Below are 57671 nucleotides of genomic sequence, written 5' to 3' on the forward strand. Positions count from 1 at the left end.
CTGTATTTCGTTCGGCGGGTTTGCTTCACTACTTCTCCTGGTCGAAAGTGGTGATGCATTCACCGCCTGAACCTACCAGGCAATTTTTTGGACAAAAGTGTCATAAAGGTAGTCAGTAACTCATGGGGTGAGGCACTGCGGTGCCGAGTGTCGGGGCGAGCCAAACAGGGGACTGAGTATGGGCGAAGGGTACCGTAAAGCGCCGAAAAGCACTGGATACTGTCAAGACCGTTAAGGAAGTCAGGGCATAGAAAAAGCCCCTCGCGCCATGTGCATCAAATGCAACATGAGCGAGGGGCTATCGCCCGAAACCGGCGGTCAGCCTAGGTCGGCCTAGGCCAGCCTGGGCCAACCAGGCCAACCAGGCCAGCCAGGAGCAAGCAGCTAGTCCTACTTCTTCAGACCGTCGATGATCTCGTTGAACTCAGCGGACGGACGCATAACTGCGGAGGTCTTCTCATCGTCCGGCAGGAAGTAGCCACCCAGATCAGCTGGGGAACCCTGAGCATCAATCAGGGTCTTGGCGATGGACTCTTCCTTCTCCGTGAGAGCCTTAGCGACCGGTGCGAAAACTTCCTTCAGCTCGGAGTTCTCGTCCTGCTTGGCCAGCTCCTGTGCCCAGTAGAGAGCCAGGTAGAAGTGGGAGCCGCGGTTGTCGATTTCGCCAGCCTTGCGGGACGGCGACTTGCCCTCGTCGAGCAGGGTAGCGGTTGCCTTATCCAGGGCCTCAGCCAGGACGCGTGGACGTGGGTCGTCGTCATGCTCAGCGGCGTAGCGCAGGGACTCGGCCAGTGCAAGGAACTCACCCAGGGAGTCCCAGCGCAGGTGGTTTTCTTCCTGAACCTGCTGGACGTGCTTCGGTGCGGAACCGCCTGCGCCGGTCTCGAACAGGCCGCCCCCGGCCATCAGCGGCACGACCGACAGCATCTTGGCGGAGGTGCCCAGCTCCATGATCGGGAACAGGTCGGTGAGGTAGTCACGCAGAACGTTACCGGTTACGGAAATGGTGTTCTCGCCGCGGCGGATGCGCTCGAGGGAGAACTTGGTAGCGGACACCGGATCCATGATGCGGATATCCAGACCCTCGGTGTCGTGGTCTGCCAGGTACTCGTTGACCTTGCTGATCAGGTTGTTGTCGTGCGCACGCTGCGGGTCCAGCCAGAACACTGCAGGGTCGCCAGTGATACGAGCGCGGTTGACGGCCAGCTTCACCCAGTCGCGGATTGGGGCGTCCTTGGTCTGGCAGGAGCGCCAGATGTCACCCTCGGCGACGTGGTGCTCAATCAGAACCTCGCCAGCGGAGTTGATGACCTGCAGGACACCGTCAACCGGAATCTGGAAAGTCTTGTCGTGGGAGCCGTACTCCTCAGCCTTCTGAGCCATCAGGCCGACGTTCGGGACAGAGCCCATGGTGGCCGGGTCGAAAGCGCCATTGGCGCGGCAGTCCTCGATAACAGCCTGGTAGACGCCTGCGTAGGAAGAGTCCGGGATGACTGCGAGGGTGTCGCGCTCCTCACCGTCCGGGCCCCAGCCCTTGCCGCCGTTGCGGATCAGGGCCGGCATGGAAGCGTCAACGATGACGTCAGACGGAACGTGGAGGTTGGTGATGCCCTTATCGGAGTTGACCATGTAAAGGGCCGGACCTTCCTTCAGGTCCTTCTCGATAGCGGACTTGACGGCCGCCGCAGTAGCGTCGTCAAGCTTGTGTAGACCATCGAGCATGGCGCCCAGGCCGTTGTCCGGAGTCAGGTTGGCGGCAGCCAGCTTGGACTCGAACTTCGGGAAAACAGATGGCAGGAAGGCCTTGACAACCTCGCCGAAGATCAGCGGGTCGGAGACCTTCATCATGGTGGCCTTCAGGTGCACGGAGAACAGGATGTTCTCGCGCTGTGCGCGGCGAATCTGAGCGCGCAGGAAGTTGTCCAGGATGTGGACGTTCATGCCCGTGCCGTCAATAATCTCGCCCTTGAGGACCGGCATGTCCTTCTTCAGGGTGATGATCTGGCCGTCGTTAGCCTCGAGCTGGTAAGTCAGCTTGTCGTCGGCCGGCATGACAACGGACTTCTCGTTGTGGCGGAAGTCGTTGGAGGCCATGGTGGCGACGTTGGTCTTGGAATCCGCGGACCAAGCGCCCATGCGGTGCGGGTGCTTGCGGGCGTAGTTCTTCACCGGCTCCGGAGCGCGGCGGTCGGAGTTGCCCTCACGCAGTACCGGGTTAACGGCAGAGCCCTTGACCTTGTCGAACTTGGCGCGGTCGGCGGTCTCTTCCTCGCCTTCCGGCTGCGACTTGTACTTCGGAATGTCATAGCCCTTTTCCTGCAGCTCTGCGACAGCGCGCTTAATCTGCGGGACGGATGCAGAGATATTCGGCAGCTTGATGATGTTGGCGTCCGGCTCCTTGACCAGCTTGCCCAGGGCTGCCAGCGCATCCTCTACCTTCTGCTCGTCCGAAAGACGCTCCGGGAACTGAGCCAGAATGCGGCCTGCGAGGGAGATGTCGCGGGTTTCAACATTGACACCAGCCTGGCTTGCAAATGCCTCCACGATTGGCTTCAGCGAGTAGCTCGCCAGCAGAGGGGCTTCGTCAGTACGGGTCCAAATAATTGTCGCCATAATTCATGTCTCCTATCTGTTTTGTTCCACGATAACCCAGTTTTGAATCTTGGGTTGTGTCGGGGCATAGCGCAAAAACAGTGATAGTGATATGAATAACGCAATTATGTGAGGTAAGTCACGAAATGCGCAATTATTTGTCGCTTATTCGCCGCTTTTCATTCCATTTTTCGCTTTACGACGGCCCCCGCGCTCAAACCCTTCAAATACGAAAAACCGCGCTGGGGTGTCGTGCACGCCGGCGCGGTTGTTCAGGGCAGCCTATTTAGTTCTGTGTATTGTTCGGAGGATTGTTCTGGCCGAACTGGTAGCCCTGAGTGTTCTGAGACTGTGGGTACTGCGGAGCATAGCCCTGCCCCGGGGCCGACTGGGTAGTCCTGACCAGTTTCTGGCCGCGGAACCATGCGCGCATGTCCTTGAGGAACATAAGAACGCAAGCCGCGATCAGCATGGCACCTGCGAGGAAGAGGACTACATCCACCCAGGAGCTCAAGAACAGGAGGGGGATGATGGTCATAGCCAACGCCAGTGGTGCCACGGTGACGCAGAAAAAGATTGGTGCCGTCGAGTCTTCACCGCGGAGGATGGAGTGAATCCAGTATGCGGTCAAGGTGACAAGCATCATTCCCATCAGTAAGAGGACTGGAACAAGAACGAGGGCGGCTGCAGCGCCCATAATGTAGCCGATGTCATCCCAAGAATCACCCAACGATGACTCTAGGCTGCCGAGATCGTTGGCGCCCTGGATGCCGAGCGTGATTGCGTACAGAACTGCGATGATGCCAATCAGAGTTGAAAAACCGACCAAGCCGGTAGTGATTCGGGGGATGAGTGGCATGCGCTGCCACATGTTCTGCAGTGTGGCGTTTGCAGGCAGCGGTGGTACATCCGTGGTCACCGTGGTGGTTACTGTCGCAGGACTGGTTTGAGTTGGGGCGGACCACTGTGCTTGTTGGGTTTGCGTCTGGAACGAGGATTCCTGCGCAGTGGGTGCCGGGCGATTTGCCAGCCCGCGCAGCGTCGCAATGGTGATGGTGGCGTTCTCATCGGCCAGCAAAGCGTCGTATTCGCGACGACGTCCCTCATCGCCAAGCACTTGCAGCGCAGTGAGCTTCTCCTGGAACTCGCCGGAGTACTCCGAGACGCCAGCATCTCGCAGTTCGGAGAGTTGATTAGAAAGATTTGCATGGAGCTCTTCGGTGCTGGCTTCGCTATCCAGCGTCAGAGACTCGTAGAGGTTATAGCGGTCGCCCATAGTGAATCAAGATCCTATCGGTATTGCAGTTCGAAATATCTTTTAAAACAATTTACCCGGTAGCTAGTACGGCAGCATCGAAGACCCGGAGCGCTCGATGGTAGGAAGTCCGTGGCGCTCGGAGGGAATGGTAGTCCTCGGCAAACAATGCCGATTGCAAAATGGTTTAGAAGAACTTGAGTGAGCGACTTCCACTAATGGCCGTAGATGTTATTCCGCGCACAAATACCCGGGGAACAGGCGGATTAAATAGCGAAATTTTTGTGTTGCGGAGTAGAGTCTCATTTTTCCCTTGCGGCTCCCCTCACGGTTTTGCGAACCCGTCTTGGGTCGAAAGTCGAGGGGAACTGAGAGTCCACCAACTGGCGTAAGAAGAGAAAAGGAGACGGTCGCAATGACGTCGTCAAGCGAAGTAACAACCCACAACGACGACCACAAACCGCGTGCGCGTCGTGCGGGAGCGTTTAGCTCGCATCGCCGTCCTGTTCCGGTGCAGGACGACATCTCTGATTTACGCCGAATCTTGGTGATTGTGGCTCTGTCGGTCGGTGCATTCGGCATCGGCGTTACCGAGTTTGTGGCCATGGGCCTGCTGCCTTACATCGCTGATGCCTTCGGACGTGATGAGGATGCCGCAGGGCGCATGATTTCGATGTACGCACTCGGTGTTGTCGTGGGCGCACCGCTAATTACCGTGCTGACCGGCTCGATTCCGCGCAGGCGCATGCTCCTGCTGCTGATGGCGGCATTTACCATCGGCAATGGTGCCACGGTTTGGGCAGGCACACTGGGCTCTTTCGAAGCGGTCATGGTCTCGCGCTTCATTGCCGGTCTGCCGCACGGTGCGTACTTCTCGGTGGCGGCTCTGGTGGCGGCCTCCCTGGCTAAGCCGGGGCAGCGCGGCAAAATGGTGGCCCTGTCAGGAGTGGGGCTGTCGGTGGCGACTGTGATTGGTGTGCCGGCCGCGCAGGTGCTGGGACAGATTTACGGTTGGCGCAGCGCCTTCGCGTTTGTCGCGGTCATCGGGCTGATTGCATTTGTTTCGTTGTGGTTCGCCGTGCCGCATATGAACCGCATGCCGAAGACACGTCCGATGGATGAGCTCTCGGCTCTGGTGACACCGCAGGTGCTGCTGACCGTCGCAATCGGCACCGTTGGTTTCGGCGGCATGTTCGCGGTTTACACCTACATCACCTGGACTATGACTCGCGAAGCGGGCATGAGCGAAAACCACATCTGGATTGTGCTGATGGCCTACGGCATCGGCATGGTTGTCGGTACTTACATCGGTGGCTGGCTCTCCGACCGCATCGGGGAGTGGGGCATCATGGTTGCGCTGGTGCTGATGGTAATAATGCTCAGCGTCTTCTACTTCACCTCACAGAATGCTGTGCTGGGCACGATCAACTTCCTCCTTATCGGCCTGCTGGGATCGGTATTGGTGCCTAATCTGCAGACTCGTCTGATGGATGTCGCCGGTCGTGCACAGACGCTGGCGGCAGCACTCAATCAGGCCGCATTGAACATGGCCAACGCATTCGGAGCGGCGCTCGGCGGTTGGGTCATTGCGTCCGGTTATGGCTACCGCGCACCGGCTTTGGGCGGCGCGACGTTGGCGATGTTGGCTATCTTCATCGCTCTGCCGACCATTGTTCTTTACCGCCGCTCACAGGCGAAGAAGGCCGAGCGCATCGAACTGCGCTAGGGATCTACAAGGCGTAATGCACGCATAGGTAACGTATGAGGGCATGAGCCTTACAATCGCGACAATCAATGTCAACGGCATCCGCGCCGCCGTCAAGGAGCGCAGCGAAACCAACCTGGGATTGCTGGAGTGGTTGAAGCACACCAGTTCCGATGTCGTTTTGCTGCAGGAAGTCCGCGCCACCGACGACCAGGCACGCAAGGCCCTCGCGCCCGCTTTTGATGCCGGATGGCATTGGGTCGGCGCTGAAAACCTGGGTGCAAAGGGGCGCGCCGGCGTGGGCATTCTCTCGCGCTTTCCGCTTAACGACGTCCAGGTGGGCATCGGCTCCGAGGAGTTCGAAGAATCCGGTCGGTTTATCAGTGGTATTGCCCCGGCAGCGGACACCGGCCTGGATGTGGATGTCCAGATTGCCAGCCTCTACCTGCCCTCTGGTGCTGCCCTGAGCGAGAAGCAGGATGAGAAGTACCGCTTCCTCGATGCCTTCTCCGACTACCTGGCGGAACTGGGTGCCAAGGGGCGCGACGGTCACCACGCAGTCATCGGCGGCGACTGGAACATCTGCCACCGCGAACAGGATTTGAAGAACTGGAAGACCAACCGCCGCAAGAGCGGTTTCCTACCGCAGGAGCGTGCCTGGATGGACTCGGTCTTCGGCTGCTGGCCCGATGAGGTTCCCCAGGATTCGCAGGTTCAGGCCAGCGAAAAGGAGCTGGAATCCGGTGCCTTCTCCGATGGTTCTGTGTGGGAGGCCCCGAAGCTCAATGCAGATCCGGTGTGGTTTGATGTCACTCGCCGTCTGCACCCAGAGGCCGACGGCCCCTGGTCCTGGTGGACCTACCGCGGTAAGGCGTTCGATACCGATGCCGGCTGGCGCATCGACTACCAGGCGGTAACCGAACCAATGCTCAAGCGTGCCGTCAGCTCGGTAGTGGATAAGCCTGCCGCCTACGACCTTCGCTGGACGGACCACGCGCCGGTGATCGTGGAGTACGCCTAAACCCGGCATACGCCTAAACCCGAGCGGACTAGTGTGCTCCGAGGTCAGCGAACTCTGGGATCAACTCCGGCTCGGGAGCGGTTACGAGATGCCGGTTCTGCCGCAACATGGAGGCGATGCCGTCAACGATGGCGTCGGCCCATTTGTCCTGCATAGCGGGGTCGGCCAAATCGCGGGTGAGTTTTTCAGCGCCCACCGCTCCCAGCGATAGCGCAATTGTCGGCGCATGCGGCCGCGAACTCTGGTGCACCGCCACTGCCGGCGCCAGGCCGGTGCGAAACTCGGTTGGCACCCCGTTTGTGCTGTAACTGCTGTGCGGATTGAAACCTCGGTACACCATTCCGTCGCGCACACCCGCCGCCAACTGCCAATCGGCAGGAGCATCGTCCTCAGGTTCGAGAGACTTCACCACAGCGGATACCGAAAAGCCACGATCGCCGATGTTATCCCCAGAAAGAGTCTGGCCCTCTGATGAGCGACCGACGATTACGGTGGCTGCGCTCGCCGTGTCGTCGGCAAGCGAATGTGCGCCAACGATTGCGCCGCGCTGACGGAGCTTGTCGCTGGCGCGTTGCACGATGCTGTCGATGTGAGCGGAGGCGTCCTCACTCAAACGCAGTGCGCGAGGCAGGTCAGCGTTGATAGCGCCGATGGCCGCGCGACTGGAATCGACAGTGATGTGCGCGCCGGCGAGCGGATCGGCAGCCTCGTCGGGGGAGGGGATGATCGGCTGGCGCGGAGGCATCCACAGCGGATTGGGGCGCGCCGGGCGGTGTGGGGAACTGTTGACAACAGCGTGCAACTCTTCAGGTGAAAACATCTTGTTGACCGCGAAAATCATCACCGAACTGTCGTGATACACAGGCGTGAGCCCCGGCGCGTGCCATGCCCACGAACGCATCGACAGCGCCTCCGTGCCATCCGTGTTCACACCCGGCGGGGAACTAATGATGTAATGCACGCCCAGTTTTTTCGCCATGGCATCGAATTCCGGATGTGAGCCCAGCAAGTCAACGTTTGTCGGCAGCTTCTTGCTTGCCTCGGCAGTTTTGTCGGAGAAGGAGAAATGGCGGAACAGCGTCGGCAGCCCAGCGATGGCGTACATCCACGCAGAACCGTCACGACGGTCATTGAGGATATGCCCCTCAAACGCATGCGGCTGCTCGGACAGCCAATCAATAGCTTCCATGTCCGCAGCGGTCACAAACGTGCTTCCGAAACTTGCACGAATTGCATCGCGCTGAGCAGGCCCACTCACCCAGGTCGCAGGAACAATCGCCAGTGCCGCCACGAGCCCCATCGCCAGCGCAGGATTCCACGACTTGGCCGGCTGATTTCGCTTTGCGACGATCCACTGCGCCGCAGCCGCAATCGCGACAACGACAGCCGCGACTGCGTAGCCGACCAGCACTGCGCGCAGAATTCCCATAACCGCCTGCATGCGGTACGGCATGTCGTAGAAGAAAGTGCCAATAAACTTCAGATAGGTGCCGAACGGCTCTGACCAACGGGACTGCGCACTATCGGACACCACAAAGAGCAGCCCGAAAACCAGTGCCGGCCACGGAGCCCATGGGCTGTCTGGCAGGCGAGAGACAAGCGCCACCACCAGGCCGATGAGCACAAGAACCAGAACAGTCCGGGAAAAGATGGGCTCGTCAGCATAGCGGGAAAACCCAATCAGAGTTCGCCACAGTGATTCGGAGCGGGAAATCTCAATTTGGCCGGTAAAGCCCGCAACGGATTCGCCTTGCCCCCTCGCGGACAAAGCTGCCGGGAGAGTCATCACCAGGGCGAGCGCGCCGATAATTAGCGTGCGAACTAGGCCACTGACGCTCGGTTGGGTAATCAACCACAAGCCAACAAAGAGCACGGCAGCAATTGCGCCGGCCGGGTGGGTGATAAACGTGCCGACCAGGGCAAGCGCAGCGGGGACAATATAGCCCCGCATGGTCAAAGCCGCAGCAATCGGCAAAGCGGCCACCGCGAGCAGATACGGCATGGAGGAGGTGCGCCAAAGGGCCACCCAAATCTCCGGAAGCATCAGCGTCGCGACGGCAGCTGCGGGACCGGCATAGGCCGCCCACTTAGGACCAACTGCGGTGCGGGCTAGCACCGCAGTTGCTGCGGGAAGAAGCAGCGCCGGGGCCAAGAACGCAAACACGTTGGAATCGAGGAAGACCGAGCCGGGCAGCAGCCCCGCCATGGCATGCCAGCCGGTGGGGTAGAACATTTCGGCCCCGGTCTCCTGATTCATCAGGTCACCGGCCGCGGTGGGCGAGGCTATTGCATGTTCGTCAATGAACCGGAGGAAGTTGGTATGCCAGAGCATGTCCCAGGCTTCGCGGATAGCGCCGGGGCCGCCAGGGACGTCGTTAAGCACGAGCATGGCGCGCATCGAGCCGACTACCGTAACTCCGACGACAATCATCGCGGTGACAACGCCGGAATCGAAGCCGTCTTCGGGCGTTGCTCGGGGGACGAATCTGCGCACCAGATAGCCAATAGCACAGAACCATGCCCACATGCCGGCCACGAAGAGCCAGGTGTAATCCAGCCCGAGCGCGTGAGACAACCATGCGGAAAAACCGGTCACACCCAGCATTAATGGGCCGGCAGATGCCAACGCGAGCGTGGGACGTAGCCCACTGGCCCAACCGAGAACTGCGCCTGGGACCAGCAGGATGAAGACGGCAACCGCAATGGCAGCGAGCATGGGACTCCTGACGGATAAGAGAATTGAATTAGTCCAATAATACCTGTGGGTTAGTTCGGCACTTGGGACGCGAGCGCCTAAGATTTGAAGAAGGACTGATGGGACTTCAGCCGCTGTAAAACCCAAGCGCGAATCTGCGCGGGACTTGAAGCGAGCTCGGTGCGGACCAGGAAAGGAGAGGACATCCCCAGTGAAAAACGGCGAGAGCGATAACAAGCGGCACCAGATGGCCGATTTGGAAGCCATCGCACGGAGTCTGCAGAACGACCCTGGCACTGCTGTCAATGTCCCAGTGGTCGTGACTTCCGGTGTCATTGTTGCGTTTATCGTGCTGTCTTTTGCCTACGCGTGGCCACTGTGGATTTCCCTAGGACTCATTGTTCTGCTGGGAGCCGTGATGGTCGTGTCCTACACCCGCAGGCCACCCGTAGCCCCGCTCGAGTTGACCCAGGGGGAGCGTGAGCGTGTTCGCCGTGTTCTCTCTGAGCACGGCATTCGCCCAGCGATCACGTTGGTGCGCGCACTGTACCCCGAGGAATCGCCAGCCGCTGCGGCGCGCACCGTCAAATTGCTATCCGATCGAATGCTTGTGGAGCAGGGGGACGAGGGGCGTCGGGGCTAGCTTTTGGCAGTCGGTTTCCTGCAAAGCCCGTGGTGTTGTCGAAACGGGTACGTCGTCGACTCTCAACTGCGGGCCTCGCGCTAGACTTATTGGCTATGAGTGAAAGCAAGGGTCCTGAGGCAACTAATCCTGCACCGAGTGCTCGTAAGCAGCGCGTTCTGTCCGGCATTCAGCCGACCGCAGATTCCTACCACCTGGGCAACTACCTGGGTGCATTGAAGAACTGGATTAATCTGCAGGATGACTTCGACGCTTACTACTTCATTCCAGACCTGCACGCCATCACTGTCGAGCAGAATCCGAAGGAGCTGCGTCAGCGCACTATCGCAGGTGCCGCACAGCTGATTGCACTCGGTATTGATCCGGAGAAGTCGGTGCTCTTCGTGCAGTCGCATGTGCCCGAGCACGCGGAGCTCGGATGGGTGTTGACCTGCTTGACTGGCTTTGGTGAAGCCAGCCGTATGACGCAGTTCAAGGACAAGTCCTCTCGTCAGGGCGCGGAACATACCTCCGCTGGTTTGTTCGCGTACCCCATGCTGATGGCTGCCGACATCTTGCTCTACCGCCCGCAGCTGGTGCCGGTGGGGGAGGATCAGCGCCAGCACCTCGAACTGACGCGTAACCTGGCGCAGCGTTTCAACTCCCGCTACAAGAAGACCTTCGTGGTGCCGGATCCACACATCATGGAAGGCTCCGCGAAAATTTACGACTTGCAGGATCCGACCTCGAAGATGAGCAAGTCGGGTGCAAATCCGAAGGGCATTATTAACCTCTTGGACGACCCGAAGGTCTCCGCCAAGCGCATTCGCTCGGCCGTTACTGACAATGACGGAGAGATCCGCTTCGACCGTGAGAACAAGCCGGGCGTTTCCAACCTGCTGGTCATTCAGTCGGCGTTGACCGACAAGCCTGTCGACGAGCTCGTTGCCGGCTACGAAGGCGCTGGCTACGGCCAGCTGAAGGCTGATACCGCAGATGCGCTGGAGGCATTCACCACGCCACTGCGTGCACGCTATGAGGAGCTCATGGCCGATCGTGGTGAGTTGGAACGGATCCTGGCCGAAGGCGCTGACCGTGCCCGTGAAGTTGCCGCCAAGACACTTGCAGATGTGTACGAGCGAGTCGGGTTCCTGAAGGCCGCCAACCGTTAATTCAGCTGTAGACTCTGCGCTTCAGTCTCCGTACCGAAAGCTGGCACGTTAAGGTAGGGGACATGGCAACCTCTACTCAAAAAGATCCGAAGAGAACGGACCGCTATGGCATCGAGCGTGTACACGCCGATGAACCGAGCGCAATCGACCGCCTCCGCGAAAAGTGGGCGTGGTTCGATCACGTTATGCGGATGCAGGAGCGCTACTCCGAGCAGGGCGGTAACTTTTTTGCCGCCGCTGTCACGTACTTCTCCGTGCTGTCGATTTTCCCCCTAATCATGACGGCATTTGCCATCCTCGCGCTTGTGTTGCGTGGCAATGAGCAGCTGCTTGAGCAAATCCAGTCCGCTATCACCGACTCCATCGATGGGTCGATGGGCGACACCATCAACGCAATTATCGAAGGCGCGATCGATCAGGCAGGTGGCGTCTTCACCGTCGGTTTCATTGCCACCCTGTGGTCGGGGCTTGGTTGGATGGGCAACCTCTCCAACGCAGTGACACAGCTGTGGAAGCGCCCGCTAGGCGCTAGCAACTTCGTGATCGGAAAGGTTCGCGACCTGCTGCGTCTGCTGGGCATGCTGGTTATGATCCTGCTGACCTTCGCTGTCACTGCAGCCGGCTCTTCCGGACTGACCCAGTCCCTGCTGGACAAGATTGGTCTGGCTCATGTCCCGGGAATCACAATTATTGCGGGATTGATTGCCATCGCCATTGGTCTCGTCGCCAACTGGCTGCTGTTCTTCTGGATGCTCGCTTTCCTGCCGCGCGGGGGCGCCCCGTTCCGCTCTGCGGCAAAGGGTGCGATTATCGGTGCGATTGGCCTTGAGGTTGTCAAGCAGCTCGGTAGCGTTTTCTTCTCCAACGCCCTGTCGAACCCGGCCGGTGCAGTTTTCGGTCCGGTCATCGGTTTGATGGTCGTTTTCTACCTCATCTGGCGCATAACTATGTATGCCACTGCCTGGACCGCGACGACCGAAGAAGCGCTTGCCGACGAGGAGCTGGATGCACCTGCTCCTGCTGTCATTAACGTCCGTGCGGAAGCGGCCAACCCGTCCGGATTGAACCGCCTGCTCGGTTCGAAATAATTAGCCTCGATCGCGTCTGCCGAAGCGGTAGGTGACCATCGCAATCAATGCGATGACACCTACGATGGCAGCGCTGACAGTAATTTTTAGCCCGGTTCCTGTTGACTCGTTGTCCAGGATATCGGGCAATTTTTCTACCAACTTATCCTCAGTCGCTTCCGCTTCGAGGACACCGACAGAGCTGTCCTGCGGTGCCGCGAAGCCGGCGTCGAGAAGCGATGCCGCCTGCTCCCAGGGGCGCGGTGAATCCTCCACAGTGACGTCGAGAACGATGACGCCGAGACGACGGCCATCGCGCTCAGCCACCCCAGCGAAGGTATGACGGGCATCGTCGGTAAAACCGGTCTTGCCTCCAAGGGCGCCGGGGTAGTCCTGGGCAATCAGCTGATTGTCGTTGGCGATTTCGAAGTCATCGACCTCGAGAGCCTTGTCTCCGGGGATGGTGGCCAGGCGGGTGGCCGAGAGCTTGCGATAAATCTCATTGTTGAATGCGTGCTGGAAGAACAGTGACATGTCGTATGCCGACGTCATCTGTCCCGGAGCATCGAGACCAGTCGGGTTGACCACTCGCGTATCCGTCGCCCCCAACTTCTTTGCCAGGGCATTGACCTTCTCTGTGGTCTTATCCATGCCACCAAGTTCGCGGGCCAAGGCGTGGCCGGTGTCGTTGCCGGAGTTAAGCAGCAGACCAGTCAGGAGCGTTTCTACCGAGTAGTTCACGTCCTCGACGATGCCGACACGAGAGCCCTCCATGTTCGCGTCCTCGAAGGTCGCCTTGACTGGGGTGTCGAGCTTCAAATTCTCGATTGCCTCCATCGCCAGCAGCACCTTAATAATCGATGCCGGACGGTAGCGGCCGTGCGGGTCCTTCGCCGCAAGGACATCGCCGGATTTCAAATCGAACACCGTCCATGCAGAGGCGGAGAGGTCCTTCGGAACGTCAAACCCCTCACCGCTGACAATGCCGCAGGCGGACATCTTGCTACCTCCAGCCAGCTTTTGAGGAACCGGAAGTGGAGCGGGAGATGTTTCGCCGGGAGCCGGAACCTCAGAGGAATCCACTGGTGCTGGTGGAAGGGTCTTGTAGGGGCAGCCCTCCGTGTCACGGATATCAGGTGCGGGACCGACAATCGGGGCGTCGTCGGTAAGCGAGGTGCTCTGCGCCATGGCTGCGGGGGCGGTGCTCGGCAGAAGCAGAGCGCTGGTAGCTAGCAGCGTAACGGCAGATGAGAAGCGGCGAGAGGGAAACATGATGAAATAAGGGTAGTAAAACGTCACCCGAAATGACGTATTCGTCGTGTGTGGATGGGGGAAAACGGGGGAGCGGAAGCCTTTGTACAAAGCAGAATTACGATTCACCGGCAGTGAAGTAGAAGCGGAGGGCACAGTACCGATAGTCTGGCCATTATGACTAATTCTTTGCACAGTGATGCTCAGTCTCTGGACACACAGTCTTCGGCATCGAATCTCGATGAGATGCGCAAGGTTGTCGCCAGCCTGCCCAAGGTACTGCTTCACGATCACCTCGACGGCGGCCTGCGCCCGCAGACCGTTATCGACCTGGCCGCGGACTGCGGTTACACCGATCAGTTGCCCACCACCGACGTGGATGAACTGGAGAAGTGGTTCATTGACACCGGCAACTCTGGCTCGTTGCCGAGCTACCTAACCGCCTTCGCGCACACCTGCGCCGTCATGCAGACCGCTGAGTCGCTGACGCGCGTGGCGCGTGAGGCCGTCGAGGATCTGGCCGCCGACAACGTCGTCTACGCTGAGCTGCGCCTGGCTCCGGAAAACCATTTGGAAAAGGGCCTGGATATGCAGGCTGTCATCGACGCACTGGTCGAAGGCCTGGCGCAGGGTGAAGCCCATGCCGCCGCTGAGGGAAAGCACATCACCGCACGTCTGCTGGTCTGTGCGATGCGCCAGAATGACAATTCCAAGGAAGTCGCACAGCTGGTGATCGACAACTACGGGAAGAACTCCGACGGGTACGTTGTCGGTTTTGACATCGCTGGACCGGAAAACGGCTTCCCACCGGCTAACCATGCCGAAGCATTCACCATGCTGCGGGAAAACCTCATTCCGGTCACCATTCACGCAGGTGAAGACGCCGGTGTGGATTCGTTGCAGGACGCTGTCGTGCAAGGTGCTCGCCGCCTGGGTCACGGCGTGCGCATCTACGAGGACTTCGGTGCTTCCCTCGAGGGCATCGAATGCCAGGAGGTTGCCTCCGCTATTCGTGACCGCCAGATTCCGCTGGAAATCTGCCCGACCTCCAACGTTCAGACTGGTGTCTGTGACAGCGTTGCGGATCACCCGTTCTCGCTTCTCGACGATATGAGTTTCGCCTGCACGGTCAACACGGATAACCGTCTGATTGGTGCGACTTCCATGACCCGGGAGTGCATGGAGTTGGTGGAGAACTTCGGTTACGGCTACAGCGAGCTGTTCGAACTGACCTCGAATGCGCTAAACAATGCATTCGTGGATCTGCCGACCCGCGAGCACATCATGGACACCATTATTTACCCCGCTTACCTGCAGCTTATCGACAACAGCGACGAGGACATCGAAACTGATGTCAACGGTGCGGGTTTCGGTGCCGAAGATGAGCTGAACCTGACGCTGGACTAGCCAGCGCCGGCCAGCTTTGCTGGGAGGAGCTAGATCTTGGTCGTGAACCGAGCGGCCAAGTCCTTCTCCAGCTGCCTCCAGCCCTCGGCCTCATCGTCGTAAGGCGGAACTGGCTCGGACATTTCTCCGGTGTCCAGCAGGAAGTTCAGCAGCCACTGCAGCTGCTGGTTGCCCGCCAGTACCTCGTTCACGGCATCATCTCCAGCCCAGTCAGCGGCGTCTGCGAGTAGCTCGTACGCGCGGGCGAGCTGGGCGGTGTCCACGGCGTTCGGGCCCTTTTCAATGTCCTCGGCCAGACCGGTAAACGAGTACTCATTGTCCTCGTGCACTACGGCCTCCAGTTCACCTGCGTTGGCCGCGGTGATGATTTCATCCCACGTCGTCAGCGCCGACATGTCGTGATGCTTGTGCTCCAGCAGCCAACGCACCATCGTGCGGGGCTGTGAGAACGTGTGAATCTCACCGGCGCTGCCCAGGAATAGCGGGCGACGCCCCATGTAACAACGCAAGGTGTAGAGCGTGCGGCCAGCGATGGAGATCTTGATCGGGTCGATGCCAGCGTTGGCCCACACCGTCTGGTCGTACGGATCGCCGGCGGTCTCCTCTGCGGACTTCTTTTCCTCTTCGCGCTTCTTCTCCGCTGCTTCACGACGCTCACGCTCCGCGGCCTCCGCTTCCTTTAATGCGGCTGCAGCAGCGGTTTCAGACTCTTCATCGATGCTCGGAGTATTTGCGCCGATGGCGTCGATAGCGTCAATGCAATTGTCCCAGTTGGTCAAGATGACATTGCCGATAGCCGACCACTGAGCGGCGCCACTGCCCTGGAAGTGATCAGCACCATTTTGTGTGGCAGCCAGGACAGAGTGAGAGGCGAACATCTGGTTGATCGGAGTGAGATCCGCGATTGCACCAATCGCGCGAGTGATGGCAAGAATGCGATCTGCGCGCGAAACATGGTCGTAGTCGGCCCGGCCGGCCAGAATCTCTGGCAGCCCAATCAGGTCATAGCGGTGGCGTGGCGCCGCGATGGCAGCTCCCGGTAGCTGCTGGTTGAAGTTGCGCCAGCTGGGGTGCTGCGTGAAGTCGTGAGGAGCATCCGACTGTAGGAAAGCCAGGAGCTTTGCCGCCGATGAGAACAAATAGATGTCATCACCGCGGCCGAGCAGAGCCTGCCACTCGGAGCCACCCTCACGCCAGCTTGGAGCCCACAACGTGTAAAAGGTGCCCGAGGTCAGCTCGAGTTCGATAGGAACGATGCCTTTCCTGGCCATAGTTTTCGTCGCAGCCCTTCTGCTTGTCGGTGATTATTAAAACTCAAAAATTGTCATACCTGCAGCGCCCCCACGGGTGGCAAGTTTGCGTATTCCTATCTTAGAAGTTTTACGACGCAGATACCCACCGCACTATCCGGTCGGACGGTAGAACCCCTTAAACGGCATGCCGATGTTGGTCGTACGCACGGGGTTTACCTGCACCGGATCGCCCGCTTCGACCATCTTTCCGTCACCGATGACCATGGCGACATGGCCGTCCCACACTGCAAGATCGCCAGGTAGCAGTTCATCCTGGCTCACCTGTCTGCCGACGGCCTGTGCTTCTGCCGTGCGGGGAATATCAACACCAGCTTGCCCGTAGGCCCAGTGCGTTAAGCCTGAACAATCGAGCGCCTGCCCCGGAGTATTTCCGCCCCAACCATAGGGCGTTCCGACGGCACTCAGTGCAGCCTTCACCGCAGCTTGGGCCTCTGGTGTGGGCGCGCCAGCTCCAGCATCCGCAGGTACCGGCGCGCTGCCCGAATCGGACGACGCCTCCGAACCATCTGCAGCGTCGGTAGCGCTAGCCGATCCTGGGGTGTTCGTAGACGTAGAAGCGAGGGCGGCTTGAGTGGTACCTGGGGCCTCCAACTGTGCCGAGTGAGGTGGGGTAGGGGTGTCCACCGCGGTACTCGCTTGCTGTATCAGCGACTGCACCAGAGGTCGCAGTTCTTGCTCTAGTTTCATGAGCCGCGCAATGGCCTGGGAGATCGCGGAACTGGCCGCTGAGGCTAGGCTGGCGCCGGTCGCGGCGAGACCAGCGGGCCCCGCAGCCGTCGCAGTCAACGAGCCCATGGCGGAAGTGACAAAATCCATGGCGATCCGGGCCAAATCAGTGGCCGCTGACATTACTGAGGCCAGCCCCTTGGCAATGTCACTGTCAATGGTTCCGGCGCGAGTTTCCAAGTCGGCTGCCGCATTTGCAGCCCGTTTGAGACTTGTTCCCGCGGCCCCTGCTCCGGAACCAGCACCATCGCCCCAGTTGCGGTCAACGGAATCTGCCACTGAGCGCCAGGCGGTACTCGCGGCGGGTATTGCGGCCCCGGCAAGTCCTGCCAGTGCGGGTGCGATGGCAGGACTTAGCTGTTGTGCAATCGCGGTGGGGACCTCCGTAAGTAGATTGGTGGGAAGCATCACGCACCGCCCATTCCGCGAGTTGCAACGGCTCCCATTTTCGGTGAGATGGACTGCAGCGCATATGCGCCGGCATCTTCAGCAGTGGACACCGCAGAGACAAGAGCGTTCAGTGCACGAGCAGCGCTGGTGCCGTACTCATTCAGCTCAGCTACATGCTCATGCTGGCGCTGTAGAGCAGTGGCTGCAGCGTGACAGAAGGGCCCAGCAAACGGGACGTCGCCAAGCGAGAGCAGTGCGCTGATGCCCAAGTCAGCGCCGCTGACCTGCTGCGACAACGCGTCAAGGCGCGTGGCATCGGCAGAAATAAGCTCTGGCGCCAGCGTAAAGACTGAGTCATTCCCGCTAGTGGTCGGAGAGAGAAACGATTGGCTGTGGGAACTGTGTGGTGATGGACGGGACAATGTTGACGGCCTCTCTAGGAAATTCGCGTGTGGTTCAACACTCAGTGCTGTGGCTGAACGGCTAGCGGGGTTCGGACGGCGGCTGAGCGGCAAGTGGTTTGGTAGTAAGCGGGCTTACGCAAATGGGGCGCAGTAAAAAGCCCTCGTATTGTTAGGCGCGAAAAAGGCCGATTCGGTTCCATCTTTTTTGGGAACGCGTTTTCAGAAACTTGCGATGCCGGCACCAGAGCGGCAAAAGCAAAGCAATGTATTTTGGAAGGCATGGAGATTACCGTTGTCAACCATCCCTTGGCACAGTCACGTTTGACCATTCTGCGCGACGCGCGCACTGATAACGCGGGCTTCCGTGCGGCACTCGCCGATCTGGGCGCAATGCTGATTTACGAGGCAAGCCGGGAGCTGCCCGTCGATAACTTCGATGTTCAGACCCCAATCACTACCGCGCCGGGTTACCGTCTGCAGGATCCGCCGATTATTGTTCCCGTCATTCGTGCGGGGCTTGGCATGATCGATCCGTCGCTGTCGATGATTCCGGATGCGCAGGTGGGCTTTATTGGCTTGGCTCGTAATGAGGAAACTCATGAGCCGGTGCCGTACCTCGAGGCGCTGCCGGAGGATCTGTCCGGGCGCACTGTCTTCCTGGTCGACCCGATGCTGGCAACCGGCGGTTCACTGCTGCATGCCCTGAAGCTGTTGGCGGATCGCGGAGCGGACAACATCACGGCCGTGTGCATCATTTCTGCACAGCAGGGTGTCGACGCCTTGAAGGAATCCGGTTTCCCGGTGCGTCTTGTCACCACTGTGGTGGACCCGGATCTTAACGAGGATGCCTACATTGTGCCGGGGTTGGGAGATGCGGGCGACCGTCTCTACGGTCCCCGCAACATTGATCTTTAAATTAATCTCTTAGGCAGTTCCCCAGGCTTCTGCCGCGTACTTCTTGACGACCTCGTTGTCCTTGGTCACAAGAACTCCGTCGGGGGACATCTGGTACTTGTACGAGCCGTTTTGTGCAACAACGCGGTCGCCCTCATCGACGATGATGTCCATCGATCCGGAACCCTGTGGTGTATCCGAGCGGTAGTACTTCTCGCCGGAGCGCGTCTCACAAGCAGCAGCCTTAATTCCCTGTTCAGCGGCGATAACAGCAAAGGCGCGGTCACCGTTGTCGCAGCGTGCGGAGCTGCCCACGAAGCCCAGGCCGTCCAAGTCGGAGCGGCCAGTGCCGAAGTCCTGTCCCTCCGGAGCTGTTGTCGGCTCAGAGCTCGTCGTCGTGGATGGCGAAGACGTGGTGCTCGGCGTGCTTGACGACGAGGACGATGTCGAAGTGCTCGGCGTGCTTGACGACGTCTCGGAGGACTTCGACGTAGTTGTCGTCGTGGTGGTCGTCTTGCTCGTAGAAGTCGAACTCGTCGAGGACGGCGGTGTCGAACTGGGCGACGTCGGCTGCGAGGAGGAGGGGACCTCCGGACGCTGGGGCTCATCACTATTGTTCAGCGACAGGCCGATGGCGATGCCGATGACGACCACGAGTGCGGTGGCCACGATGATGATGGGGATGCTGAGAGACTTAGGTGTGCCATTGCCGGACATGCCTAATATCATCGCAGACTTCCTCAAAATGTGAAACATCTGATAATTGAAGGGGTCAAAGTGAAAGAAGTGGCCCCTGGTCATGTGTACGTCTGGCGCTGATATTCAAACGCTTGCCGGCCACTGCTGTCGCTGGCGCAGTCGTCGGTAGGCCTCTTGTTACGGCCTGTCGGTGGAGCGCTTACACTGGAGAATTGTGATTGAGGAGTTTATTAAGCACTGGTGGGCCGAGCACGCGAACGAGATTCTCGAGTGGCGGCGGCATCTTCATGCGCACCCAGAGCTATCTCACATGGAGCACGCCACCACGGCTTTTGTGGAGGAGAAGCTGCGTGCTGCAGGGCTGAAACCAGTGCTGTTTCCCAACACCGGCTTGATGGTCGACATTGGTGAAGATGAACTCGCCGGTAGCGAAGCCGGAGGTGAATTGCCGGGGCGTCTCGCTTTCCGCGGCGATATAGACGCGCTTCCAATTACAGAGACCACGGGGCTGGAGTTTGCCAGCACCAACGATGGCGTCATGCACGCCTGCGGGCATGATTTTCACACCACGATTACGCTCGCGACGGCTCTGGCTATGGCTGAGTACCACGAGAAGCACACGTTGCCGACGCCGCTGCGTTTCATTTTCCAACCCGCCGAGGAGGTCATGGTTGGCGGTGCACCCGAGGTTATCGCTGCCGGTGCGCTCAATGGCGTTGAGCGTATTTTTGCCGTCCACTGTGAGCCGAAGCTGCGCGTCGGTCACGTCGGCGTTCGAACAGGTGCCATCACCTCTGCGGCCGACACGTTGGAGATTCAGGTGCATGGCCCGGGCGGGCATACTTCCCGTCCGCAGATGACGGCCGATGTTGTCTATGCGCTGGGTAAATTGATTGTAGATTTGCCGGGCTTGCTGTCACGACGCGTCGACCCACGCACTGGCACCGTGCTCACGTTCGGCTCCGTTCACTCCGGGTATGCACACAACGCGATTCCGTCGGAAGGCAGCGTCAGCGGCACCCTGCGCACCGCGGACATCAAGACCTGGCGCGACATCGATCCACTGGTGCGTGAACTGATTGAACAGGTCCTCGCCCCGACCGGCGCTGATTGCACCATCAACTACGAGCGTGGCGTGCCGCCTGTGCTTAACGACGAATACTGCACCGCCCTGATTGCGGAAGCGGTGCGACGAGTGGACGAGAATGCTGTCATTCAGGCCCCACAGTCGTCCGGTGGCGAGGACTTCGGTTGGTATCTCGAGCATGTCCCGGGCGCGATGGCTCGTCTGGGCTGCTGGTCCGGTCGTGGAGACAAGCACGATTTGCACCGAGATGACCTAATCGTGGACGAGCGTTGCCTGGGCGTTGGTGTGAAACTCTTCGCTGGCATTGTTGCTCGCTATGAGGACGGCGCGCAGTCAACCATGACTGTCCGTTAGACTATGGGGGCAAAGCGGGGAAAATGCCTCCCGCGGTAGTTACATTGTGATATCCACGGCAACTTTGGAGGATTTGTGGCACAGAGGATCGTAATCATTGGCGGCGGCCCAGCCGGCTACGAAGCAGCGCTGGTTGGCGCCAAGTACGGTGCTGAAGTCACTGTGGTTGAGGATGCCGGGATGGGCGGTTCTTCCGTCCTGTGGGATTGCGTTCCCTCTAAGGCCTTCATCGCGGCGACGGGCGTTCGTACCGATATGCGTCGTGCGGACGAGATGGGTCTGCGTCCGGACTTTTCCCAGCGCAAAATCGACTTCACTGCGGTCAACGAGCGCGTTAAGCGCCTGGCTCAGCAGCAGTCCGACGATGTTCGCGCGCAGATGGAGCGTGAGGGCATCAAGATGCTGCAGGGCCGCGGTCGCCTCGATGACCACGACCCGGGCCGTGTAACTCACTACGTCACCGTCGACTTGCTCGAGGGCGGCGAGGTCACTCTTGAAGCCGACCTGGTGCTGGTCAGCACCGGTGCGTCCCCACGTATTCTGCCGGGTGCGATTCCTGATGGTGACCGTATTTTGACCTGGCGTCAGGTTTACGAACTGGAGGAGCTGCCAGAGCACCTCATTGTGGTCGGTTCTGGTGTTACCGGTGCTGAGTTCGTATCCTCGTTCACCGAGTTGGGCGTCAAGGTCACCATGGTCGCTTCGCGTGACCGCATCCTGCCGCACGAGGATGCTGACGCTGCAGATGCCCTGGAGGAGGTCCTGCTGGAGCGCGGTGTGGACGTTGTGAAGAACGCCCGCTGTGATCTTGTCGAACGCACTGAGGACGGCGGCGTTCGCGTCGTCACTTCCGACGGCCGTGAGGTCTTCGGCTCCCACGCGTTGATGACCGTCGGATCGATTCCGAACACTGCGGATATGGGTCTGGACGCAAGTGGTGTGAAAATGACCCCGTCTGGCCACATTCACGTTGACCGTGTTTCCCGCACCAACGTGCCGGGTATCTACGCTGCCGGTGACTGCACCGACTTGTTCCCGCTGGCTTCCGTTGCAGCTATGCAGGGTCGTATTGCGATGTACCACGCCCTCGGTGAAGGTGTTTCGCCAATTCGCCTGCGCACCGTTTCCTCGGCAGTGTTCACCCGCCCGGAGATTGCGACTGTTGGTGTCTCCCAGGCTCAGATTGAGTCCGGTGAGGTCTCCGCTCGTGTTGAGGTTTTCCCGCTGGCAGGTAACCCGCGTGCGAAGATGCGCTCGCTGCGCCACGGCTTCGTCAAGCTGTTCTGCCGTAAGAATTCCGGCATGATTATCGGTGGTGTGGTGGTCGCTCCGACCGCCTCGGAGCTGATTCTGCCAATTGCTGTGTGTGTCTCCAACCAGCTCACCGTCGATGACCTGGCAAGCTCCTTCTCTGTCTACCCGTCGCTGTCTGGCTCGATTACTGAGGCTGCTCGTCAGCTGATGGCACACGACGATCTGGACTAATGCTGGTATCGCGACTGGCAGCATGACCGGCCGCACTCGTAAATAAAACAAGCCGAGCCCCGAAAGTGGGGCTCGGCTTTTTGGCTGTGCAATAAGAACGTACCGATGCGCTTATGCTGCGCTTACTTGCTGGAGAGTTCAGCGTACTTAGCGGTGACTTCCTCCACAGACGGATTCGTGGCGTGCTCGCCATCGGAGTACAGCACAGTCGGCACAACGCGGTTGCCGTCATTGACGGACTCAACCCACTTCGAAAGGTCGTCGTGCTTTTCGACGTCCCAAGCCTCAAACGGAGTGCCGTTTTCCTTCAGGCCAGCAATGAGGTTCTGGCAGAAAGGGCACCAGGCCGCAGCGTAAATGGTCACGTGTTCGGTGGTCTGTGGAGTCTTCACATCAGTCATACTTAGTCCAACGCGCGGACCAAGGCCGATATTCCATTGCGCAATACGTCCGCCGGGCAGTAGCCCCACCTCAGAGCCTTGCTCGGAACCCTTCCCAGATGCTCTTCGGAGGCTTTCCTTCCGAGGCTTTTAAAGGAAGCTAATCCTCTAGACGCCGCCACGTGCAGAAGCGGTAGCGTAGGCCGGTCGTTGACGTCTGCCACGGGCCATCCTCGACACGAACCCAGTCGTAGAGGTCGGGAGCCATGACCGGTACCGGGACATTGACATCAGTATCAATGTCGGTGACCACGCATTCGTCGGCAAGCGAAAGTGCATCGCGATAGACACGTCCGCCCCCGAGAATCCATGCTGCGGGCTCGTCGGCGACGGCTGCGAGTGCCGCTTCGAGGCTGGCTGCGGATTCAGCGCCGGGGAAATCGGACACGGAGCGCGAAAGGACGATGTTTCGACGACCCGGGAGTGGACGGAACTTGGGATTCAGCGAGTCCCACGTGCGACGCCCCATGATGACCGGTGCGCCCATCGTCGTTGTTTTGAAATGCTGAAGATCTTCAGGCAGATGCCAGGGCATAGTCGCGCCGTCGCCGATAATGCCGGCCCGAGACTGCGCCCAAATCATCCCTACAAACGGGGGCCTTGCGCTGGTGGAAGCGGTGGACTCGTTCATGTTTACACTCACCTTTCGCTGACTTAGACAGCCACCTGACCGCGAATCAGAGGATGCGGGTCGTAGCCGATGACCTCGATGTCCTCGTAAGCGTAGTCGAAAATGCTGTCGGCCTTCCGAAGCTTCAGCGTGGGGTAGGGGCGTGGCTCACGGGAGACCTGCAGTTCGCACTGTTCAATGTGGTTGTCGTAGATGTGGCAATCACCACCGGTCCAGATGAACTCACCAACGTCCAAGCCCGCCTGCTGCGCCATCATGTGCGTCAACAGTGCATAGGAAGCGATGTTAAATGGTACGCCCAGGAACATGTCCGCGCTGCGCTGGTAGAGCTGGCAGCTGAGCTTGCCATCTGCGACGTAGAACTGGAACAGCAGATGGCATGGTGGCAGCGCCATATTGGAAATCTCGGAGACATTCCAGGCGCTGACGATGTTGCGGCGGCTATCCGGGTTGGACTTCAAAGTCTCCAGCGCCTGTGCAATCTGGTCGATGTGGTGCCCATCCGGAGTGGGCCAGGAGCGCCATTGCACGCCATAGACCGGGCCGAGGTCGCCGTTGTCGTCTGCCCACTCGTCCCAAATAGTCACTCCGCGGTCCTGGAGCCACTGGACGTTTGAATCGCCGCGGAGGAACCACAGCAGCTCGTACACGATGGACTTCAGGTGCACCTTCTTAGTGGTGATCAGTGGGAAGCCCTCGCTCAGATCAAAGCGCAGCTGGCGGCCGAACACTGAGCGAGTGCCCGTGCCTGTGCGGTCTGATTTAGCTGCTCCGTCAGCGAGAATTTCGCGCAGCAAATCCTCGTACGGAGTCTGAATGCCCTGATGAGCCTGTGTCGTGATGTCAGTGGAGTCGGTCATAGCCGCCCTAGCTTACCTACTTCTGCTCTTGATTCTTGAATTCCTTCACCGCTGCCAGAATCTCCTCCGACAGGTCCGGTCGGCAGAACAGCATATCCGGCAGGAAAGTATCGACATTATTGTAGGTCGGCGCGGAGCCGTCTAGGCGGCTGACGAAAAGTCCTGCGGACTTAGCGACGCCAACCGGCGCTGCCGAGTCCCACTCGTACTGACCACCGTCGTGGATGTAGGCGTCGTAGTCACCGAGCAGTACGTGCATTGCCTTCGCACCAGCGGAGCCCATCTCTACCAGCTCCATGCCCAGCTTGTCAGCGACGTACTTCGCCACAGCCGGTGGGCGAGTACGCGATACGACAATCTTGCCCGCACACGGCCCCTGGACAGCCTTGGCCTCACCCGTGTGGAAAACCTGGCCGTGATCCGGCAGACCAACAGCAGCGTGGGTCGGCTGACCGTCCTCTACCAGAGCGACATGAACTGCCCAGTCCTGGCGGCCCGAAGCGAACTCACGCGTGCCATCGAGTGGGTCAATAATCCACACCCGCTTTGAGTCCAGGCGCTCACGGTTATCCGCGGCTTCCTCCGACAGCAGTCCGTCGTCCGGACGGTGCTGCTCCAGTACGCGGGCAATCCACTCCTGTGCCAGTGCGTCGCCGGCATCTCCCAGAATGCGGCCACGCAGCAGGCCTACGTTGCGGACACCCTTGAGAATTTCACTGGCGCCCACGGCAAGTCGATAGGCAAGAACATCATCTTCAATGTAGGCAGACATGACTTAGATACTATTCACTTTTTCCCAACCCCGCTTTGCGACGGGATGCCGCGCCCCATCCTCACCGCAACCGAGTGGCCCTATGGGCTTAATGCCTCACTTTGCGCAGGCGTTAGGTGAGCTGCGCTAACTCCAGGTGCCCACTACGCATCCTGACTACACTTAAGTGGCATGAAGACCTTGCTGAATATCATTTGGCTGTTGTTCGGTGGCCTGTGGCTTGCTTTGGGCTACATTTTCTTCGGCGTTCTTGCCTGTATTTTGATTGTCACAATTCCCGCTGGCGTGGCCTCGTTCCGCATGGCTTCTTATGCACTGTGGCCGTTCGGACGCTCCGTGGTGGAGCGTTCCGGACGGGGCGCGGTCGGTGCCGTTAGCGCCGGTGTGATGAATGTAATCTGGTTCCTCATCGCCGGTCTGTGGCTGGCCATCGGTCACATCATGACTGCGGCGGCGCAGGCTGTCACCATCGTTGGAATTCCACTGGCGGTGGCCAACGTCAAGATGATTCCGGTGACCTGCTTCCCATTCGGCAAGGACATTGTGAAGGGCTACCGTGTGGACGGCTATGCGGTGAAGATTTAGAGGGATACAAATAACAACAGCCCGCCCGCAGCGAGAAGCCGAGGGCGGGCTGTTAGCTAGTTAGCCAGCTATCTCAGGGCCGTTAGCGCTTGTCGCGGTACCACGTCAGCAGCGCATCGGTGGAAGCATCGCCAGAATCCGGTGCTACTTCACCAGTGACCGCAGGCAGCAGGTCGCCGGCCTGCTGCTTGCCCAACTCGACACCCCACTGGTCGAAGGAGTTCAAGCCCCAAACAATGCCCTCGACGAAGGTGATGTGCTCGTAGAGTGCAATCAGTGCACCCACAGCGTCCGGGGTCAGTTCCTCGGCCATGATGGTCGTGGTCGGACGGTTACCAGGCATGACCTTGTGCTCTACGAGTTCCTCGTCAACGCCCTCTGCGCGAATTTCTTCTGCGGTCTTACCGAAGGCCAGCACCTTGGTCTGTGCGAAGAAGTTACTCATCAGCAGGTCGTGCATAGAACCTTCGCCGGATGCCGTCGGCAGATCCTGGCGTGGACGGGCAAAGCCGATGAAATCAGCCGGAACCAGGCGAGTTCCCTGGTGAAGGAGCTGGAAGAAAGCGTGCTGGCCGTTCGTTCCCGGCTCACCCCAGAAGATTTCTCCGGTGTTGTAGTCCACCCTCTTGCCGTCGGTACGCACGGATTTACCGTTCGATTCCATGGTGAGCTGTTGAAGGTACGCCGGGAACCGGGAGAGGTCTTCAGAGTAGGGTAGCACGGCATGCGACTGAGCGTCGAGGAAGTTTGAGTACCAGACGTTCAGCATGCCCATCAGCACTGGCACGTTCTGCTCCAGCGGAGCGTTGAGGAAGTGCTCATCCATTGCGCGGAAGCCCTGCAGGAAGCGCATGAAGTCCATCGGACCAACGACGGCCATGATGGACAGGCCGATGGCGGAGTCGACGGAGTAGCGGCCGCCGACCCAGTCCCAGAAGCCAAACATGTTCTCAGTGTCGATGCCGAATTCGGCGACCTTTTCGGCATTCGTGGAAACGGCAACGAAGTGCTTGGCGACGGCTTCTTCGCTACCCAGCTGCTGGATAAGCCAGCGGCGAGCTGCGTGAGCGTTGGAGAGCGTCTCCTGAGTGGTGAAGGTCTTGGAAGCGACGATAAACAGCGTGGACTCCGGATCGACCTCATCCAGAACTGCCTGCAGATCAGACGGGTCAACGTTGGAGACGAAGCGGGCATCAATGCCGGCAGTGGCGTAGGTGCGCAGCGCCTTGGTCACCATTGCCGGGCCCAAGTCGGAGCCACCGATGCCGATGTTGACCACAGTCTTAATGGTGTGACCCGTGTATCCCAGCCAGTCTCCACTGCGGAGGCTGCGAGCAAAGTCGCGCATGCGGCCGAGCACCTCATGCACGTCGGCAGCGACATCCTGGTCGCCGACGGTCAAATTTTCCTCTGCTGGCAGGCGCAGCGCTGTGTGCAGCACGGAGCGGTTTTCAGTGGTGTTGATCTTGTCACCGCGGAACATCTTTTCGCGTGCTTCCTCGATACCAGCGGCGCGAGCAAGTTCAACCAGCTCGGCAAAACCGTCGAGGCACATCAAGTTCTTGGAGAGGTCAACGTGGAGAGTGCCAGCATCGAAAGTCAGCTTCTCAGCGCGGCCTTCTTCATTTGTGAAGAGCTCACGCAGCGAGGTGGCGCGAACATTGTCCACGCGCTTAGCCAGCTGAGCCCACTGCTCGGTTCCAGTGATATCTACAGTCATTCCTGCTCCCAGGTGATTTTTGACGAAATGCACTTTATACATCCCCAGACTAGTTACGTTTTGGCGCTCTCGCCGGGCGGCAGGATGCGACCAGGCGTGACCGCAATCTGCCAGCAACTAGATTCCGCGGTGCCTATGCTTCGCCTATGCACCGACCATCCATCGGCTATCCGCCATCTACGAGCCCCTAGCCCGCTTCAGCAAAGGCACCTACCCTGGAAAATATGACTGATTTCACCCCTGATTACGACAACATCCTCAAAGACGTCCCCACAGGCCTTCTCCTCGGCGGCGAGTTCCGTCCCGCGTCGAATGGCGAGACCTTCGATGTCGTTAACCCCGCGACAGATAAGCCGCTGGTCCAGGTCGCTTCCGCCACAGAGGAGGACGCCAGGCAGGCGCTTGACGACGCCGTCGCAGCTCAGAAGGAGTGGAAGGCGACCCCGCCCCGCAAGCGCAGCGAGATTCTTTACCGCGCTTTTGAACTCATCCGTCGGGATGCAGACAAGTTGGCCCAGCTGCAGTCCCTGGAAATGGGCCGTGCGTTGCCGGATTCCAAGGCTGAGGTCGGCTACGGTGGCGAGTTTTTTCGTTGGTTCGCTGAGGAGGCCGTGCGTATCTCCGGCGATTACCGAATTTCTCCGAGCGGGACCTCGCGCGTCGCGGTGATTAAGCAGCCGGTCGGCCCGGCTTTGGCTATTACGCCGTGGAATTTCCCGCTGGCTATGGGGACTCGCAAGATTGCCCCGGCACTGGCCGCCGGTTGCCCGGTCATTATTAAGCCCGCGTCCAAGACTCCGCTGACCATGCTCTACCTGGGCAAACTTCTTGTCGAGGCCGGTGTTCCCGCAGGTGTCGTTTCCGTGTTGCCGACGGGGCACTCATCCAATGTCTCAGCCCTGCTTTCCGATGACCGCCTGCGCAAGTTCACCTTCACCGGTTCCACCGAAGTTGGCCAGATGCTCGCTGCGAAGGCCGCGGAAACTTCGATGAAAGTCTCCCTTGAACTCGGCGGAAATGCTCCGTTTGTCATTCTCTCTGATGGTGATGTCGATAAGGCTGTGCAGGCAGTCAGTGACGCCAAGCTCCGCAATGGCGGCCAGGTGTGTATCGCCCCGAATCGCTTTATTGTTCATGAATCCAAGAAGGATGCGTTCGTCGAAGGCGTCGTCAAGCGTTTTGCGGAGCTGAAGTTGGGCGAGGGTACCGATCCGGCGACGGACCTTGGGCCACTCGCGCTGCGTGATCAACAGGAAAAGGTTCGTGATCTGGTTGACGATGCGGTCAAGCGCGGTGCGAAGGTAGAGTGCGGCGGCAAGATCCCAGATCTCGGCGGCGCGCTTTCCGACGGCTACTTCTTCGAGCCCACAGTTCTGACTGATGTGCCCGAGGATGCGGATATTGTCCGAGAAGAGATTTTCGGTCCGGTGGTTGCGGTGACGACCTTCACGGACGATGGCCGTGCGATTGAGCAGGCAAATGACACCATCTTTGGTCTGGCGGCGTATGTGTTCAGTGAGAACCTGACCAAGGCACTTGGTGCGGCAGAGACGTTGGAGTCGGGCATGGTTGCGGTCAATAAGGGCTCGCTGTCGGACCCGTCGGCGCCGTTCGGTGGTGTCAAGCAGTCCGGCCTTGGACGTGAGGGTGGTTTCACCGGTATCGATGAGTTCCTAGAGGAAAAGCTGATTTCCCTGGAAGGCTAGCCGGACAGGTAGCTGGCGAGGGTTAGCCCAGGCGACCGCGTCCCATGCGCAGCAGAGCCGACGCGATTGCCGGGCCCTCTGGGCCAAGTGCGTCGCGGAACTCGTTGATGATCTGCACCTCTCGGCCGTGCACGAGACGCGTGCCGCCAGATCCCAGGCGGGTTTTGCCGACGGCCTTACTGATTGCGGTGCGGCGTTGAATGGCATCGATAATAAGCCCGTCAAGGCGGTTGATTTCCTTGCGGTACTGTTCGATCTCCGCGGAGCTCAACGGGTCATCGGTACCGGTGGGGGTGCGGACTTCAAAAGGGGATACTGCCGCCGCCTGCTGGCTGTGCTCGGCGCCGTCGGTGTTGTCGGTGTGTGCGGCGGGAGTGTCCGCAGGGTTTTCGCTCATAGTTCTTATTGTGCCAAAGGATTCGAACAGTCCAATCCGGGGGCTCGGCTACTGTAGTAGCCATCATGGGAAATGAAACTGGAATGCTGTTCGGGTCCTTCAATGCTGACGATGGACGTAGTGGCGATAGCCATGCTGGTTCGAACCACGGTGAGGCGGGCGGTGCTACGCCTGGCCGTGGTGGGTTCGGCCGTTTCGCCGGCGCTGGTAGCAATAGCGCGCCGAGTGGCGCTGCCAGCTTTGGCGGCGGTTTTGGCGGTGGCTTCGAGCCCAGTTTTGATTCAGAGTCGCTGCTAGAGGGGCTTAATCCGCAGCAGCGCCAAGCAGTGGAGCACATTGGTTCACCACTGTTGATTGTGGCTGGAGCGGGTTCAGGAAAGACGTCTGTGCTGACGCGCAGGATTGCATACCTGATCGGTGCGCGTGGGGTTCTGCCAAGCCAAATTTTGGCTATTACCTTTACCAATAAGGCCGCAGCCGAGATGCGTGAGCGTGTGGCGGGACTGGTCGGTGACCAGGCGCGGCGTATGTGGGTGTCCACGTTCCACTCCATGTGTGTGCGTATCTTGCGCATGCAGCATGCGCTAGTGCCGGGGCTTAATTCCAATTTCTCTATTTATGATTCGGACGACTCCCGGCGTTTGCTGTCCATTATCGCTAAGGACATGGATCTGGATGCCAAGAAGTTCACCGGCCGCGTGCTCTCGTCGCGTATCTCCAATCTCAAGAATGAGTTGATTGACCCGGAGAAGGCCCTCGCGGACGCGTCGACGACGCGCAATCCTTTTGATGATGTCGTTGCACGGGTTTACCTGGAGTACCAGACCAGGCTGCGGGCGGCTAATGCCGTGGACTTTGACGATCTAATCGGTGAGGTCGTTCGGATTTTCACCAATCACCCGCAGGTTGCAGAGTATTACCGTCGCCGTTTCCGGCATGTGTTGGTGGACGAATACCAGGACACCAACCATGCGCAGTATGTTTTGGTCTCGACGCTCGTCGGCAAGCCCGGTGGAGATGTGCCTCCGAGTGAGCTGTGTGTGGTGGGCGATTCGGACCAGTCCATTTATGCCTTCCGTGGTGCGACTATTCGCAATATTGAGGAGTTTGAGAAGGACTATCCGGAGGCCACGTCGATTCTGCTGGAGCAAAACTATCGCTCGACGCAGACGATTCTGTCGGCGGCCAATGCGTTGATTGCGCGCAATGAGAACCGCCGGGAGAAGAAGCTGTGGACCGATCTCGGTGAGGGCGGCAAGATCAAGGGCTACGTGGCGGACAATGAGCACGATGAGGCTCGGTTTATCGCTAACGAGATTGAGCAATTGGTCGACTACGGGCCGTACTCGTATTCAGATGTGGCGATTTTCTACCGCACCAATAATTCCTCCCGTGCGCTAGAGGATGTCTTCATTCGTATGGGCGTTCCGTACACGGTGGTTGGTGGCACCAGGTTCTATGAGCGTAAGGAAGTACGCGATATTGTCGCCTACCTGCGCGTTATTGAGAACTTCGACGATGATGTTTCGCTGCGTCGCATTATCAATACGCCGCGCCGCGGAATCGGTGACCGTGCGGTGGCTCATGTGTCGCTCTATGCCGAGGACGAGAGGTGCTCGTTCGGCACGGCGCTACGTGCCGTAGCGGAGGGTAAGGTTCCGGCGGTGGCGGCGCGGAGTCGAAACGCGATGGCGGCGTTCGTCGAGATGATTGATGGCTTGGCGGCGGATATGGCATCCGGTGAACTGGCCGATATCGGTGATTTGGTCAACGCGATTATTGATCGCAGTGGGTACAAGTCGGAGCTCGAGCGCTCCAATGATCCGCAAGATGCCACGCGCCTGGACAACCTCAATGAGCTCGTCAGCGTTGCGCGGGAGTTCTCTGCAGAGGCGCGGATGATGTCGTCGGTGGATATTAGCGCTGATGTAAATGAAGGCTCTGGCGCTGCAGCTGATGCTGAAAGCGGTGCTGATACTAGTGGCGAGTCCGAGGTGGAATCTGGAATCGCGAATGACCTCGCGCGTGATTTCGCGGCCGACTTCGACAACGATGGGGAAGCGGAACCGGGAAGTCTGCAGGCATTCCTCGAGCGAGTTTCTCTGGTGGCCGATGCGGATCAGATTCCGGATGATGACACCGGTGTAGTGACGTTGATGACGCTACATACGGCTAAGGGCCTGGAGTTTCCGGTGGTATTTCTCATTGGCTGGGAAGACGGACTGTTCCCGCACCTGCGCGCCCTGGGCGATCCGAAGGAGCTGGCTGAAGAGCGACGTCTGGCCTATGTGGGTATTACCCGAGCTCGCAAGCAGCTGTATCTCACGCGCGCTGTGACTCGGTCCTCGTGGGGTTCGCCGCAGAATAATCCGCCTTCACGTTTCCTGGGGGAAGTCCCAAGCGACCTGATCGATTGGCTGCGCGAGGCTCCGTCTCGCAGCTGGGGCGCCGGTTCTGGTGGTTTTGGTTCTGGTGGCTACGGCGCGGGCAGCGCGTTTGGTCGTGGCCATGGTGCCTCGTCGGGCTTCGGTTCCAGCTCGGGCTTCGGCTCTGGTGGATCCTCTAACTCTGGTGCGTCATCCCGAAAGAAGAATCAGGTCTTGCACCTAGAGCCCGGTGACAAGGTTGTTCACGACAAGTACGGCTTAGGCACTGTGCTTGAGGTCCAAGGGGCCGCGCCCCGGGCAACTGCGATGATTGACTTTGGATCCGCAGGTAAGGTCCGCATGATGCTTATCGGCGGCGTGCCCATGGAGAAGTTGTAAAAGAACAACCACCGCCCGACTGGCCGTCCCTACCCGCGGCCGTGCACGTGCCACTATCGCGTGGAGGCTACTTAGGCTTCTTCGCTGTCACCCAGCAGTTGATGGTGGCATCTTGTACTTCGGTGCCGTTGGCATCGGTCAGCACGATGTGGACGGGAAAATCTACCCCACCAGTCTCCGGTGTGATGGTGGAGAAGTCCGGCAACTCAGCCTTGGCCACAGCCGTCAGGCCACCAACGGAGATGCGCTTGTAGTTCGTCGTCATGCCCTTTGGAACCCAGCGATGCGTTGTCGGTACGCTGGCCTCACAGAGCATGCCCATCGCGAATTCAGCGAGGTTACACGCAGCAATCGCATGCACGGACTTAATGTGATTACGCACGCCCCACCAAGCGGGCATGCGCGCTACCGCCAGTCCAGGCTGCATCGTCTCTAGCTTGGGACAGATTGTGCGGAAATATGGCGCCGTCAATGCGGCGGTTAAGGAAAATAGACGCTTGCCGACGACTGGAGTCGCAGCCAACTTCTTCCACATGCGGAATGTTTGAGTCTCTGCCATGTGTCAAGAGTAAAGCCCCAGTACCGGCGGCGATGCCGGTTTCTGAAAAATTTAATCAGGGGAGGCTTGCAGCCGCGGTCAAACAGGGGCCGGTGCACAGGTAGGGCCTTCGCAGAGCGGCCAGGCTTGCTCGTACCTGTGCCGATACCTGATTAGTTCAGGTTCAGACCACGCTGGATGAACCAGGTCACCGGGTCGACCGGAGTGGTGCCATCCGGGTGGATCTCGAAGTGGAGGTGCGTACCGGTGGAGAAGCCGCGGTTGCCCATACCGGCGATGACCTGACCAGCTCGGACAGCTTCTCCGACAGCAACGTAGATGGACTCGATGTGGCCGTAGACGGAAACAGAGCCGTCGTCATGGCGAACGCGAATCCACTGGCCGTAGCCCTGAGCCGGGCCTGCATCGATAACAGTGCCGTCCATGACGGACATGATTGGGGTGTTGGTGACGTTAGCCAGGTCGACACCGTAGTGGAAGGTTCCCCAGCGTGAGCCGAACGGTGAGGTCAGCAGCCCCACGGTCGGGATGGAGAGTTTCGGAGCGCGGGCAGCCTGGTCGCGAGCAACGCGCTCCTGGTTGTACTGCAACGCCGTAGCGAGGTGGTCGCTGAGGTTAGTGCTCGGATTGAAGGAGCTGGAGGCCAGCACCATCGGAGCGTTGTTCTTCGGCTGAGCAGCGCGGGTCTGAGTCGAAGCTGAGTTCTCCGGAGCCTTATTCTCGGTCTCAGCTGCGTGGGCGACCGCGTTGGAGGAAGCGATCGTCGATGCGGACAGTGCGACCAGTGCTGCGCGAGAAGTTGCGGAAACCTCTACCTTGCGGTGCTTTCCGCCTCCGCGACGAGCATTGAAAAACGTCACTTCAATCTCCCTGCCAACGAAACTCTTTGTAACCCAACTGTTATCTAACTTCTGCGATAATAACGGTTCGATATAGGGCAAGCAACTTGTTTTTAGAGAACTTGTTCGCTGATTCGTCAGTTTCAGTTCAATAGGGCCGTGCTGTGGCCGTGGGGCTGTTGTCTTGTATCACGGATCCGGTGAAGCGCAACCGGTGTGTTGCCAGGGGATTTATGGCGGATGCCCCTTAATCGAGGGGCTGGGTAGGGGGATCGGCAAGTAGTTTCCGGGTGAACTAAGGGTGTGGTCGCGGGGGTGGCAAAAAGTAACCCATCGGCGTTGACAAATGGAAACCAAAGGTGAAGCCACTTTGGGGGGGGAGGGGGCAAAAGGAGATCGGACTCAACGGATACCGTCCGTCCTGGGATCCGTACCTTCAAATTAGACTCTGCAATGCCTAAACAAAGAGGCGTTGTATGTATGGCACTATATGGCCATGGCTGTGACGCACCCTTGCGTGGCACCCTATCTATATAGGTGGGCAATCAGCTGTCAATGATTAGACGCGGGAAGGACGATGTCACTGTGAAAGGCGCGGATTCGCGGAGAGGTTCCTCCGGTAGCGATCGAAATCGGCGAAGCCGCACCGGTGCCGGTGGCAGCGGCGGGGGTTCCCGTAGCGTCCGCAGCGAGCGCACTGCCCGCGCATGGCAGAATACGCAGGCCGGTCAGACTGGCGGTGCGCGCAGCGTCGGTGCCGACAGCAATCGAGCCGCCACGACGAAGATGAAAGCGGGGGGCTCCGGAACGTCGTCACGCAAGGGGCGTCCCTCGGGGTTCCGTCGTTTCATTAACTCGCCTCGTACACGCCGGTTTGGGCTGTCTGTTGCCGGTTCTTACGGCGTCGTATTGCTGTTCATCATCTCGGTAGCTCTGATTGGCGTCATCGTCAGTGGCGCTGGAATGTCTCCGCTTCCAGCGAGTATCGCGTCGATGTGGATGATCTTTAACCTCGCGCCGTTCCGTTTTAACGGCACGACGCTGGGGCTCACACCAGCACTGCCCGCGGTGCTGATGGTGTTGTTCATCGCCTGGCGTGTACGCCGCGAAGTCGCTGACCGCATCAGCATCAAGGATGTCCGCGCGTTGGTCGGCGCGTATCTGGGCACGCCCATTGTTCTCACCATCATCGCGTGGCTCATGCTTTACGACGCGTCGAAGGTGTTTCCCCGCGTTCAGACCCCTAGTTTCGGCCTTGCGATTGCAGCCGCGCTGCTTGTAAATCTCGTGGCCTTGGTGCTGGGAATGGGGCAGCGGTTGCTGCGTGCACTACTGCTGCGCCGGAAGCTGCCGGAGTGGTTGCTCGGGTCGGCCCGTCTGGCGGGCAGCTACGTGGCATGGCTGTGGCTGGCCGGTGTTGTGGTGACACTCGTTTCGCTGATTTGGCATCGAGAGTTGCTGGCAGAGACATTTGCAATCACGGATACCGTCGGTGAAAGTGTTGCGGTCAGCGGCCTCTCGCTGCTGTACCTGCCAAATGTGGCCTTCGGTGCTGTCGGTGTGCTGGTGGGCGGAAAATCGACGTTTGGGCCAGCGGAGGCTGGGCTGTTCGCAGTGCACCCGGCTCAGCTGCCACCGCTGCCGATTTTGGCTGCCATGCCTCAGTCGCTGGTGCACTGGGCTTTCGGAGTGCTGATTGTGCTACCGCCAGCCGTTGCGGCTTGGCGCGTCGTGGCATTCCTGAAGAAATCTGCACCGAAGCAGCCCTACCTGGTCGTCGTTCTCGCTGCCGTGTGGTCGATCATCTTCCTCATGGGGCTGGCTTGGCTGCTCGGCGGTGAGGTTGGCATCTTTGGGTGGGCCGGTGCCTCCTGGTGGCTGACTGGACTGCTCGGCTCGATGTGGCTGGTTGTTCCGGGGGCCATCGTGGTTGTTGCGATGACCGGTGTGCCGTCACTTGGTAGGGACAAGGGAGTCTCGGAAGTGGCCGCCGAGAAGTTCCCGCCGAAGCCTGCGGGAGATGGAAACGGTCATGCTGAGGCTGAGGATGCCGGCGACGCCGATAAGTCCGACAATGACGGGAGCGGTTCGGAGGAGTCGGAGGAGATTGTCGACGGGGAAGTCGTAGCGACCTCCGAAGATGAAGCGACCTCCGAAGACGAAGCCGAGTCCGACACAGAGGAGGAATCAGAGTCCGGTGCTGAGTCTGAAGACACTTCAGAAGACGCTGAGGAATCGGACGACTCTGAAGAGGATTCAGAAAGCGCCGCAGGCGGAGAAGCATCGGGCGAAGTAGATGCGACCGACGAGGACGAATCCGATGAGGACACCGAAGACTCGGAGGAAGGCGGCGACGGGGAACCGTCGTCAAGCCAAAAGAGCTAAGCCAACTTAGGGGGAGCGGAATTTGGGGTCTCTGCCGGGCTGGGTAAGCTAAACGCCGTGACTGAAGCACAGCCCGTCGCAGAAATTTCGCACAATAATTCCTCCAGCAAGCAGCTCCGCATCGTAGTCCTGGCCTCTGGCCTGGGCTCCCTTTTGCAGTCGATGCTGGAACTGCTGGACGCTGAAAAGGTTCAGATTGTCGCGGTTGGTTCGGACAAGGATTGTCCGGCGCTGGAGAGGGCTCAAAACCTCAATATCCCAACTTTTCGGGTGCCTTTCGATGCTGAGGCAAAGAAGGACCGAGAAGGTTGGGATATTCGTGTTTTAGAGGCCGTGAACAGTTTTTCGCCGGATATCGTTGTCTCGGCGGGTTTCATGCGCATTCTGGGGCCATCATTTGTGGAGGCCTACAGCAATCGCATCATTAATACGCACCCAGCGCTGCTGCCGTCCTTCCCAGGGGCGCGTGCGGTACCGGATGCACTTGACTACGGGGTGAAGGTCACCGGCACGACCGTGCATATCGTTGATAATGGAGTGGACACCGGGCCGATTCTGGCGCAACAGCCAGTGGCCGTCGAGGACGACGACACGGTGGAGACCCTGCACGAACGAATCAAGGTTGTCGAACGCCGACTCCTGGTTGATGTATTGCACTCGATTGCCGATCACGGAATTGAGCGTGACGGACGAAAGGCTTATCTGAAATGACCAACGACAACACGCAGCGTAAACCGATCAAGCGCGCTCTGATTAGCGTCTACGACAAGACTGGGCTCGAGGAGCTGGCTCGCGACCTGCACGAGGCTGGCGTGGAAATCGTTTCCACCGGTTCCACGGCTGGCAAGATTGCTGCAGCTGGCGTGCCTGTGACCCCGGTTGAGGATCTCACTGGTTTCCCGGAGTGCCTCGAGGGCCGCGTGAAGACGCTGCACCCGCGTGTTCACGCCGGCATTCTGGCTGATACCCGCAAGGAAGACCACCTGGCTCAGCTGAAGGAGCTCGGTGTGGAGGCTTTCCAGCTCGTTGTCGTTAACCTGTACCCGTTCCGGGAGACCGTTGCCTCGGGCGCTTCCTACGACGAATGCGTGGAGCAGATCGACATTGGAGGCCCGTCGATGGTTCGCGCTGCGGCGAAGAACCACCCGTCGGTTGCCATCGTCGTCGACCCGGCTCGTTACGGCGATGTCGCTACCGCCGTGAAGGAAGGCGGCTTCACCCTCGAGCAGCGCCGTGAGTTCGCTCGCGACGCATTCCTGCACACCGCTGATTACGACGCAGCTGTGTCCAACTGGTTTGTTGAGCAGCTCGGTGGCGCTGAGGGATCCACTCCGACTCCGCTGCGCTACGGCGAGAACTCTCACCAGTCGGCAACTCTGACCCGCATTGGTACCAAGGGGCTGGCAAACGCCAAGCAGCTGAACGGCAAGGAGATGTCGTACAACAACTACCAGGATGCCGACGCCGCATGGCGTGCCGCCTGGGATCATGAGCGTCCGTGTGTGGCAATCATCAAGCACGCTAACCCGTGCGGCATCGCAGTCTCGGATGAGTCCATCGCCGCAGCTCACCGCGCAGCTCACGCATGTGACCCGATGTCCGCATTCGGCGGTGTCATTGCCGTCAACCGCGAGGTCTCCGTTGAGATGGCCGAACAGGTCAAGGACATCTTCACCGAGGTCATCGTCGCTCCGTCCTACGAAGACGGTGCCGTTGAGGTGCTGAAGGCCAAGAAGAATCTGCGTATTCTCGTCGCCGAGTACGAAGCACCGACCACGGAGAACAAGTTCATCTCGGGTGGTCTGCTCACCCAGGATCCGGATACTTACCAGGCAGAGGGTGATAAGCCGGAGAACTGGGAGCTGGCCACCGGCGAGGCATTGAATGCTGAAGAGCTGGCTGAGCTCGAGTTTGCATGGCGCTCCGTCCGCGCTGTGAAGTCCAACGCCATTTTGCTGTCCAAGAACAACGCCACCGTCGGCGTCGGCATGGGCCAGGTCAACCGCGTGGACTCCGCAAAGCTCGCCGTTGAGCGCGCAAATACGCTTGCCGACGGAGAAAACCGTACTCAGGGGGCCTACGCTGCGTCCGATGCCTTCTTCCCGTTCGCTGACGGTCTGCAGGTCCTGATTGATGCCGGTGTGAAGGCAGTTGTCCAGCCAGGTGGTTCCATCCGTGACGAAGAGGTCATCGCTGCTGCCAAGGAAGCTGGCGTCACCATGTACATGACAGGTACTCGCCACTTCTTCCACTAATTCCTTACTGGATTAGGGGCTAACCGCCGCGGTGCTAACTGTCACTTCGGCGGTTTTTCTCTACCCGGACGTGTGGGGACCTGTGGGCGAGGATGTGTGTCTGTTGTCGAGCCGTGGTCTATGTGAACACACGCTGAGGGCGGGCGCTGGTGGTAATTATGCAGACGAAATGGCTCCAATGCGTTTAACATAAGGGCTTATGTCACGTAGAACCGAAGCGCGACGGCGTCGAGAAGCAGAGATTCTCTCCGCTGCTGCTGCGATCCTGGCCGACCGAGGGTTTCATCAGACTCGGTTGGAGGATGTTGGCTCCGCTGTCGGCATTTCTGGCCCAGCTCTTTACCGCTACTTCAGCGGCAAGGAAGAGCTGTTGGCGCAGATCCTCATCGATATTTCTATCCGACTTGTCGATGGTGCGCGAGCGGTTCTCGATCGAGCAAAGAGCAATGATTGGGGTCCAGAGGAGACTCTTCGGGGCCTCCTTGCGCATCACGTGCATTTTGCAGTCACGGAGCCCGATCGCATTCGTGTCCAGGAACGTGAAGGCGGAAATCTGGCGCCAGAGCAGAGCGCAAAAGTGCGTTCCTTGCAGCGTCTTTACATGGTTTTATGGGTGGACGCTCTGCGTGAACTACAGCCCGAACTCACCTCCGACGAGGCGCAGCTTAAAGTCCAGCTCACCGCTGGGTTGATTAACTCTTCCAGGCATGTGCTCAAATGGGCGGGCCCCGAGGCGACAAGGGAAAATGCCTTTGAGATGGCCCTCGCTGCGCTGGGCATTAACAACCAATAATCCGTATTCATTCTTCTGCCGTCTGGCCTCACCGTGCTCAGCAGTGTGAGGTCAGGCGGCTTTGTTGTGCGGTGCAGGGCGCTCACATTCAGTTGAATTCACCCCCGAAACAGATTTCTAGGGGAAGCTTACATCTCTGTCGGAAACATGCTGCGACCTCGGTGATGGGGGTGTACTTCATGGTGCGCGGGAAGTCCGCGGGGGTGAAAGTGTGGTCTATAAAACAAAATTTGTTGTGAGGTGACTCGGGTCACATTAACCTTTCCGTCAAGAAAGTTAATAGTCATTAACGGAAAGTATTTCGCCCATGACTCACGCTCCAGCATTGACCAACCGACAGCGCCACGAAGAGCTCGTCGCAGAGCTCAAAGAGTTGCTCAGCACAACAGCACACGGTGGTTCCGAACGTGCCCGTGCTCGCCATATTTCCCGCGGTAAGCTGCTGCCACGTCAGCGCATCAACCAACTGCTTGACCCCGGCAGCCCTTTCCTTGAGGTCGCACCGCTAGCGGCCCACGAAATGTATGGCGGCAAGGTTCCGGCTGCTGGCGTCATCGCCGGCATTGGCATCATCGAAGGTCGTCGCTGCCTGGTTGTAGCCAATGACGCAACCGTTTCCGGCGGAACGTACTACCCGTTGACTGTCAAGAAGCACCTGCGCGCACAGGAGATTGCCAGCCTTAACCACTTGCCGTGCATTTACCTGGTCGACTCCGGCGGGGCCATGCTTCTCAACCAGGATGAAGTTTTCCCTGATCGCGATCATTTCGGTCGCATTTTCTACAACCAGGCCAACCTCTCCGCTCGCGGGATTCCGCAGATTGCCGCCGTGATGGGATCCTGTACCGCCGGTGGCGCCTATGTGCCGGCGATGAGCGATGAAGCGGTCATTGTGAAAAACCAGGGCACCATCTTCCTGGCAGGCCCGCCACTGGTTAAGGCTGCAACTGGTGAAGATGTCACACCAGAGGAACTCGGTGGCGGCGAACTGCACTCCAAGACCTCCGGCGTTACTGATCACCTCGCGGTTAACGATGCCGACGCACTGCGTCGTGTCCGCGATATCGTCGCAACGCTCCCCAAGGACCCGGAAGTTCCGTGGGACACAGAATCCACCGTCTCGCCGACTCGCAACCAGACCGATCTTTACGATGTCGTCCCCGTCGATGCCAAAGTGCCTTACGACGTTCACGAGGTTATTGAAATTATTGTGGATGGAGGTCAATACCAGGAGTTTAAGGCCGAATTTGGTACGACCCTGGTCACTGCTTTCGCCCGCATCCACGGCCACCGCGTCGGCATTATCGCCAACAACGGCATTCTCTTCGCGGAATCTGCGCAGAAGGGCGCGCACTTCATCGAGCTGTGTGATCAGCGCGGCATCCCACTGGTATTCCTGCAGAACACCACGGGCTTCATGGTTGGTCGCGAATACGAGGCCGGCGGTATCGCAAAGCACGGCGCCAAGATGGTCAACGCCGTGGCTACCACCCGCGTGCCCAAGTTCACCGTAGTCATCGGTGGTGCCTTCGGCGCCGGCAACTACTCCATGTGCGGTCGCGCATATTCGCCGCGCTTCCTCTGGATGTGGCCGAATGCTCGCATTTCCGTCATGGGCGGTCCACAGGCGGCGATGACGCTGTCGACGGTTCGTCGCAACCAGATTGAACGCTCAGGTGAGAGCTGGTCGCAGGAAGAGCAGGAGGAGTTTGAAGCTCCGATCCGCGAGCAGTTTGAGCGCCAGTCGCACTGCTATTACTCATCGGCTCGCCTGTGGGATGACGGTGTCATCGATCCCGCAGATACCCGCCGAATTCTTGGCATGGCCCTCGATGTGGCAAGTGGCGCGCCCCTGGATGCACAGGGCTTCGGCGTCTTCCGCATGTAGTAACCAGCTAAAAACTCTCGACACCGCATTTTCTGGAAAGGAAACACAGGGCACATGACAGCGCACAACACGCAGCCCCACGCAGCTGGCGGCAGCCTGAGTACCGTATTGGTCGCAAACCGCGGGGAGATTGCCTGCCGCATTATTCGAACCCTTCGTGACAACGGAATTCGCTCCGTCGCGGTCTACTCGGATGCCGATGCCGACGCCCCTCACGTCCGCATGGCGGATATGGCCATCCACATTGGCCCATCTCCGGCACGTGAGTCCTACCTGGTTATCGACAAGATTATCGATGCCGCTCGCCGCTGCGACGCAGACGGAATCCACCCCGGTTACGGCTTTCTGTCTGAAAACGCAGACTTCGCGACCGCCTGTGAGGAAGCAGGTATTGAATTCATTGGCCCACCGGCCAGTGCCATCAACACCATGGGTGACAAAATCTCCGCCCGCGCTGCCGTCGAAGCCCGCGATGTTCCCACCGTGCCGGGTCTGTCTCGCCCCGGGCTTAGCGACGAGGACCTCATTGAGGCAGCCCCATCGATTGGCTTTCCGGTACTGATTAAGCCGTCGGCAGGCGGTGGCGGCAAGGGGATGCACCGCGTGGAAAATGCTGCTGACCTGCCGGCAGCACTCGCAACAGCTCGTCGTGAAGCGGCGGGTGCCTTCGGCGATGACTCCCTGTTCATCGAGCACTTCGTCGACACCCCGCGGCATATCGAGGTGCAGATTCTCGCAGATAAACACGGCAATGTAATCCACTTGGGCGAGCGTGAGTGCTCGCTGCAGCGTCGCCATCAGAAGGTCATCGAGGAAGCGCCGAGCCCTCTGCTGGATGAGGAAACGCGGAGCGCAATTGGTGAAGCGGCCTGTGACGCGGCACGCTCGGTTGGCTACGTCGGCGCGGGCACGGTGGAGTTCATTGTGCCGGCAAAGGACCCGTCGTCGTTCTTCTTCATGGAGATGAACACGCGCTTGCAGGTCGAGCACCCCGTGACTGAGCAGGTCACTGGCCTGGATCTGGTGGCGCTGCAGGTTGACATTGCCTCGGGACGCCCACTGCCGGTTGCTCAGGAAGATGTAACTCTCACCGGTCACTCGATTGAAGCTCGCGTGTATGCCGAAGACCCGGCGGCGGGATTCCTGCCCACCGGTGGCACGGTCACACGTGTCGTCGAGCCGAGCGGGGCGGGAATCCGGGTGGATTCCGGCATTGTCGACGGTTCCGAGGTCTCATCTCTCTATGACCCGATGTTGATGAAGATCATCTCCCATGGGGAAAACCGTGAGCAGGCGCTCGAGCGGTTGGACCGAGCGCTCGGAGACACCGTTGTCGCAGGTGTCGGAGTCAATATCGACTTTTGTCGCTACCTGCTGAACGTCCCCGAGGTTCGCGCCGGCGATCTTGATACCGGTCTGCTCGACCGCGTGGCGGAAGGCTTCGCCACCTCCGAAACACCGGACGATGTCTACCTCGCCGCTGCGATGGACTGGCTGACTTCCCGCTTTGAACAAGCCACCGACTCACCGTGGCTGACCCCGGATGGCTGGCGTGCCAGTGCGCCTGCCGCGCAGCGCATTCGCTTTGGGGCAGGGGAGGACTCGCGTCTGATCTCGATTGTGGGCACGCCGTCGAGCGCCGACGTCATCGTTGGTGATGTGGTCGCGGGCCTGTCCGCCGAGGCGGAGAACGAAGAGATCGACGTTCCAGAACCGCGAAACTACAAGGTTTCGGTCTACCGCGACGGGGAACACCTGCGCATCGTCCGCGACGGTGTCGCACAGCACTTCCTGGTCGAGACCATCGACAATGCGGGGGCTGCGAACCATGAAGAATACGTCGTCGCCGGCGCTCACGGCACGTGGGTGCTGCCTCGCACCGAGGTAGTCACCACCGGAGCCGAAGCCGATGCCGGAGGCTCGGGAGTCATCCAAGCTCCGATGCCCGGCGCGATTATCGCGTTGGCGGTGGAGGAGGGAACCCGCGTCGAAGTTGGTGATGCTCTGTTGGCCATGGAGGCCATGAAGATGGAGCACACTCTCACTGCCGAAATTGCGGGTGAGGTCAGCTTCACCGTCGCGCCGGGCGATCAGGTCACCGGTGACCAGCAGCTGGCGGTCATCACTGTGGCCGAAGCCGAGGAATAAAAACCCACACGAAACGCACCAACCAGGTCTAACGCCAATCAAGTCCCACACCTACAAAATCTTTTAAGGAGCACTCATCATGTCCGAAAGCACCAAGATTGCAACCGCCATCCTCGACGACGAATACGTGGAACTGCAGAAAGTAGTTCGCGAATTTGCCAACGAAGTTGTCGACCCGGTTTCCGCCGAGCACGACCGCAACCACACTTTCCCGTACGAGATTGTCTCGCAGATGGGCGAAATGGGCCTGTTCGGTCTGCCATTCCCCGAGGAAGTCGGTGGCATGGGCGGTGACTACCTGTCCTTCGGTATCGCCCTGGAGGAGCTGGCTAAAGTCGATCAGTCGGTCGCTATCACCCTGGAAGCCGGCGTTGGTTTGGGCGCCATGCCAATCTTCCACTTCGGCAATGACAAGCAGAAGGAGACCTACCTGCCCGAGCTGACTGCTGGTAAGAAGCTCGCTGGCTTTGGTCTCACCGAGCCGGATGCAGGTTCCGACGCCGGCGCCACCCGCACCACAGCCCGTGAAGACGGCGATGATTTCGTCATCAACGGCGCCAAGCAGTTCATCACCAACTCCGGCACGGATATTACTTCGCTGGTTACTGTCACCGCAGTCACCGGCCAGAAGGAAGATGGCAAGAAGGAGATTTCTACCATCATCGTGCCGAGTGGCACGGAGGGCTTTGTCGCGGAACCGGCTTACGACAAGGTCGGTTGGAATGCCTCCGACACCCACCCACTGACCTTCACCGATGTTCGCGTCCCGCAGGAGAACCTGCTGGGCACCCGTGGTCGCGGCTTCGCTAACTTCCTGTCCATCTTGGCCGAGGGGCGTGTCGCAATCGCAGCGCTTGCCACCGGTGCTGCGCAGGGTTGTGTTGATGAGTCGGTTCGCCACGCCAAGGAACGTCACTCCATGGGCCGTGCAATCGGCGAGTACCAGGCTGTTTCCTTCAAGATTGCCCGTATGGAAGCGCGTGCGCATGCCGCACGGATGGCGTGGTACGACGCAGCCGCAAAGATGGCCGCGGGCGCAGAGTTCCGTCGTGAAGCGTACATCGCCAAGATGATTGCCTCGGAGGCTGCGATGGACAACGCGCGCGACGCGACGCAGATTTTCGGCGGCTACGGGTTCATGAACGAGTACCGCGTGGCACGCCACTACCGCGACTCCAAGATCCTGGAGATCGGCGAGGGCACCACCGAAGTGCAGCTCATGCTGATCGCGCGCGGATTGGGGCTGTAAAAATGGCTGACAACAACGCAACCGACGTCACCCGCGACGTCGTGCAGCGCGGACTGTGGTTCGAAGAGTACGAGGTTGGCGCGCGTTACCTGCACCGTCCGGGGCGAACCGTCACTGAAACCGATGACGTCCTCTTCACGACGCTGACCATGAACACCCAGCCACTGCATCTGGATGCGCACTGGTCGAGCCAGCAGCCGGGATTCGGAGGCGAGCGCCTGGTCAATTCGATGTGGACGCTGTCGACGGTTGTCGGGCTGTCTGTCGGGCAGCTGACGCTCGGCACCATCGTCGCCAACCTCGGCTTCACCGAAGTGGCGTTTCCCGCACCGATGTTCCACAGCGACACCCTGTACGCAGAGACCGTCTGCCGTAACAAGCGCCTGTCCAAGTCCCGCCCCAACCAGGGCATTGTCGAGCTCGAGCACATTGGACGCAACCAGGACGGCACCGTCGTCTGCCGCGCAGTCCGTTCCACGCTCGTCCAATGCGCACCGACTTCGCTTGACGACGGCTCCGAGAACGCAGCTTCAGCGGGGAAGTGAGTGGCTCATGTCTACGCATAACTCCTGGCAGCCGCTGGGCCCTGCAATTCTGTTTGCGCCGGCCGATCGGCCAGAGCGATTCGGCAAAGCTGCTGACCGCGCCGACATGGTGATTCTGGATCTGGAGGATGGCTGTCGCGCAGAAAACCGTGAGGCTGCCCGCGAGGCTATCGTCTCCTGTGACCTCGATCCGGCCCGCACCATTGTGCGTGTCAATCCACCGGAGGTTGAGGACTACGCAGCGGATATTGACATGCTGCGTGGCACCGCTTTCCGCCAGGTGATGCTGCCCAAGGCTTCCTCGGCGCAGCAAGTGGATGAGTTGCTAGCGGCACTGGGGGAGAAGACCCAGGTCATTGCCCTCATCGAAACTCCGCTTGGGGTCATGCGCGCCGAAGAGCTGGCGCAGGCCGATGGCGTCGTTGCGCTGTTCTGGGGCGCAGAGGACCTGGTGGCGGGCTTGGCGGGAACGTCATCACGCTTTAGCGAAGCAGAGGCTGCACTCGCGCCGGGCCGTATCTATGCGGGCAGCTACCGCAGTGTGGCGGTACATACCCGCAGCCACGTTCACCTGGCGGCAGCGGCGCACGGTAAGGCCAGTCTGGATTCCATCTACGTCAATATCTCCGACGCGGATGGGCTAGCTGCGGAGGCAGCCGATGCCGCTGCGTTGGGATTCGCTGCCACCGTCTGTATTCACCCAGGTCAGGTCCCGACAATCCGCCAGGCTTATCGCCCTAGCGACGAGGAGATTGACTGGGCGCGTCGGCTCTTGGCGGAAGCGGAAAAGAACACCGGTGCCTTCAGTTTTGACGGCCAGATGGTGGATGCGCCGCTCTTCCGTCAAGCAGAAGCCATTGCTCGGCGAGCCGCTGTAACCGGTTAGTCCCACAGCCGGTAACTACCACTGATTTATCCCCCTAAAGAACACAATTCCCTCTCACACTCCGCACTATGCGGAGTCACTTAAACCAAGGAGATCTCCCCATGACCGCGACATTGAAGAACCACGCAGAACAGCGCACTGCTGATCCTTCGAAGCTGCCGGAGGGCTTCACCACTGTGCCGGCACCATACGGCAAGGATGTTGTCGATGCTGATGGCAACAAGATGAGCCACGTGTTCGGCGCCGGTGTCGAGCAAGGTGCCGCTCCACTTCGCGATGAGACTCTCGGTGAGAACCTGCGTGCGATTGTGGAGAAATTCCCGTCCCGCGATGCCGTCGTTGACGTCTACGCGGATGTCTCCTTTACCTTTGAGCGTTTCTACAACCGAGTTCTGCGTCTGGCCAGCGCTTTCATCCGTGAGGGCTACCGTCCAGGAGATCGTATCGGCATTTGGTCCACCAACCGCTGGGAGTGGACCGTGGTGCAGTACGCCTGCCACCACATCGGCCTGGTGCTGGTCAACATCAACCCGGCTTACCGCCAGCACGAGCTGAACTACGTGTTGGAAAAGGCAGGTGTGCGTATGGTGTTTGCCGCCCGCCGCTACAAGGACTCCGATTACCGAACCATGCTGATCGAGGCCTCCAAGCAGCGCGGTGTGCGCCTGGACAAGGTCATCTACTTCGGCTCCTCCGAGTGGTACGAGCACATGCACAGCGAAATCGATGACCTGAGCGAGTACACCTCCCAGCTGAAGCCGGATGATCCGATCAACATCCAGTTCACCTCGGGCACGACAGGCTTTCCCAAGGGCGCTACGCTGACGCACCGCAACCTGCTGAACAATGGTTACTTCATCGGTGAGCTGTTGGGCTACACCGAGGCCGACCGCATCTGTGTGCCGGTGCCGTTCTTCCACACCTTCGGCATGGTGATTGGCACCTTCGCCGCCTTCACCCACGGTGCCGCTATTGTCATTCCGGCTCCGTCGTTTAAGGCGCGTGAAACGCTCAAGGCTGTGCACTCGGCTAAGGCCACCAGCCTCTACGGCGTGCCGACGATGTTCATCAATGAGCTTGAAGAAGCCCACGACCAGGAGGAATACGGCTCCCCTTACGACCTGTCGCTGCTGCGCACAGGTGTGATGGCAGGTACCTCGTGCCCGTCGAAGACCATGCGTGATGTGATGGACAAGCTCAATATGCGTGAGATTGCCATCTGTTACGGCATGACCGAGACTTCGCCGGTGTCCTTCCAGACCCGCGCGGATTCCCCGCTGGAAAAGCGCGTCAACACCGTCGGGCAGATCATGCCGCACCTGGAAGCCCGCATCATCTGTGAAGAAACCGGCGAGACCCTACCACGAGGCGAACAGGGCGAGGTCGTCGTCCGTGGATACTCCGTGATGAAGGAGTACTGGGAGCACCCGGAAAAGACCGCCGAGGCCATCGACGCCGACGGCTGGATGCACACCGGCGACCTGGGCGTGCTTGACGACGAGGGCTACCTGTCCATCACCGGACGTATCAAGGACATGCTCATCCGCGGTGGTGAGAACATCTACCCGCGCGAGATTGAAGAGTTCCTGTTCACACACCCGGCTGTTGTCGATGCACAGGTCATCGGCGTGCCGGATGACAAGTATGGCGAAGAAATCATGGCATGGGTAATTCTGCACGACGATGTGGAAGACCTCACCGCCGAGGATGTGGCGGCGTTTGCCCACGGCAAGCTGTCGCGTCACAAGATTCCGCGCTACGTCCACGTCGTCGAGGAGTTCCCGATGACCGCGTCGGGCAAGGTTCGCAAGGTTGAGATGCGTGAGATGGCTCCGCGAATCCTGGGCTGGGTGTAGAACAATGTCAAAAACAACTGATCAGACCGGTCGCGAGCTTGTCGCAGGCCTCGTCACTGATGGAATGACCCTGGCAGTCGGCGGTTTCGGCCTTTGCGGTGTGCCATATACCCTCATCGAGGGCGTGCGCGACTCCGGGGCAAAAGACCTCACCATCGTGTCCAACAACATGGGCATTGACGGCACTGGGCTCGGCATTCTGCTGGAGAACAAGCAGGTGGCAAAGGTAGTGGCCTCCTACGTCGGCGAGAACAAGGAGTTTGCTCGCCAGTACCTCGAAGGAGAAATCGAGGTGGAGTTCACCCCTCAGGGAACGCTGGCAGAGCGGCTTCGCGCAGGTGGCGCAGGTATTCCCGCATTCTACACCGCAACCGGCGTCGGCACGCTCGTTGCAGAGGGCAAGCCCCACGCCGACTTCGACGGACAGACCTACGTGCAGGAGCGTGGCATCGTTGCCGACATCGGCCTGGTGCACGCCTACCACGGCGATATTGACGGCAACCTTGTATATCGCCGGACCGCGCAGAACTTCAACCCGCTGTGCGCAGCATCCGGCAACGTGACCGTTGCAGAGGTGGAGCACTTGCTTGGCCGCGGCGAGATCGACGCAGATCTGGTGATGACTCCGGGTGTGCATATCCAGCACATCGTTCGCGGTGACGGACGCGAGAAGCTCATTGAAAAGCGCACAACTCGGCCACGCAATACCGATTCCAGCCACGATGCCGGTGACGCGGCAGCAGGGGAGGAGATTTAAATGGCACCTGCGAAGACAATTATGGACAAGGGCTGGAGCCGTGACGAGATGGCACAGCAGGCCGCTGAAGAGCTGCGCGATGGCGACTATGTGAATCTGGGCATCGGCATTCCGACACTGGTGGCAAACCATATTCCCGAAGGCGTGCGCGTTCTGCTGCAGAGTGAAAACGGAATTCTGGGAATGGGTGCCTTCCCATATGAAGGCGAAGAGGATGCTGACCTCATCAATGCGGGGAAGCAGACCGTGACATTGGTGCCGGGCGCGGCAATCTTCGACTCCGCCACCAGTTTCGGCATGATTCGCGGCGGTGCCGTGAAAATGGCCGTGTTGGGTGCGATGGAGGTGAGCCAGTGCGGTGACCTGGCCAATTGGATGATTCCGGGAAAGATGGTCAAGGGCATGGGCGGCGCGATGGACTTGGTCGCCGGTACCCCTCGAGTGGTGGTTTTGACCGATCATGTTTCCAAAGATGGCAAACCAAAATTGGTAAAAGCCTGCGAACTGCCCCTCACAGGTGCAAAAGTAGTGAAAAGGATTATTAGCAACCTGGGAAGCTTCGATGTCGCTGATGATCACCTGGTGCTACGCAGGCTGGCACCTGGGGTGACGCTGGCAGATATCGAGGCCAACACCGAAGCCGCATACGTGGCTGACCTCGAGAATTAAATACGCAGCAATCATGGTCAGTCCACACTCATCAGTTTTGACTTAGGAGAATCCATCCATGAGTAACCTTCCAGCTCCCAGCCCGAATGATGTCGTTATCCTCGCTGGTGCCCGCACCCCGCAGGGCAAGCTGCTCGGTCAGCTGGCACCGCTTACTTCCGTCGAACTCGGCGCACATGCTGTCAAGCACGCTGTCCAGCGTTCCGGCGTTGCCCCGGAAGAGGTTCAGCACGTCGTAATGGGCCAGGTGATTCTCGCAGGTGCTGGCCAGAACCCGGCTCGACAGGTCGCCATTAAGGCAGGTCTGCCATGGAATACGACTGCTGAGATCGTTAACAAGGTCTGTCTCTCGGGTCTAAACGCTGTCATTCACGCCGCTCGCCTGATTCGTCTCGGTGATGCAGACGTCGTTGTTGCAGGTGGTCAGGAGTCCATGACGCACGCTCCGCACGTTGCACGCGGTGTTCGTCAGGGCAAGTCCTTCGGTGCGCTGAAGCTGGAGGACACCTTGGAGCGCGACGGTCTGGTCGACTCCTTCGATGGTGTGTCCATGGGTACGCTTACCGACGGTCCGAACAGCGACCTCGGCATTAGCCGCGAGCAGCAGGACGAGGTTGCGGCCGCTTCTCACCAGCGTGCGGCTAAGGCGCAGGAAGACGGTATTTTCGCGCAGGAAATCGCTCCAATCGAGATTCCGCAGCGCAAGGGTGACCCGGTAGTTGTCGACACCGACCAAGGCATTCGCCCGGAGACCACGGTGGAGACCCTGGCTAAGCTGCGCCCGGTCTTCCTGAAGGAAAACGGCACCATCACTGCCGGTAACTCCTCGCCGATTTCCGACGGTGCCGCAGCAGCTGTGCTGGCATCGCGTGCCTACGCAGAAAAGCACGGCCTGGACTACCTCGCAGTTGTGGGCAAGGCTGGCCAGACCGCAGGTCCGGATAACTCCCTGCACGCTCAGCCTGCGGACTCTTTGAAGGAGGCCCTGCGTCGCGCTGAGTGGGATGCGCAGGAGCTCGACTTCATCGAGATCAACGAGGCATTTGGTGCGGTGGCCGTCAAGTCCCTGCGTGAGCTGGACTACCCGCTGGAGAAGACCAACATCCACGGTGGCGCGATTGCCCTCGGCCATCCGATTGGCTGCTCTGGTGCCCGCCTGACTCTGACCGCTGCGATGGAGCTGACCCGTCGCGGTTCGGGGCGAGCTGGTGTGTCCTTGTGCGGTGGCGGCGGTCAGGGCGATGCGCTGCTGCTGTACCGCGACTAATCGCAAAAGGCTGAAAAACTCAGCAAGCCCGCGTTGTGGTTTCCACTCTATGGATGCCACAACGCGGGTTTTGTTGTCTCTTGGGGGAGCCCCTGCGCGAAGGTGATTCGAGTTTTCAATTAGGTTAGGAGCTATGACAGGCTTTAGCTCCCTCGATGGTGAACAGACCTTCCCTTGGCTTCCCTCTGGCCCGGCGCTACTCTTCGCCCCGGCTGACCGTCCGGAACGTTTCCAGAAAGCTGCTGAACGATCGGACATGGTCATCATTGACCTGGAAGACGGCGCTGCCGTTGACAATCACGAGCAGGCACGTGCGAACATCATCAACAATCCGCTCGACCCGGAGACGACTATTCTTCGGATTACCGGTCCCGGGACTCCGACCTTCGCAGAGGATGTCGCCTTTGCCCGTGCATGTGATTACGACATCGTCATGGTGCCCAAGATTCGAGACTCCATCTCCGCAGAGCTCGAGGGGCTGAAGATCATCGCGATGATTGAAACCCCACAGGCCATGATTAATATCCAGCAGATTGCCACGCACCCGGACGTTGTGGGTCTGTTCTGGGGCGCCGAAGACCTGACCGCCGAACTCGGTGGCGTGTCCTCGCGCCAGAGTGTGGATGAAAACCCTCGTCGCCACTACCGCGATCCGCAGCGATTGGCTCGTGCACTCGTTCAGGTGCATGCAGCTGCGGCGGGTATTGCCGCCATTGATGCCGTTCATACTGACTTTCGCGATGAGCGCGGCCAGTACCTAGAGGCTCTCGATGCCGTGGGCTGTGGTTTCCTGGCTACGGCCTGCATCCATCCGGCGATGGTGCCGCCGGTGCGCAAGGCATACAAGCCGTCGGAAGCAACGCTCGCCCGCGCCCGGAAGATTGTCGATCACGCAGGTACGCACACTGGCGCCTTCCAGCTCGATGGCGAGATGATTGACGCGCCCGTCGTAAAGCAGGCGGTGGCAGCGCTCGCGCGTGCGGGAATGACGGAGTAACTAGCGGCGGGATTTCGCCAGGTTCTCGGTGACCTTCCGATCGATGCGGCCGAAGTTGTAGTACGCCGCACACGCGCCTTCGGGGGAGACCATGCAGGTGCCGATGGGGGTCGCCGGGGTGCAGGCGGTGCCGAAGACCGCGCACTGCCAGGGCTTGATGTGGCCGGTGAGCACAGAGCCGCATTCGCAGGTCACGGGATCTGGGATACGGCGCCCCGGCACCTGGAAACGGCGCTCGGCGTCGAATACCGCGTATTCCTCAGAGATGCCGAGGCCGGAGTTTTCAATCCAGCCGAGGCCACGCCACTCGAAGGTGTCGCGGAGGGAAAAGACGCGGTCCATAAGTTTCTGCGCGGTGGTGTTGCCGGAGGAGCGAACGACGCGCGCGTACTGGTTGTCCACCCGCGACTTACCGGCAGCAACGTCGCCGCTGACGAATTGATCCAGCAGCATGACGACGGCCTGGAGCACATCCAATGGCTCAAAACCGGTGACCGCCACTGGCAGATTAAACTCGCGCGGCAGGAACTCAAAGGCGTCCGTGCCGGTGGTTGTAGCCACGTGACCTGGGCCGATGAAACCATCGACCTTGGTTTCGCCGCCGTTGACGATGGCGCGCAGTGGCGGCTCGATGAGTACGTGGTTGGAAAATACGGAGAAGTTTTCCACCCCCTGCCGGCGCGCGGCCTCAACGGTCACGGCTGTCGACGGGGCGGTTGTCTCAAACCCGACAGCGAAGAAAACGACCTGCTTATCCGGGTTGTCGGTGGCGATCTTCAGCGCGTCGAGAGGCGAGTAGACAAAACGCACATCGGCGCCGCGCGCACGTGCCTGCATCAGCGACGTTTCGGACCCCGGCACACGCATCATGTCGCCGAAGGTCGTGAAAATGACGTCTTCCTGCTGTGCCAGCCAAATGGCATCGTCGACGCGACCCATGGGGATGACGCAGACGGGGCAGCCGGGCCCGTGGATCAGCTCGATGTTTTCGGGTAGGAGGTTTTCCAAGCCGTAACGGTAAATGGTGTGCGTGTGCCCGCCACAGACTTCCATCAGCGCGATGGGCTTCTCCAGCTTGGTGGCCTCGCGTTCAATGCGTGCGAGCAGCTTCTTCGCAGCGGCGGGATCGCGGAATTCGTCAACGTATTTCATGGTGCCGTCCAGCCCCTCAGTTGATCTGTGACGATGAGAAGGATTCCAGCTCATCCTCGTAAGTGTCGCCGCCTAGCTGTTTGATTTGCTGGAGCGAAAGTCTGGCTTCTTCCTCGTCGATCTTGCTCATGGCGAAACCGACATGTACGAGAACCCAGTCACCGGCGGTGAGGTTCTCGTCAACAAGTAAATCGGTGGAAATCATGCGTGCGACGCCACCAATTTCCACTGTTGCACGGGCAGCATCGTGGACTTCTGTGATGACGGCAGGGACACCAAGACACATACGCTTCTCCTCGTTTGCAATACTTATCGAGACTACCATCAGAGGCAGCGAACCTCGTTTTCGAAGGACGAGTGACGCAAGCAGTTTTGTCCGCCACCAGCTGTGAAGTTAGGGATAGTGAGCATGCAGCCGAAGAATCGTCTGAACACCAACGAAGCCAAGGTAAACACCAATATTGGTCGCGTTCGGGCACGTCCGTTCAGGCTTCTCGACGACTACGTCACCTTGCAACACGGCTCCGGTGGAAAGGCCTCCGCAGCTCTGGTTGAACAGGTCTTTTTCGACGCCTATGGCAATGAAATTTTAGGGCAGGGTGGCGACTCCGGGCTGTTCGCTGCCGATGCCGTCGTCGAGGCTGCGGCAGCTTCTGCACATGGTGGGGCGCGGTTGGCAATGTCCACCGACTCCTATGTGGTCAATCCCATCGAGTTCCCGGGCGGCGACATCGGGGATTTGGCCGTCAACGGCACGATTAACGATCTGGCGGTAGCTGGAGCCAGGCCCCTGGCGCTGACCGCATCGTTCATTCTGGAAGAGGGGCTGGAGATTGCGACTCTGCGCCGCATTGTGGCGAGTATGCGCGTCGCTGCCGATGCCGCAGGGGTGAGCATCGTCGCCGGCGACACCAAGGTTGTGCCGAAGGGCGCAGGTGACCAGGTCTACATCACCACGGCCGGGGTGGGCGTGGTCCGCGGCGACTACGCCGGTGCCGCTACGGCAGGATCTGTCTACGCAAACATCGAGGCCGGAGACCGCATCCTCGTCTCCGGTCCAATCGCCGATCACGGCATGGCCGTCATGCTCGCCCGCGGCGACTTGGCTCTGGCCGCGCCTATTGAGTCCGATACCCGCGCTGTCAACGGTCTGGTCGAAGCGCTACTTGAAGCTGCACCCGGCACTCGCTGGATGCGCGATGCCACCCGCGGCGGCCTCGGCACGGTCGCCAACGAGCTCGCCCGCGGCACCGGTCTTGGTGTCGTGCTTGACGACGAATCCATTGCAGTCCGTGACATGACCCGTGGCGCCTGTGACATGCTCGGCATCGATCCGCTCTACGTCGCCAATGAAGGCACCTTCGTCGCCGTTGTCCCCGCCGAGCAATCCGAGGCAGCGCTCAGTGCGCTCCACGCAGCCGGAGCTTCCGAGGCTCGTGATATCGGCTCCATCGAGGACGAGCCCGCCGCTTCCGTGGTGCTAGTCACCGGATTCGGTGGCACCCGCATGGTGGACATGTTGGTCGGCGACCCGCTGCCGCGCATCTGCTAGACATCCATGCCGGTTGCCGCCAGCAGGCGACCGGCCATCGCCTGGCCAAGACTCAAGCCGCCATCGCCCGGTGGCACAATTTGATGCTGCAACAGAGTAAAGCCCTCAGCTGCAACTTCGCGCCGCAGCAGCTCCATCAACAGCGCATTATTCGCGCAACCCCCGCTGACGCCGACAACATCGGTGCCGGCTTCCTCCGCAGCCTGCACCAATCGCTTGCCGACGACACCCGCGACCCCACAGTGAAACACAAATGCGGCCTGCTCAGCGTCGGGCGATGCTACCGCCTCCCGGATAACCTCCTGGAGGGGCACTGGTCTGGTCTCTGAACTGACCGCTTCAAGCGCTTCCGCATGTGACCTCACGTAGCGAGTCGCCGCTGCCTCCAACTCCATGGCCGCTTGCGCCTCGTAGCTGATGGCCCCGCCACCGCGCCAGCGAGGAAGCAGCAGAGCTGCGGCGGCATCGAATATGCGGCCGAGAGATGAAGTTTGCACTGTGCCAACTCCCGTCGCCAACTGGCTTTCAACCAGGGTTACTTCGCGCTCGTTTGAGAGGTTGCGCAGGAGGTGGTCGTCGTCAAGCTCCCACTCGTGCGCGAGACCGAGGGCGAGCCGCCACGGGTGCGTGACGGCGCGATCGCCTCCGACCAACGGGAAAGTGGGGCAGTGCCAGGTGCGTTCCCAGGTTGTGGAACTGCGACTGAGCGTGAGGATCTCGCCGCCCCAGATGGTGCCATCGGTGCCATAGCCGGTCCCGTCGAGAGTGGCGACAACTGCATGACCCGCATTGGGGGAGAGGAGACGGTGCTCCGCGAGTAGGGAGAGCGCGTGTGCGAAGTGGTGCTGAACTGCGAGGAGTTCGATGTCGTGCTCGGCGGCGAAGCGTTCGGCGAAGGCGGTCGTGGCGTAGCCCGGATGAAGATCGCAGACGACAAGCTCCGGGGTCGCGTCGCGCATGGAAAGGAGCTGTTCAACTGTTCTCTGGTAGGCCTTCTGGCTGGCCCACGACCCCATGTCGCCAATGTGCGCGGAGACGTGAGCGAGGTCCCCATGCGCGATAGCAAAAGTGTTCTTCAGCTCTCCGCCGGTCGAGAAAATGGTGGGTTGGGACGTGCTCCGGGTGCTGGTGCCAGGGCCAGGGCCAGTGCCAGGGCCAGTGCCAGGGCCAGGGCCAGTGTGGCTACGAGAATCGGTGGGCGTGATTGAAACGGGGACGGGAGCGAAGCCGCGGGACCGGCGCGATGGGGCGGTGCCGATGAAAACCGAATCTTCAACGGGTACGTGGATTTCGCGGTCGTGGAGGATGAAAGCGTCGGCGATGTGACCGAGCTTCTTCAGCGCGTCGGCATTGTCGGTACAGACGGGCTCGCCACTGAGGTTGCCGCTGGTGACCACGAGCGGGCGATCGCAAAGCAGCAGGTGAATGCCTGAGTACGGAAGCATAATCCCGAAGCTGTCGAGGCCCGGTGCGATGAGATTGGAAAGCGGCCCCGACCGCTGCTTCGGTACAATCACAATCGGTGCCTCAGGGGAGTCGAGGAAACGCTTCTCCTGCTCAGTTAATTCAACCAGTTGGGCAGCGGTGTCAACAGTGGGGGCCATTACCGCCAACGGTTTGTCGGGTCGACGTTTGCGCATCCGTAGTTTCTCGCAGGCAGCGTCATTGGTGGCATCGCAGACCAGGTGAAAACCACCAATACCTTTGACGGCGAGCAGGGCGCCGTCGTCAAGCAGTGCGTGTGCGCGACGAAAGAGCGCGAGAACCTCCTCGCGGGAGGTGGCGGTGGTGGTGCCGCCTGCATCGTGCCAGCTCAGACGCGGGCCACAGTCGAAGCAGCTGATTGGCTGAGCGTGATAGCGGCGGTCGGTAGGGTCGGTGTACTCGCGCTCGCACGGGGTGCACATCGGAAAGGCCGCCATAGTGGTGCGCGGGCGGTCGTAGGGCAGTTCAGTGATGATGGACAGGCGCGGTCCGCAGTTGGTGCAGGAGATGAAAGGGTAGAGGTAGCGCGGGTTGGTAGGGTCGAAAAACTCACGGCGGCAGTCCGGGCACAGTGCAGTGTCGGGCGGAAGCAGTGCGCGGCCGGAGTAGCTGTGGCGAGAGGGCACGATGGTGAACTCGCGCTCATGGCCCAGTGTCGCGATGTGCTCGGCGGAGTGATTGATGATGCGGGCAAGCGCCGGCAGTTCGGTGAAAAGCTGGCTGCGGAAGGCAGCGAGGGCGTCCGGTGGGCCTTCTACCTCGATGAATACGCCCTGCTCATCGTTGCCACAGAAGCCGACGAGACCCGCGCGCCGGGCGATGGTGGCGACAAAAGGGCGGAATCCGACCCCCTGGACGATACCTTCGATACGCCAGCGAATGCGTTGAATGCTCGTACCCATCCCCGCCCCGGTCGCGCCTGCCTTTTCCATGCATTCAACTTTACGTAAGCGGCTCGGGTCCGTTCGCACTGCTAGTTTGGAGATTGTGCACGAAGTAGCGTTGAGCATGCAGTTAGCGAAGGTTGTCACGAGAGCAGCCGAAGGTCGAACTGTACGCACTGTGCACCTGCGGATAGGCGCTCTACGGCAGGTTGTGCCAGAAACCCTTTCATACGCGTGGGATTTCGTCAGTCGCGATACCGGTTTGGGGGACGCGAAATTGGATATTGACTGGGTACCTGCGGTTGTCGAATGCGCGCACGGGCATCGCGAACAGGTGGGGCCACTCGACGGCCTGCTGTGCCCCACGTGTGGAAAGCCAGGACGCGTAATCTCGGGGGAAGAGTTCACAATCGTCGACATCGACGTCGACACGCACAAGTAGGAAAGACGGTTTTATCATGGGACGTTTCCACCGGCATGACGGCGATGACGCACACCACCATCACCACCATCATCATGACCACGACCATGACCACCATCACGGCCATGACCACGTTCATCTCGCCGATCCCGATGACACTAGCCACGGCGACCACTCGGGTTATGAAACCGGCGTGGAACGCGTGACCATCCTCGAGGACATCTTCAGCGAGAACGACCACCGCGCGGAGCATAATCGCGAGCTGCTTGCTGAGCATGGCGTGGAAGCCATCAACCTGATGAGCTCCCCGGGTTCAGGCAAGACTGCGCTGTTGGAGAAGACACTGGCGGCTGCGCAGGGAAAGCTGCGCGTCGGCATTATCGAGGGCGATATTGAGACGGCTCTCGATGCCGACCGCTTGGAGGGCTACGGGGCACAGATTTCGCTGCTGAACACGGGCAACGGATTCGGTGGTGAATGCCACTTGGACGCCCCGATGGTCTCCCGCGCGCTCGAGGGGCTGGATTTGGCCACGCTTGACCTGGTCATGATTGAAAATGTGGGAAACCTTGTCTGTCCGGCTGAGTTTGAGGTCGGTGAGACTCGCAAGGCAATGGTCTACTCCATCACCGAGGGGGAGGATAAGCCGGTCAAGTACCCGGTGATGTTCCGCTCTGTGCAGGTAGTGGTTATCAACAAGATGGACCTTGCCCCGTACCTTGACTTCGACATGGAGCTCTTCCGCGCCAACCTGGAAAAGGTCAATCCAGGCGTGAAGGTGATTGAGGTCTCCGCTAAGACTGGGGAGGGCATCGACGAATGGCTCCGTTGGGTCAACCCTGCGCTGGTTGATTAAGCGCGCGCCGGGGGGCCGTCGTGAAGCAATGGGGGCGTCACGGCATGCTTGACGACGGCCCCGTTACCCCCCTCGCTTCGCTCCACCTTAGTGGGGGATAGGTGATATCCCGCTGTAATCTGCGGCGGTTTTTCACGTTCACTACCTGTACCTGGAGCTATATTTACGCAACATTTATCTTGCATATTATTTTGTTATAACCGCAGCGCAGCA

At 59.8% G+C, this 57671-nt stretch carries 48 protein-coding genes; 29 read left to right on the top strand and 19 right to left on the bottom strand.

Annotated elements, in window-relative coordinates:
• Positions 1–390: 390 nt before the first annotated feature.
• A complete protein-coding gene (locus QP995_RS04595) occupies positions 391–2613 on the bottom strand; it encodes an NADP-dependent isocitrate dehydrogenase (RefSeq protein WP_049190323.1) in 2223 nt (740 codons plus the stop codon).
• Positions 2614–2878: 265 nt separating this feature from the next.
• Positions 2879–3868: a hypothetical protein gene (locus QP995_RS04600; RefSeq protein WP_049171948.1), complete on the bottom strand. Its 990-nt coding sequence runs from the start codon at positions 3866–3868 to the stop codon at positions 2879–2881.
• A 394-nt stretch (positions 3869–4262) separates the two neighbouring features.
• Here QP995_RS04600 and QP995_RS04605 point away from each other — a divergent pair, with 394 nt between their 5' ends.
• Together QP995_RS04605 and QP995_RS04610 are read left to right on the top strand one after the other, a co-directional pair.
• The gene (locus QP995_RS04605; protein ID WP_016422141.1) at positions 4263–5573 is read left to right on the top strand and encodes an MFS transporter; all 1311 of its coding nucleotides are present in this window, start codon (positions 4263–4265) and stop codon (positions 5571–5573) included.
• Between the two features lie 43 nt (positions 5574–5616).
• Positions 5617–6573, top strand: coding sequence for an exodeoxyribonuclease III (locus QP995_RS04610; protein WP_049171950.1), 957 nt, complete (start codon positions 5617–5619; stop codon positions 6571–6573).
• Between the two features lie 28 nt (positions 6574–6601).
• On the opposite strand, the gene QP995_RS04615 is transcribed toward QP995_RS04610, so the two are convergent.
• On the bottom strand, positions 6602–9289 hold the full coding sequence (locus QP995_RS04615; protein WP_284852962.1) for a DUF6541 family protein: 2688 nt from the start codon (positions 9287–9289) through the stop codon (positions 6602–6604).
• A gap of 190 nt (positions 9290–9479) precedes the next feature.
• On the opposite strand from QP995_RS04615, the gene QP995_RS04620 reads away from it, so the two are divergent.
• From QP995_RS04620 to QP995_RS04630, 3 genes are all read left to right on the top strand, one after another.
• The gene (locus tag QP995_RS04620) at positions 9480–9911 is read left to right on the top strand and encodes a hypothetical protein (RefSeq protein ID WP_016422144.1); all 432 of its coding nucleotides are present in this window, start codon (positions 9480–9482) and stop codon (positions 9909–9911) included.
• A gap of 95 nt (positions 9912–10006) precedes the next feature.
• Positions 10007–11062, top strand: coding sequence for a tryptophan--tRNA ligase (trpS, locus tag QP995_RS04625; RefSeq protein WP_049171954.1), 1056 nt, complete (start codon positions 10007–10009; stop codon positions 11060–11062).
• A 62-nt stretch (positions 11063–11124) separates the two neighbouring features.
• Positions 11125–12150 carry a YhjD/YihY/BrkB family envelope integrity protein gene (locus tag QP995_RS04630; protein WP_070549728.1) on the top strand — a complete coding sequence of 342 codons (1026 nt, stop codon included), beginning with the start codon at positions 11125–11127 and terminating at the stop codon, positions 12148–12150.
• Here the strand turns inward: QP995_RS04630 and QP995_RS04635 are convergent, their stop codons facing one another.
• Entirely contained in the window at positions 12151–13401 is a 1251-nt protein-coding gene (locus tag QP995_RS04635) for a D-alanyl-D-alanine carboxypeptidase family protein (RefSeq protein ID WP_180950687.1), read from the bottom strand.
• Between the two features lie 156 nt (positions 13402–13557).
• Here QP995_RS04635 and QP995_RS04640 point away from each other — a divergent pair, with 156 nt between their 5' ends.
• Positions 13558–14787, top strand: coding sequence for an adenosine deaminase (locus tag QP995_RS04640; protein ID WP_016422148.1), 1230 nt, complete (start codon positions 13558–13560; stop codon positions 14785–14787).
• 29 nt (positions 14788–14816) lie between these two features.
• Here QP995_RS04640 and QP995_RS04645 read toward each other — a convergent pair whose 3' ends face one another.
• The 3 genes from QP995_RS04645 to QP995_RS04655 form a co-directional block, all read right to left on the bottom strand.
• Positions 14817–16058: a SatS C-terminal domain-containing protein gene (locus QP995_RS04645; protein WP_070827536.1), complete on the bottom strand. Its 1242-nt coding sequence runs from the start codon at positions 16056–16058 to the stop codon at positions 14817–14819.
• 132 nt (positions 16059–16190) lie between these two features.
• Positions 16191–17234 carry a C40 family peptidase gene (locus QP995_RS04650; RefSeq protein ID WP_049171958.1) on the bottom strand — a complete coding sequence of 348 codons (1044 nt, stop codon included), beginning with the start codon at positions 17232–17234 and terminating at the stop codon, positions 16191–16193.
• Positions 17234–17638 (bottom strand): hypothetical protein, encoded by a 405-nt coding sequence (locus tag QP995_RS04655; protein ID WP_070429820.1) that lies wholly within the window; start codon positions 17636–17638, stop codon positions 17234–17236. The genes QP995_RS04650 and QP995_RS04655 overlap by 1 nt, the downstream gene beginning before the upstream one ends.
• 261 nt (positions 17639–17899) lie before the next feature.
• Between QP995_RS04655 and upp the strand changes: the two genes are divergently transcribed.
• Positions 17900–18535 (top strand): uracil phosphoribosyltransferase, encoded by a 636-nt coding sequence (gene upp, locus QP995_RS04660; protein ID WP_049171962.1) that lies wholly within the window; start codon positions 17900–17902, stop codon positions 18533–18535.
• A 9-nt stretch (positions 18536–18544) separates the two neighbouring features.
• Here the strand turns inward: upp and QP995_RS04665 are convergent, their stop codons facing one another.
• Entirely contained in the window at positions 18545–19243 is a 699-nt protein-coding gene (locus tag QP995_RS04665; RefSeq protein ID WP_141753109.1) for a hypothetical protein, read from the bottom strand.
• Positions 19244–19427: 184 nt separating this feature from the next.
• On the opposite strand from QP995_RS04665, the gene QP995_RS04670 reads away from it, so the two are divergent.
• Together QP995_RS04670 and QP995_RS04675 are read left to right on the top strand one after the other, a co-directional pair.
• On the top strand, positions 19428–20654 hold the full coding sequence (locus QP995_RS04670; protein WP_070595952.1) for a M20 family metallopeptidase: 1227 nt from the start codon (positions 19428–19430) through the stop codon (positions 20652–20654).
• Positions 20655–20729: 75 nt separating this feature from the next.
• A complete protein-coding gene (locus QP995_RS04675; protein WP_049193280.1) occupies positions 20730–22139 on the top strand; it encodes an NAD(P)H-quinone dehydrogenase in 1410 nt (469 codons plus the stop codon).
• A 122-nt stretch (positions 22140–22261) separates the two neighbouring features.
• Here QP995_RS04675 and QP995_RS04680 read toward each other — a convergent pair whose 3' ends face one another.
• The 4 genes from QP995_RS04680 to QP995_RS04695 form a co-directional block, all read right to left on the bottom strand.
• On the bottom strand, positions 22262–22540 hold the full coding sequence (locus QP995_RS04680; protein ID WP_038627805.1) for a mycoredoxin: 279 nt from the start codon (positions 22538–22540) through the stop codon (positions 22262–22264).
• Between the two features lie 139 nt (positions 22541–22679).
• Positions 22680–23210, bottom strand: a complete 531-nt coding sequence (locus QP995_RS04685) for a dihydrofolate reductase (protein ID WP_049171970.1) — start codon at positions 23208–23210, stop codon at positions 22680–22682.
• Positions 23211–23233: 23 nt separating this feature from the next.
• Complete coding sequence (locus QP995_RS04690) at positions 23234–24070, bottom strand: thymidylate synthase (RefSeq protein WP_049171972.1); 837 nt, start codon at positions 24068–24070, stop codon at positions 23234–23236.
• Between the two features lie 16 nt (positions 24071–24086).
• Positions 24087–24842, bottom strand: coding sequence for a 3'(2'),5'-bisphosphate nucleotidase CysQ (locus QP995_RS04695; RefSeq protein ID WP_049171974.1), 756 nt, complete (start codon positions 24840–24842; stop codon positions 24087–24089).
• 171 nt (positions 24843–25013) lie between these two features.
• Here QP995_RS04695 and QP995_RS04700 point away from each other — a divergent pair, with 171 nt between their 5' ends.
• Positions 25014–25427 (top strand): YccF domain-containing protein, encoded by a 414-nt coding sequence (locus tag QP995_RS04700; protein WP_049171975.1) that lies wholly within the window; start codon positions 25014–25016, stop codon positions 25425–25427.
• 82 nt (positions 25428–25509) lie between these two features.
• Here QP995_RS04700 and pgi read toward each other — a convergent pair whose 3' ends face one another.
• Positions 25510–27147: a glucose-6-phosphate isomerase gene (pgi, locus tag QP995_RS04705; RefSeq protein ID WP_049171977.1), complete on the bottom strand. Its 1638-nt coding sequence runs from the start codon at positions 27145–27147 to the stop codon at positions 25510–25512.
• A gap of 224 nt (positions 27148–27371) precedes the next feature.
• Between pgi and QP995_RS04710 the strand changes: the two genes are divergently transcribed.
• The gene (locus tag QP995_RS04710; protein WP_049171978.1) at positions 27372–28853 is read left to right on the top strand and encodes an NAD-dependent succinate-semialdehyde dehydrogenase; all 1482 of its coding nucleotides are present in this window, start codon (positions 27372–27374) and stop codon (positions 28851–28853) included.
• Positions 28854–28875: 22 nt separating this feature from the next.
• Here QP995_RS04710 and QP995_RS04715 read toward each other — a convergent pair whose 3' ends face one another.
• Complete coding sequence (locus QP995_RS04715) at positions 28876–29250, bottom strand: chorismate mutase (RefSeq protein WP_005509925.1); 375 nt, start codon at positions 29248–29250, stop codon at positions 28876–28878.
• 65 nt (positions 29251–29315) lie between these two features.
• On the opposite strand from QP995_RS04715, the gene QP995_RS04720 reads away from it, so the two are divergent.
• Positions 29316–32015: a UvrD-helicase domain-containing protein gene (locus QP995_RS04720; RefSeq protein WP_284852963.1), complete on the top strand. Its 2700-nt coding sequence runs from the start codon at positions 29316–29318 to the stop codon at positions 32013–32015.
• A gap of 67 nt (positions 32016–32082) precedes the next feature.
• Here the strand turns inward: QP995_RS04720 and QP995_RS04725 are convergent, their stop codons facing one another.
• Entirely contained in the window at positions 32083–32574 is a 492-nt protein-coding gene (locus QP995_RS04725; protein ID WP_038627827.1) for a hotdog fold domain-containing protein, read from the bottom strand.
• Positions 32575–32726: 152 nt separating this feature from the next.
• Complete coding sequence (locus tag QP995_RS04730) at positions 32727–33434, bottom strand: M23 family metallopeptidase (RefSeq protein ID WP_016422164.1); 708 nt, start codon at positions 33432–33434, stop codon at positions 32727–32729.
• 534 nt (positions 33435–33968) lie between these two features.
• Between QP995_RS04730 and QP995_RS04735 the strand changes: the two genes are divergently transcribed.
• The 14 genes from QP995_RS04735 (at position 33969) to QP995_RS04800 (ending at position 51108) form a co-directional block, all read left to right on the top strand.
• The gene (locus QP995_RS04735) at positions 33969–35798 is read left to right on the top strand and encodes a cell division protein PerM (RefSeq protein ID WP_016422165.1); all 1830 of its coding nucleotides are present in this window, start codon (positions 33969–33971) and stop codon (positions 35796–35798) included.
• A gap of 57 nt (positions 35799–35855) precedes the next feature.
• Positions 35856–36509 carry a phosphoribosylglycinamide formyltransferase gene (purN, locus tag QP995_RS04740; protein WP_016422166.1) on the top strand — a complete coding sequence of 218 codons (654 nt, stop codon included), beginning with the start codon at positions 35856–35858 and terminating at the stop codon, positions 36507–36509.
• The gene (gene purH, locus QP995_RS04745) at positions 36506–38053 is read left to right on the top strand and encodes a bifunctional phosphoribosylaminoimidazolecarboxamide formyltransferase/IMP cyclohydrolase (protein WP_016422167.1); all 1548 of its coding nucleotides are present in this window, start codon (positions 36506–36508) and stop codon (positions 38051–38053) included. Before purN ends, purH begins: the two co-directional genes overlap by 4 nt.
• A 199-nt stretch (positions 38054–38252) precedes the next feature.
• A complete protein-coding gene (locus QP995_RS04750; RefSeq protein WP_201812682.1) occupies positions 38253–38846 on the top strand; it encodes a TetR/AcrR family transcriptional regulator in 594 nt (197 codons plus the stop codon).
• 307 nt (positions 38847–39153) lie between these two features.
• A complete protein-coding gene (locus tag QP995_RS04755) occupies positions 39154–40734 on the top strand; it encodes a carboxyl transferase domain-containing protein (RefSeq protein WP_284852964.1) in 1581 nt (526 codons plus the stop codon).
• A 54-nt stretch (positions 40735–40788) separates the two neighbouring features.
• Entirely contained in the window at positions 40789–42882 is a 2094-nt protein-coding gene (locus tag QP995_RS04760) for an ATP-binding protein (protein WP_284852965.1), read from the top strand.
• A gap of 79 nt (positions 42883–42961) precedes the next feature.
• A complete protein-coding gene (locus QP995_RS04765) occupies positions 42962–44131 on the top strand; it encodes an acyl-CoA dehydrogenase family protein (protein ID WP_048731615.1) in 1170 nt (389 codons plus the stop codon).
• A 2-nt stretch (positions 44132–44133) separates the two neighbouring features.
• Complete coding sequence (locus tag QP995_RS04770; protein ID WP_284852966.1) at positions 44134–44676, top strand: MaoC family dehydratase; 543 nt, start codon at positions 44134–44136, stop codon at positions 44674–44676.
• Between the two features lie 7 nt (positions 44677–44683).
• A complete protein-coding gene (locus tag QP995_RS04775) occupies positions 44684–45562 on the top strand; it encodes an HpcH/HpaI aldolase/citrate lyase family protein (protein ID WP_070606698.1) in 879 nt (292 codons plus the stop codon).
• Between the two features lie 101 nt (positions 45563–45663).
• Entirely contained in the window at positions 45664–47418 is a 1755-nt protein-coding gene (locus QP995_RS04780) for an AMP-binding protein (RefSeq protein WP_016422174.1), read from the top strand.
• A gap of 4 nt (positions 47419–47422) precedes the next feature.
• Positions 47423–48175, top strand: coding sequence for a CoA transferase subunit A (locus tag QP995_RS04785; protein WP_284852967.1), 753 nt, complete (start codon positions 47423–47425; stop codon positions 48173–48175).
• Positions 48176–48844, top strand: coding sequence for a CoA transferase subunit B (locus tag QP995_RS04790; protein ID WP_284852968.1), 669 nt, complete (start codon positions 48176–48178; stop codon positions 48842–48844). It begins immediately after the preceding gene.
• Between the two features lie 58 nt (positions 48845–48902).
• Positions 48903–50111, top strand: coding sequence for an acetyl-CoA C-acetyltransferase (locus tag QP995_RS04795; RefSeq protein ID WP_284852969.1), 1209 nt, complete (start codon positions 48903–48905; stop codon positions 50109–50111).
• Positions 50112–50244: 133 nt separating this feature from the next.
• Positions 50245–51108: an HpcH/HpaI aldolase/citrate lyase family protein gene (locus tag QP995_RS04800; protein WP_284852970.1), complete on the top strand. Its 864-nt coding sequence runs from the start codon at positions 50245–50247 to the stop codon at positions 51106–51108.
• Here the strand turns inward: QP995_RS04800 and hypD are convergent, their stop codons facing one another.
• Both hypD and QP995_RS04810 read right to left on the bottom strand, forming a co-directional pair.
• Positions 51109–52260, bottom strand: a complete 1152-nt coding sequence (gene hypD, locus QP995_RS04805) for a hydrogenase formation protein HypD (protein WP_070652868.1) — start codon at positions 52258–52260, stop codon at positions 51109–51111.
• A gap of 16 nt (positions 52261–52276) precedes the next feature.
• Entirely contained in the window at positions 52277–52546 is a 270-nt protein-coding gene (locus QP995_RS04810; protein WP_049172773.1) for a HypC/HybG/HupF family hydrogenase formation chaperone, read from the bottom strand.
• 123 nt (positions 52547–52669) lie between these two features.
• On the opposite strand from QP995_RS04810, the gene hypE reads away from it, so the two are divergent.
• Positions 52670–53812 carry a hydrogenase expression/formation protein HypE gene (gene hypE, locus QP995_RS04815; protein ID WP_284852971.1) on the top strand — a complete coding sequence of 381 codons (1143 nt, stop codon included), beginning with the start codon at positions 52670–52672 and terminating at the stop codon, positions 53810–53812.
• Here the strand turns inward: hypE and QP995_RS04820 are convergent.
• Positions 53809–56229, bottom strand: coding sequence for a carbamoyltransferase HypF (locus tag QP995_RS04820; RefSeq protein WP_284852972.1), 2421 nt, complete (start codon positions 56227–56229; stop codon positions 53809–53811). The genes hypE and QP995_RS04820 overlap by 4 nt on opposite strands.
• On the opposite strand from QP995_RS04820, the gene QP995_RS04825 reads away from it, so the two are divergent.
• Together QP995_RS04825 and hypB are read left to right on the top strand one after the other, a co-directional pair.
• Complete coding sequence (locus tag QP995_RS04825; protein WP_049172778.1) at positions 56228–56623, top strand: hydrogenase maturation nickel metallochaperone HypA; 396 nt, start codon at positions 56228–56230, stop codon at positions 56621–56623. The two genes, QP995_RS04820 and QP995_RS04825, sit on opposite strands and share 2 nt — an antisense overlap.
• Positions 56624–56639: 16 nt before the next feature.
• Positions 56640–57458: a hydrogenase nickel incorporation protein HypB gene (hypB, locus tag QP995_RS04830; protein ID WP_070566216.1), complete on the top strand. Its 819-nt coding sequence runs from the start codon at positions 56640–56642 to the stop codon at positions 57456–57458.
• Positions 57459–57671: the final 213 nt, after the last annotated feature.

The sequence above is a fragment of the Corynebacterium sp. MSK032 genome, from assembly GCF_030232065.1.
Taxonomy (GTDB): domain Bacteria; phylum Actinomycetota; class Actinomycetes; order Mycobacteriales; family Mycobacteriaceae; genus Corynebacterium; species Corynebacterium jeikeium_D.

Excerpts from the sequence above, each read along its gene's own strand:
- QP995_RS04595 (WP_049190323.1), bottom strand. The coding sequence starts at position 2,613 with ATGGCGACAATTATTTGGACCCGTACTGACGAAGCCCCTCTGCTGGCG.
- QP995_RS04600 (WP_049171948.1), bottom strand. The coding sequence starts at position 3,868 with ATGGGCGACCGCTATAACCTCTACGAGTCTCTGACGCTGGATAGCGAA.
- QP995_RS04605 (WP_016422141.1), top strand. The coding sequence starts at position 4,263 with ATGACGTCGTCAAGCGAAGTAACAACCCACAACGACGACCACAAACCG.
- QP995_RS04610 (WP_049171950.1), top strand. The coding sequence starts at position 5,617 with ATGAGCCTTACAATCGCGACAATCAATGTCAACGGCATCCGCGCCGCC.
- QP995_RS04615 (WP_284852962.1), bottom strand. The coding sequence starts at position 9,289 with ATGCTCGCTGCCATTGCGGTTGCCGTCTTCATCCTGCTGGTCCCAGGC.
- trpS (WP_049171954.1), top strand. The coding sequence starts at position 10,007 with ATGAGTGAAAGCAAGGGTCCTGAGGCAACTAATCCTGCACCGAGTGCT.
- QP995_RS04630 (WP_070549728.1), top strand. The coding sequence starts at position 11,125 with ATGGCAACCTCTACTCAAAAAGATCCGAAGAGAACGGACCGCTATGGC.
- QP995_RS04635 (WP_180950687.1), bottom strand. The coding sequence starts at position 13,401 with ATGTTTCCCTCTCGCCGCTTCTCATCTGCCGTTACGCTGCTAGCTACC.
- QP995_RS04640 (WP_016422148.1), top strand. The coding sequence starts at position 13,558 with ATGACTAATTCTTTGCACAGTGATGCTCAGTCTCTGGACACACAGTCT.
- QP995_RS04645 (WP_070827536.1), bottom strand. The coding sequence starts at position 16,058 with ATGGCCAGGAAAGGCATCGTTCCTATCGAACTCGAGCTGACCTCGGGC.
- QP995_RS04650 (WP_049171958.1), bottom strand. The coding sequence starts at position 17,234 with ATGCTTCCCACCAATCTACTTACGGAGGTCCCCACCGCGATTGCACAA.
- upp (WP_049171962.1), top strand. The coding sequence starts at position 17,900 with ATGGAGATTACCGTTGTCAACCATCCCTTGGCACAGTCACGTTTGACC.
- QP995_RS04665 (WP_141753109.1), bottom strand. The coding sequence starts at position 19,243 with ATGATATTAGGCATGTCCGGCAATGGCACACCTAAGTCTCTCAGCATC.
- QP995_RS04680 (WP_038627805.1), bottom strand. The coding sequence starts at position 22,540 with ATGACTGATGTGAAGACTCCACAGACCACCGAACACGTGACCATTTAC.
- QP995_RS04685 (WP_049171970.1), bottom strand. The coding sequence starts at position 23,210 with ATGAACGAGTCCACCGCTTCCACCAGCGCAAGGCCCCCGTTTGTAGGG.
- QP995_RS04690 (WP_049171972.1), bottom strand. The coding sequence starts at position 24,070 with ATGACCGACTCCACTGACATCACGACACAGGCTCATCAGGGCATTCAG.
- QP995_RS04695 (WP_049171974.1), bottom strand. The coding sequence starts at position 24,842 with ATGTCTGCCTACATTGAAGATGATGTTCTTGCCTATCGACTTGCCGTG.
- QP995_RS04700 (WP_049171975.1), top strand. The coding sequence starts at position 25,014 with ATGAAGACCTTGCTGAATATCATTTGGCTGTTGTTCGGTGGCCTGTGG.
- pgi (WP_049171977.1), bottom strand. The coding sequence starts at position 27,147 with ATGACTGTAGATATCACTGGAACCGAGCAGTGGGCTCAGCTGGCTAAG.
- QP995_RS04710 (WP_049171978.1), top strand. The coding sequence starts at position 27,372 with ATGACTGATTTCACCCCTGATTACGACAACATCCTCAAAGACGTCCCC.
- QP995_RS04715 (WP_005509925.1), bottom strand. The coding sequence starts at position 29,250 with ATGAGCGAAAACCCTGCGGACACTCCCGCCGCACACACCGACAACACC.
- QP995_RS04720 (WP_284852963.1), top strand. The coding sequence starts at position 29,316 with ATGGGAAATGAAACTGGAATGCTGTTCGGGTCCTTCAATGCTGACGAT.
- QP995_RS04725 (WP_038627827.1), bottom strand. The coding sequence starts at position 32,574 with ATGGCAGAGACTCAAACATTCCGCATGTGGAAGAAGTTGGCTGCGACT.
- QP995_RS04735 (WP_016422165.1), top strand. The coding sequence starts at position 33,969 with ATGATTAGACGCGGGAAGGACGATGTCACTGTGAAAGGCGCGGATTCG.
- purH (WP_016422167.1), top strand. The coding sequence starts at position 36,506 with ATGACCAACGACAACACGCAGCGTAAACCGATCAAGCGCGCTCTGATT.
- QP995_RS04750 (WP_201812682.1), top strand. The coding sequence starts at position 38,253 with ATGTCACGTAGAACCGAAGCGCGACGGCGTCGAGAAGCAGAGATTCTC.
- QP995_RS04755 (WP_284852964.1), top strand. The coding sequence starts at position 39,154 with ATGACTCACGCTCCAGCATTGACCAACCGACAGCGCCACGAAGAGCTC.
- QP995_RS04760 (WP_284852965.1), top strand. The coding sequence starts at position 40,789 with ATGACAGCGCACAACACGCAGCCCCACGCAGCTGGCGGCAGCCTGAGT.
- QP995_RS04765 (WP_048731615.1), top strand. The coding sequence starts at position 42,962 with ATGTCCGAAAGCACCAAGATTGCAACCGCCATCCTCGACGACGAATAC.
- QP995_RS04770 (WP_284852966.1), top strand. The coding sequence starts at position 44,134 with ATGGCTGACAACAACGCAACCGACGTCACCCGCGACGTCGTGCAGCGC.
- QP995_RS04775 (WP_070606698.1), top strand. The coding sequence starts at position 44,684 with ATGTCTACGCATAACTCCTGGCAGCCGCTGGGCCCTGCAATTCTGTTT.
- QP995_RS04780 (WP_016422174.1), top strand. The coding sequence starts at position 45,664 with ATGACCGCGACATTGAAGAACCACGCAGAACAGCGCACTGCTGATCCT.
- QP995_RS04785 (WP_284852967.1), top strand. The coding sequence starts at position 47,423 with ATGTCAAAAACAACTGATCAGACCGGTCGCGAGCTTGTCGCAGGCCTC.
- QP995_RS04790 (WP_284852968.1), top strand. The coding sequence starts at position 48,176 with ATGGCACCTGCGAAGACAATTATGGACAAGGGCTGGAGCCGTGACGAG.
- QP995_RS04795 (WP_284852969.1), top strand. The coding sequence starts at position 48,903 with ATGAGTAACCTTCCAGCTCCCAGCCCGAATGATGTCGTTATCCTCGCT.
- QP995_RS04800 (WP_284852970.1), top strand. The coding sequence starts at position 50,245 with ATGACAGGCTTTAGCTCCCTCGATGGTGAACAGACCTTCCCTTGGCTT.
- hypD (WP_070652868.1), bottom strand. The coding sequence starts at position 52,260 with ATGAAATACGTTGACGAATTCCGCGATCCCGCCGCTGCGAAGAAGCTG.
- QP995_RS04810 (WP_049172773.1), bottom strand. The coding sequence starts at position 52,546 with ATGTGTCTTGGTGTCCCTGCCGTCATCACAGAAGTCCACGATGCTGCC.
- hypE (WP_284852971.1), top strand. The coding sequence starts at position 52,670 with ATGCAGCCGAAGAATCGTCTGAACACCAACGAAGCCAAGGTAAACACC.
- QP995_RS04825 (WP_049172778.1), top strand. The coding sequence starts at position 56,228 with ATGCATTCAACTTTACGTAAGCGGCTCGGGTCCGTTCGCACTGCTAGT.
- QP995_RS04820 (WP_284852972.1), bottom strand. The coding sequence starts at position 56,229 with ATGGAAAAGGCAGGCGCGACCGGGGCGGGGATGGGTACGAGCATTCAA.
- hypB (WP_070566216.1), top strand. The coding sequence starts at position 56,640 with ATGGGACGTTTCCACCGGCATGACGGCGATGACGCACACCACCATCAC.